The organism is Methylobacillus methanolivorans (genome assembly GCF_054588515.1).
In genome coordinates, this window is record NZ_BAAILT010000002.1 from 148,570 (window position 1) to 205,865 (window position 57,296).

The following is a 57,296-nucleotide window of genomic DNA, read 5'->3' on the forward strand; positions in this document are numbered from 1 at the left end:
GCTAAGTAATTGATAGGCTGGCTTTTACGCCAGCTTCAATTATCTAGATCAAAAAGCCAGCATTGCTGGCTTTTTGTTTTTGTATTGCCCACTTTTTAAAATCTATTTGATTTCCCGCCAGTCGAAACCTTCTGCCTGGCTGGCAATACCAATCCAGTGTTCTTCACAGTTGAGTGTGCGGCTTAATGCGGCATTGACCAGTGCTGGCTGATTGTTTTTCTCGCTCAAGTGCGCTGCCACAATGTGCTGTAGTTTTCGATTGTCCAGCTTGCCCAATAGACTCGCTGCGCTCTCATTATCCAAATGTCCGAGGCGACCGCCTACCCGTTGCTTCAAAGAGCGTATATAAGGTCCATTACGCAGCATGTCGAGATCATGGTTGCATTCTAGTACTAAGGAGTCGCAAGCGTTCAATATCGCTTCAATATGGGGCGTGGTTGTGCCAACGTCAGTGAGTACGCCGAGCTTGTGCAGACCATTTTCAAAAGCGTACTGTACTGGTTCACGCGCATCGTGTGGCACCGGGTACGGCTGGATATGCAGGTCGCCAATGTTGAATGCTTGATGGCTGTCGATGACATGTAGCTCAAACCCTTGATCCTTGGGGATGAGCTTCTGGCTCATGACATAAGTCCCATAGGTGAGCCAAACCGGGATCCTATATTTGTTCGCGAGTTTGAATACGCCACTGGTATGGTCATCGTGCTCATGTGTGACGAGAATGCCGGCTATGTCGTCGGCTTGTAGGCCTAGCCTGGCAAGGCGGTGTAGAGTGTCTTTGAGAGCAAAGCCACAATCCAGCAGCAGGCGGGTGGAGGATTGCTCTATGATCAGGCCATTGCCTGCACTGCCGCTACCAAGTGAGGCGAATCGCATATCAGGGAAAGCAGGTTAGATATCTGTTGTCGCATGGATAGAGAATGCGACAACAGATAAGGGTCATATTACTTGAGTTGCTCGAACAGCAGGTTGATGATGCGGTTTGCTGTGGAGGTGCGCTCGCGCTTGCCATCCTTGTCGGTGATGGTGATGAGCGAGTTATTGCTACTGGAACTTTCTACCTTGACTTGGTATTGGTTTTCACCAGATTTACGCTTCTTGTTGCCATCCTTGTCTGTTTTGTCATCACCCCAGAATTTCAGGCTTTCCAGTAGGCCTTTCTTTTCCTTTGGTGCTTCATCAATGTCATTGTCGGTGTAGCGTACATAGAACACACCGTTGGAGCGGTCGCGATCTTCTACAACGAAGCCAACACGGTCTAGCGCCAAACCTACACGGCGCCATGCACGATCAAATGCGTCATTAGTGCTGAGGCTGAGGGTGCCATCACTTTCCTTATTGATGGTGGCGCGTAGCTCAGGAGATGCATTGGCGATGATGGTGCGGGATTTCTTTTCTTCAACGCCCAAGCGTACCATCAACCTCCGTAATAATTCGGCATCAATGTCTTCTGCCATGGCGCGGGACTCATCAGCACCAGTGCGTTTGGTCTTGGTCGGTGCATAGCCCATCTCGACTTCACCTGCAATGGTACGCACCTTAACCTTGCCATCATCAGGCACATTGCTGACAGCACGATGACTCATATAGATTTCGGTGGTACCTTGTTCAACGCCACGGTCAATACGGGTGCGGAACTTCTGGCGATTTTGCAGGCTGTTCAGCTTGTCTAGCCAGCCCTGGAATTTCTCCAGATAAGATTTATCGCCAATGTCCAGCGAACTAGGATCTACCCATTCGGTTTCTATGACGCCGGTTTGCGCGTTTTCCACTTGTACAGCAAAGCCAAGGTCAGTCCAGAACTCGCGAATAACGGGCCATACTTTTTCTGGTGCAGCATTGACGACCAGCCAGCGTTGTGCGCCAGCTCGCTCCATGCGTACGCCATCAGCATTTGGCAACACCTTGTCCTGCTCGTTTTCTAACTGACCGTTTTCATTCAGCGACTGGCTGTAATCAGAATAGTTGGTCGCGGCACCAGGAATGGCATAAGCATCACTAGCCGAGATGTTGGTCAGGTCAGGAGGGACTTCCAGCGGGCGCGAGCGGCCTGCCGCCTTGTAGTCTGAGCTGGTATCAATAAACGGAATGGAGCACCCGCTAATAGTGAGTAATGTAGCCAGTAAAACAGGTTTGATTGTGAATCGATTCATGGTTTCTCTTGACTGATAACTGAGGCATCAAATTGCAGCTTGCTTCATGGCGCTGCGTAATGTGTCATGGAATTGGGATGATAGTGGCACGAGTGGCAAGCGAATGCCACTTTGAATTAAGCCCATCTGTTGCAATACCCACTTAACAGGGATAGGGTTGGCTTCGACAAACAGCTTTTGATGCAATGCAAACAGCTTGGCATTAGCTTCGCGAGCGGCCTTAATATCGCCTGTTTGCGCTGCAGCACACATGTCATGCATCAGCTTGGGGGCTGCATTTGCAGTGACCGAGATTACGCCGTGTCCACCCAGTAACAGTAGCGCCAAGCTGCTGGCATCGTCGCCACTGTAAATGGCGAAGTCAGCAGGTGCACGCAGGATCAGGTCGGTACCACGTTCAATATTGCCTGTGGCATCTTTGATGCCGACAATGTTCTTGATCGCGGCAAGGCGCAGCACGGTGTCGTTCTGCAAGTCGCAACTGGTACGGCCTGGAACGTTGTATAGGATTTGTGGGATATCGACGGCTTCGGCTATGGCACGAAAATGCTGGAATAGGCCTTCCTGCGTAGGCTTGTTGTAATAGGGGGCAACAAGCAGGCAAGCATCTGCGCCAAGCTCTTTTGCCTTGCGGGTGAGGGCAATGGCTTCGCTGGTCGAGTTGGCTCCTGTGCCGGCGATGACCGGAATCCGGCCTGCACTGTGCTCCACGGTTGTTTTGATCAGCAGGGCGTGTTCATCGAAGTCGACCGTGGGGGATTCGCCAGTGGTGCCCACGACTACAATGCCATCGGACTTTTGTGCGATGTGGAAATCGATAAGTGAACGTAGCGCCTGGATATCCAGGCTACCATCGTCATGCATAGGGGTGACGATGGCAACGAGACTGCCTTGCAGCATGGTTATACGACCTGATAATGATTAAACCTGCTCATTTTAACTGAAACTACGCGGATAATAATATGATTTTATGCCTGTTCATGGCTGTAAATCATTGTGAGGATTGGGGCAGCATGCCCAAGGGGTTGTGATGGAGTCGTGAATTTTTTTAGCTGTCGTTTGTTATGTGGGGAGCATCTCTATAATGCTGCTGACGATCAGATCAGTTCGAGCAAAACGGTGATGGCCACCGCCAGGCAAAATGAGCCGGGCTTTACTCGAGAAGTTTGTCACACTTTCCATAAAGGGAATCAGTTCATCGCCCTGTTCATGCAGCACAGTCACCCTGCTAGGTTTGCCTGCAAATCGGTATGCTGCATACTTGGCTAGATGCTCCTGAGTGAGCCAGCCTTGCGCTTTGGTGTAGAAGTTTTCCACCTTGCCGATATAGCGTTGCAGGCTTGTTTCAGGATGCATGCATGGATTAATCAGCAGGCAAGGTTGCCCATAGTGGCGGGCGAGCTGGTAGGCCCAGAAACCACCGAGGGATGATCCTGTTAGCAAAACGCCTTGGTCTAGTAGCGGCTGGATAATTTGCTCAAGTTGGGCGTAGGAAAGATCGGGATCCCAAGTGTTGTATTCGGGGATGACGATGTGAGGGAAATGCTCTCGCAGCAGCGATGATTTCTCACTTGCCGGGCTGGAGTTGAAGCCCGGCATATAGACAATATTCAAGTGCGCTCCAGTGATCGTGATTATGGCGGCAATCCCAATAAGTTGGGCAGATCGGCGACAGAGTCTAGTACTATATCCGGTTGGAGCGATGAGGTGGCAAAGTATTCCTCGCGGAATTTTCCTGTGCGCACTAACACGCCACGTATGCCCGCTTTTTGTGCGCCGCCGATATCGGAGTCAATATCGTCGCCAATGACCAGAACCTCGGAGGCTGGCAGCTTGAGGTCTGCCAAGGCGATCTGGAAGAACGCGCTTGCGGGCTTTCCGATGATCATGGCTTCTACACCAGAGGCATATTCCAGTCCGCTGATGAATCCACCTATATCCATTTGCAAGCCGGTTTCCGTTTGCCAAAAGCGATTTTTATGAATGGCGATCAGCTTTGCCCCATTTTTCAGGCAATTGAAGACTTCGTTCATGATCTCGTAAGTCCAGGCGCTGCCGATATCCCCGACGACAATGTATTCAGCTTGCGTATTGGATTGACGAAAGTGCGAGAAATCTTTCTTGACGTCATCCGCTAATAAGAAACGGCACAGTGGGTTGCCAAGTTGTTCCAGATATTTCAATGCGGCCTCGGGGGCGCTGATGATTTCCTCTTGTGCTACGTAAAACCCCATGCCGAGAATCTTCTGGTGCAAGGAGTAGCGTGACAGGGTGCTGGTGTTGGTGACAAAGCGACAGCTGATGCCACGTACTCTCAGTAAGTCTACTGTTTCTATGGCACCGGGAATGGGGCTGTTACCGGTATGCAATACGCCATCCAGGTCGAAGAGGACGGCATTGACGGATGAAGTGTCCATATTGATAAGCTCCTTGGATGTTATGTCATATCAAGCAAGGCTTGTGCCGTATTACAAAAACAAACGGAGGCCTAAGCCTCCGTTCAAGTGTAATCAGTTAAGAGACTGTCTAGCGGTTAAGATCAGCTTCCCAGGCGTTGCCATAGACTTTGCCGTTACGTGACAGGATCACCATCTGGTACATGCTGGTAAACCACATGAAGGTAGATGCAACACTGTAGCCAATGCCGCCAATAATAGTGAGCCAGGCAAAGCCTGGGTTGAGTTTGGTCAGCCACCATGACAATACGTCGAGGATCAGGAACGCGAACGGGAAGGCAATTGCGAGGATTTTCAATATGCGAGGTACGTTAACAGCAAAGCTGAAAATGAACGCCATCATGAAGAAGATAAAGCAGATGCCAAACAAGTGAATGTGCGATACCCGGGTCAGGCTTTGTATCGTCGCACCTTCATTGACTGCGGAAACTTGCTTGACGCCTTCATAGGTTCTGTAGTCAGGAATGCCTGGAATCACGCTATGGCACATGACGCAGCGTTCTGCAAAAACAGCCTTGAAGTGGTTTTCCCACTGATCTTCTGGCGCACCATTGCGAACCCACTTAATGATATCCAGACGTACTTCAGCTGGTGCATGAGGCTTCATGGAGCCATTGAGCTTGCTTTCCAACTTGCTTCCACTGCGGTCACCGTAATAGCTATAGACAATATCATCCTTGGACAAACCTAGCTTGCCATCAGCCATGCCGTGGGTAAGCATGATCTGCAAGCCAGCCATGCATAGGCCAACACCGATGACCAATAGGTAACCAATGAATAGTGTTTTGATGGAGGTGGGTAGGTTGGGTAGATTGAGCCAAGGCAGGCTGGAGGTTTCTTTCATGGCAGTCTCGTCTAGCGTTAAAAATACAAGCCCCGCAAGCATACCGCAATTTGCAAGATTTCACCTAGTATTGGTAGGGGTATTATCAATAAAAAAGCCTTGCTGATGAAGCAAGGCCTAAGGGTGGAGTTCAATGTGCTTATTAGCTGGGTGTGGAATTTTCCCGTTCCTTACGTGCATTGAGGATGCAGAAGCCTATCCAATAGCTGATGACGATGATTGTCAGGACGATGGTACCAATGGAGGCAATGCCTACCCATGAGCCAAATAGTACTTTTAACATGGTGATCTCCTCTTTAAATAAACGTGACTACAACTACCATTAACCATATTTAATTTATGGTTAATGGTACGCTTTTGCCAACAAGAGTAAAGACCTTTCATTAAAAGTGGTTAAAGGTTAATACTTATGAATAGCGAAGGTGGCTTGATTTGAGCGTGAAACATCAGCAATAATCGAACAAGAAGTGGCAATTGCAGATGCAGGCAAGTCTATTGGTTTGTCTGATAAGACAGAATAATTTAAGAAGAAAAGCCATCATGACGGATATGATTGAGAGTGCACCTGATGCAGCTAATGTGGAGCCGGAAAACATCAGCTTTGAAGAAATTAACCTGCAACCGGGCACGAGGCTTCAACTACTGACCCATCGTGGGCATACGCCTACTCCGCACCTTTCCACTTTTATTGGTGTTGAAAGCAATGATTACTTGCTGTTACGCTTGCCCAAGTCACAGGGGACCTACCTGACTTTTTACGAGGGTGAGAAGATTACGGTGCGCGTTTTCTCCGGCACCATGATCAGTAGTTTTGATACAAGCGTTATTCAGACTATTTACCATCCTCTCAATTGTTTGTGTCTTTCCTTCCCTTATAGCATTCAAGTCAAGAAAATACGCCGTGAAATGCGGATCAAGGTTGATATTGATGGCAAGCTTGGATTGGCTGATAGGACCACCATACCGGTGAAGCTGACTAATATCAGTGCAACAGGATGTCAGATTGTGACTGAGCAGGAAGTGGGGAAGATTGACGAGCAGTTGGCGTTGAATTTCAATTTGCCTCAACTGACAGAAGATGACACGTCCAATATCACGCTCTTGGCCAAAGTTCGTAACATCACGAACGAGGGAGAGGGCGGGGCACCCAGTTTCTTGGTTGGAATGGAGTTTGTTGCTGTGGCTACCAATGTACAGCTGGTGGTGCGTCATTACGTATATGAGCGTCTGGTGGATAGGCGGCAAAATCTTGTTTAAGGAGTGTTGGCAGAGGGAGGCCGCGCTACGGTGTGGCGTGTGCGTGCTGGTTAGCCCAATGGACTTAAGGTCTGGCTGAGCGGGAAAGCATGGCTGTTAGTGTTGATTAAGCGAGCCTGCCTAGCTTATGGGTATAATCCCATGATCTATTCCTTTCATCTACCGCATGACTGAAATTGCACTTGCCGAGCGTATTGACGCTATCCTGCCCCAGACACAATGTACTCAGTGTGGCTATGCTGGTTGCCGTCCTTATGCTGAGGCGCTAGCGCGCGGGGATGCTGGAATCAATCAGTGCCCGCCAGGCGGTGAGTCCGGGATTCATGCGTTGGCGACATTGCTCAATCGACCTTACCAGTCACTTAATCCTGCGCATGGGGCGATACGCCCCAAAATGTTGGCGCTTATTGACGAAGCGACATGTATAGGTTGTACCTTATGTATCAAGGCTTGTCCTGTTGATGCCATTCTCGGGACGCATAAACAGATGCATACGGTCATTATGGATGAATGTACGGGGTGCGAGTTGTGCGTAGTGCCGTGCCCGGTCGATTGCATCAGCATGCAGCCACTCACTAATCAGGATTGGGATTACACACAGTCAACCAGTCTTGCGCGCCAGGTAGCAGATAAGGCGCGAACTCGGTATCAGCATCGGCTACAACGTCTAGATAATATGCCGCTAAAACGCCCCCTGGCTGCCACTCGCATTGAGGCAGGGCAACCGCCTGCCACTGTGGAAGCCAAGAAGGCAGCGCTGGCTGCTGCCATGGCGCGGGCACGTGCGCAGCGTCAGGCAACAACGACATCATAAGAACATGAACGCAGAAAAACGCCAGGAACTGTTTCGCCGACTCAGTATTGCCATTCCCGAACCGACGACCGAGTTGGTTCATCACAGTACCTTTGAATTACTCATTGCGGTCATTCTGTCTGCCCAGGCCACTGATAAAGGCGTCAATATTGCAACTGCCAAGTTATTTCCTGTCGCCAATACGCCACAAGCGATTCTTGATCTGGGTATTGAGGGGTTGGAAGGCTACATCAAGACCATCGGTTTGTATCGCAGCAAGGCTAAGAATGTCATGGCGACCTGCCGTTTGCTGGTGGACCTGCATGGTGGGCAGGTGCCTGATACGCGGGCAGCATTGGAAAGCTTGCCTGGAGTGGGCCGCAAAACCGCCAACGTCATTCTGAATACGGCATTTGGCCAACCTACCATTGCGGTGGATACGCATATCTTCCGACTGGGAAACCGCATTGGCCTAGCACCTGGGAAAACGCCGCTCGAGGTGGAAAATAAGCTGATGAAAGCGGTACCCAAAGAGTATCTGCAAGATGCCCATCATTTGCTGATTTTGCATGGACGCTATGTCTGTGTTGCACGTAAACCTAAGTGTGGCGAGTGCGTGATCTACGATCTGTGTGAGTTCAAGGCTAAGTCTACCCCTGCTTCTGCAGTGGTGGAGGGGGTGTGAAGGTTGGCACTGGGTTGGCGCAAGGCCGCCATCCGACTGCCGAGCTTGCTACACAGGCCGTCAAGCAGGCATTGGATCAAGCCGGGCTGGAGATCGCCAATAGCGTACTGCTATTCCTGAGCGAAGATTTTGCCCCGGCTCCGCAGGCTGCATTGCGTGCTGCTGCTGTGGCGGCAAGTACGACGCAGGTGAGTGGATGTTCGGCGCCAGGTATCTTGACTCAGGACGATTGGGTGCTGGACGGGTCTGCCGCAGCAGCGCTAGTGCTGGGTGATGGCGCAGCGATTGTGCCGGCGAAGGAGCTGGGTGATCGGCTGTTACTAACGCTGGCAGCCCCCAATGCATTCAACTCCACTTGGCTTGCTGCACCGGGCCAGCGTTTTGGTAGCGTGGCGGGGGATGCTACTGGCTTGGGGGCGTTCTCAGTGTGGGAGGATGGTAAGGGTGTCTTGTCCTCGCATTGTGATTTAAGGTTAGATGGTCTTAAAGGTGCCGTGGCTATGGCGCATGCTTTGCAACCTATTGGTGCTCCGCAACGCATTGAGCGGGTTGATCAACATGACTTGCAAGTAGTATCCGGTTTAGCTGGTTTGCAGCAATCGGCATGGGCTAGTCTGGTGATTGAACTTGATCATGCTGGTATTTCGCATGATACGGGCATTCCTTTTCATCGCGTGATGTTGATGCTGGCAGACAGTGAGGTGGCATTGGCACGAGATGAATATCAAATGATGGCTATCATCGGTGCGGATGCGCATGCCCAGACGGTAATGCTCGCACAAGAAGTGACGCCCGGTAGTTGGTTCGTCTGGGCGATATTGGATCGTAAGGCTGCACAGCAGCGCCTGGCCGCGACGATTGCCTCGGTGGAAGATAACTTACATGACCAGCCTGCGTTTGGATTGATGTTCTCCTGCCTGGCACGTGGGCCACATTTTTATGATGGTGTGGATGACGATATTGCATTGTTGAAGCGTTATTATCCTGGCATGCCGCTGATCGGTTTTTATGGTAATGGGGAAATTGCTCCCACTCCTGGCGGCAATGCTTTATGGCAGCACTCTGTAGTGCTGGGTCTGTTTACTGCGGAAAATTGAATGATGAATACCCCATTAATGAATGCTACGACAAGTAACCGCTATCCCCGTGTGCTGTCTATCGCCGGGTCTGATAGCAGTGGCGGCGCTGGCATTCAGGCTGATCTCAAGACCTTTTCAGCGCTAGGGTGCTATGGCATGACGGCGATTACAGCCCTGACAGCACAAAACACCCAAGGTGTGCGTGCTATCCATAGCGTGCCAGCCCAGATGTTGCGCGACCAGATCGATGCCGTGGTTGAAGATATCGGTGTGGATGCGGTCAAGATTGGCATGCTGCATTCCCCCGAGGTCGTGATGACCGTAGCTGAGGCCTTGGATGCACATGGCCTCAAGCAAGTGGTGCTAGATCCGGTCATGGTAGCGGCGAATGGTGCCAAGTTGATTTCTGACGAAGCAATTGCCTTGCTGGTGCGTGAGCTGTTTCCGCGAGCGCTGGTAGTGACGCCCAACCTTGATGAAGCGGCATTGCTATTGGGGCGCTCGCTGACAGCGACCGATGAGCTGGAGCAGGCGGCTCATGAACTGCTGGGCCAGGGTGCACGTGCGGTGTTACTCAAAGGCGGCCACCTCCCCGGGCACGATGTCCTGGATATCCTGGTGCAGGCAAATAGTGCAGGGCAAATTACCGAATTACATAAGCTACATTCTTTGCGTATTTCCACCCACAACTTGCATGGTACTGGTTGTACCTTATCGTCTGCCATCGCTGCCTATCTCGCACTTGGCTTCAATTTGCCAGATGCAGTGCAGGCCGCACGCATTTATGTGCGCTCAGCCTTGTATGCAGGGTCTAACGTCAGGATGGGCGAAGGGGTTGGGCCCTTGAACCACGGTTTTGCGCCTCAGGCGATGAAAGTGTGGGAAGCCTGATGGCCTTGTTTAACCCCAGTCGTGACCAAGTGCGGCAATTCTTTTTTGATGCCTGGGCCAAGCTCCAGCAACAACAAGCCTTGAGCGAGATTGAGGCGCTGGCGGTGGATGTGATGCAGACTCATCCTGAATATCACCATGTATTGAATGCACCAGAGCGGTATCGTGATCAGTCGTATTTCCCAGAGATGGGTGAAACCAATCCCTTCTTGCACATGAGCTTGCATCTTTCCGTGTTGGAGCAGGTGTCTATCGACCAACCGCCCGGTATCAAGGCTGCTTATCACAGCCTGTGGCGCCAGCATGGTGATGCAGTGGAGGCGCAACATGTGCTTATGGAGTGCTTGGCTGAGGCCATCTGGCAGGCGCAACGCAGTGGTGCAGGCCTGGATGCACAAACTTATATTGATTCTATACAGGCTAAGGAAAAAGGTTAGTCGCTAGCCTGCAATGTGTTAAATTTTTTGCAGTAAATAGCTATTTTCAAAGCCACGCACTGGCCCCAGCACATTAAAGCCTTTGAAATATCCACCTGCTCTGAGCAGGTCGACAGCTGGACCCACCTCGGGGCTATATTGGTAGTCTGCATAGTCATCAAACACTACAAATCCTTCTGACACCACGCTTGGCGCATACAGCAGAAAATCCAGCAAGACATTACGGCCTTCATGTCCACCATCGATATGTAGCAAAGAAACCTTGGGTGAAAGATCATAAAAGCGCTCTGCGCTTAACTCGGAAAATCCTCGTAACACTATGACGTTGGGGAATATCAGATTCTTGTAATGACTGAATTCCTCAAACTGGTTAGGCAACACAAAGGGGTCAATGCCTATTAGCCTTTTTTGGCGGCAGGATACTTCGTTCATCAGGGACAGGGATTTGCCCTTCCAAACCCCAATCTCAACAATATCGCCAGGCAGATCAGCAGTCAAAGCACATAGATAAGCCAATAGTTTTACCTGCCCATGAAACGAAATCTCCTTGCGATCCATGGCCTGTTCAGGTGGTAACAGGGTTTGTGCCTGCTCAAAGTTTTTCCCCAGCAGATCCCATACCGTGGCGACCATCTCGTTTAGTTGCGCATTTTCCAGGAATTCGTTTAGCTCATTTGCCGTGATCATTATTGTCCTTGAGTCATCTATGTATTCATGCCTGAGGCGATCATGATTTAGTGATGTTCGTGAGGCTCGTGTCCATGGTGGCTATCCAACAGGCTGTAATAGTTGGATGGTTCCAGCACAGTAGGCACTGCTTCATCTGCGAGGAAGGGATAATCCTTGCTGTAATGCAGGCCGCGGCTTTCCTTGCGTTCCATCGCACTTTTTACGATGAGTTCAGCGACTTGCAATAGGTTGCGGAGCTCAATCAGGTTATTGCTGATGCGGAAATTGCTGTAGAACTCATGTACTTCGTCACGTAGCAGGTGGATGCGATGCAAGGCACGGGTTAGGCGCTTGTTGGTACGCACGATACCAACATAATTCCACATAGTGCGGCGCAGCTCGCTCCAGTTATGGGTGATGATGATCTCTTCATCCGCATCCGTGACGCGGCTTTCATCCCAATACGGCAGCGTGACTTCCGGCTGCTGGGGTTGCGCGATAATGTCTTCCGCCACTGCCTGACCAAATACCAGGCATTCAAGCAGGGAATTGCTGGCCAAGCGGTTGGCACCATGCAGGCCAGTGCAAGCATTTTCGCCTATGGCATACAGTCTTGGAATATCAGTGCGGCCAATATGATCGGTCATGATCCCGCCGCAACTGTAATGGGCTGCTGGCACGACGGGAATAGGTTCACGCGTAATGTCGATACCGAGCTCGAAACAGCGACGGTAGATTGTCGGGAAGTGTGACAGGATAAAATCTGCTGGTTTGTGGGAGATGTCCAGATACACGCAGTCTAGGCCGCGCTTCTTCATTTCAAAATCAATGGCGCGTGCCACGATGTCGCGTGGCGCCAGTTCGGCGCGTTCATCATGCCAAGGCATGAAGCGCGTGCCATCTGGCAGCTTGAGCATGCCGCCTTCACCGCGAACGGCTTCCGTGATCAGGAAGGATTTGGCTTCGGAGTGGTAAAGGCAGGTGGGGTGGAATTGGATGAATTCCATGTTGGCAACGCGGCAGCCTGCTCTCCAGGCCATGGCAACGCCATCACCTGACGAGACATCGGGATTGGTTGTGTAGAGATAGACCTTGCCAGTGCCGCCAGTTGCCAGCACGGTGTGCTGGGCAGCAATGGTCAGCACCTTGCCAGTGATGTTGTCGAGCACATAGGCACCCAGGCAGGCGCTACCTTCCATGTTGACCTTGCCGGCGGTGATGAGATCGACCGCAATATGTTCTTCTAAAACGGTAATGTTGAGGTGCTGACGTACTTTTTCGGCGAGGGTTTTCTGCACCGCCTGCCCTGTGGCATCGGCAGCGTGAATGATGCGTCTATGGCTGTGCCCGCCTTCACGGGTCAGGTGGAAGCCGCTATTGTCGTCTTCGCGAGTGAAAGGAACCCCCTCTGCAATCAGCCATTCCACAGTTTCACGACCATGTTCTGCAACCAGGCGTGTCACTGCAGCGTCGCATAGTCCTGCACCTGCAATCAGGGTGTCTTGAATATGGGCCTCTGTTGAGTCATCATCTGCCAGCACAGCGGCAATGCCGCCTTGTGCCCAGTTGCTGGAGCCATCGTTAATGCCTCGCTTGCTGATCAAGCAGACTTTTTTGTTTGCTGCCACTTTAAGCGCGAGGGTGAGGCCGGCAAGACCACTGCCGATGATGAGGACGTCATATTGCTGCATAAGAACCCAAGGATGGATGAACTTTCGCGAGTGTAGCGCTGTCTGTAGCACTAAGCTAGTCATGAAAATACAAAGGGAAGGTCATGATCAAGACAAATAATTTCGAGGAATTTTCGCGCATGGGCTTCGTCGATACGGGAGTGCGCGGGTATACTCCGTCTGTCAAGAAAACACAGACAGGGAGCATGGCCGCGATGGCAGTAACCCCGCCGGCGGGTAATCGGGAATTAGACCAGCAGTTAGTTGAGCGTGCGCAAGGTGGTGATAAGCGTGCGTTTGGCTTATTGGTGGATAAGTACCAGCGTAAGCTGGGGCGCTTGCTCTCTCGCTTGATCAGGGATCCAGCCGAGGTGGAGGATGTAGTACAAGAGTCCTTCATCAAGGCATATCGGGCTTTGCCTAGCTTTCGTGGTGACAGTGCTTTTTATACTTGGTTATACCGTATTGGTATCAACACCGCGAAGAATTATTTGGTAGCGATGGGCCGCAGACCCCAAGCTACAGGTGATATTGAAATTGAAGACGCTGAAAATTTTGATGATGGTGATGAATTACGCACCATGGATACACCTGAAACAGAATTAATGGGCAAGGAAATTGCCCAGACTGTGAACGATACGGTAGCTTCCTTGCCAGAAGAGTTACGCACAGCAATTACATTGCGCGAGATAGAGGGCTTGAGCTACGAAGAGATTGCCACGATGATGGATTGCCCCATAGGGACAGTGCGTTCACGCATTTTCCGAGCTCGTGAAACGATCGCCCAGAAGTTGCGTCCTTTACTGGACACCCCCGAAAACAGGAGATGGTGATGAAAAGTCAAATTTCGGCGCTGATGGATGGTGACATTGCGCTTGAGGATGCAGAATACCTCTATACGACTTTGAAGTCTGGTGGTGAGTCTACCCAGGCTTGGTCTGATTATCATTTGATCGGTGATGCCATGCGTGGCAATCCTGTTTTCAAGCCTGATTTTACCGAGCGCTTGTTGGCTAGCCTTGAGGATGAGCCTGTGCTTCTGGTGCCTTCCGTCAAGCGTAAGCGGACTTTACTCAAAAATAGCAAACTCTGGTCTGTAGCAGCGTCTGTTTCGGCTGTGGCATTTGTTGGCTGGGTGGTATTGCAGCAGCAGGTGCAAAGTGGCTTGGAGGAAGACGCAACCCCCATGGAAATTGCTCAAAGCCTTCCCTCGGACTATTGGTTGGCACACCAGTCACAGGCTTCCAATAATTCCGCCTACTATATTCAGCCCGCCAATTATTCGGAGTAGTCGGTAGATGAAGCGTTTCCTGCTGGCTTTCCTGCTGGCAAGCCCGTTTGTCGTTGTGCATGCCGAACCTGAAGACCCCTGGCTCGTTCTGCAAAAGGCTGCGAGCGCAGCCCACGATCTGAGCTACAAAGGGGTCTTTATCTATCAGTCTGGGGACAATATCAAGTCTGTCCAGATTACCCATACCAACTCGGGCCAAGGTGAATATGCCCGTATGGTCGTGCTGGATGGCACACCTAGAGAAATGCTCAGCCAAGGTGGGGATGTCGTCATTTTTAGTTCCAAGAATGAAAAAGTCATCATGGAAAAGCGCCGGGCACATAACTTGTTCCCAGCTGTATTGCCTGAAGATATTGAGCGCCTAAAGGCAAGCTACCAAGCGAGAATCGGTGGTACGGAGCGTATTGCTGGTCGTGATGGCAGGATAGTGTTTCTTGATCCTCGTGATAGCCTGCGATATGCCTACAAGTTCTGGACTGATCGTGAATATGGTTTGCTGCTGAAATCGCTGATGCTGAATGATCAAAAGCAGATGTTGGAGCAAATGGCATTCAGTCAGGTCAATATGATGGAAGAGCAGGGCATGGACTGGTTCCACCCCAATGTTGATCATAACAAGCATTACATTCTTGAAGAGGCCAATGCCCAGCCCGCTCAGGATGCCTCTGGCTGGACAGTTGGAGTTTTGCCTGCGGGTTATCGCAAGGTTGAGCAAGTGACCCGTCTCGTGCCAGGCAAAACTGCGCCTGTCACCCAAGTGATTTTTACCGATGGCTTGGCCTCTGTTTCCCTCTTCATTGAACCTTTGTCTAAAGGTATTCGTCCTAAGATCGGTCAGACGTCGAAAGGGGCTACTCATTTCTATGCCAATGTCAGCAAGGGATATCAGATATTGGTTGTAGGTGAAGTGCCCGCAGCGACGGTGGCGCAGATCGGTAGTGCGGTCAGTTTCAAGTAGTCATCAAATCCGAAAACTGGGTCGCTTATTTTCTTTAGTTTGTATACAGGTGCTTTGCAGCTTGATCTTGCCTGGCGCGGTTGTGATGATGGTGATTTGGTATGTGAGCTTGCTGCGAGTAGTTTAAGCAGTGTATGAGTGTGACGTGTTAACGAGGTGAGTCGATGTTTAAAAAACTGATTGCTGTTTCCGCAATTTGTTTATCTGTGGGCCTGGCGGCTGCAACACCCGTCTTGGCCAAAGAGTTACCTGATTTTACGGAGTTGGCCGAGAAGCAAGGTGCTGCTGTTGTCAATATCAGTGTCACCCAGGTGATGCAAGGGGGGGCTGGTGGTTCTCCTTTTCAGGGGATGCCGGAAGATGAGGCGTTGAATGAGTTTTTCCGCCGCTTTGGTATTCCAGGGTTCCCTGGTGTGCCACGTGGGCAGGGAGGTCAGCAGTCGCCTGAATACAAGTCCCAGTCGCTGGGCTCAGGCTTCATTATCAGTAACGATGGTTATATCCTGACTAATGCTCATGTGGTGCGTGAAGCGGATGAAGTGATCGTTAAATTGAACGATAAGCGCGAATTCAAGGCCAAGATTGTCGGCGCGGATCGTCGCACGGATGTCGCTCTACTCAAGATAGAGGCCACTGGCCTGCCCAAGGTAACGATTGGCAATCCTGAGCTATTGAAGGTTGGCGAGTGGGTGGTGGCGATTGGATCTCCTTTCGGTCTTGAAAGCACGCTGACAGCCGGTGTGGTAAGTGCCAAGGGGCGTGCATTGCCGCAGGAAAATTTTGTTCCTTTTATCCAGACCGATGTAGCGATCAACCCCGGTAATTCAGGTGGGCCGCTGTTCAACCTCAAAGGTGAGGTTGTCGGGGTCAACTCGCAAATTTATAGCCGTACCGGCGGTTATATGGGCTTGTCGTTTTCCATCCCGATTGATGTCGCTATCGATGTTTCCAATCAGCTCAAGGCCTCAGGTCGTGTAGCACGCGGCTGGCTGGGGATAGGCATCCAGGAAATTACCAAGGATCTGGCCGAATCATTCGGCATGAAGAATACCAACGGTGCGCTGGTGGCTGGTGTGGAGAAGGGTAGCCCTGCTGAAAAGGGTGGGCTGGAGGCGGGTGATGTGGTCGTCAAGTTTGATGGCAAAGCGGTCACCACGTCGGCTGACCTGCCAAGGATTGTTGGCGCAACCAAGCCTGGTAAGCAGGTGCCAGTGGAGGTGTTGCGCAAGGGCGCCAGCAAGACCTTGAATATTGCATTGGGTGAAATGCCAGCAGACAAGGATGAAGTCGCTGCGAATACACAGCCAGATGCCAAGCCTGAATCGAACCGCTTGGGTCTGACATTGCGCGAACTGACACCGCAGCAGCGCCGTAGCTTGAATGGCCGTAATGCGTTGATTGTTGTGGATGCGCAAGGTGCGGCAGCGCAAGCGGGCATCCGCCGTGGTGATTTAGTGCTGGCCTTGAATAATACGGAGGTGCAAAGCCTGGAGCAATTCACCAAGCAGGTGAATGCTATCCATGCAGGCAAGACCGTTGCATTGCTGGTGCAGCGGGAAAACAATACCCTGTATGTGCCGGTCAAGATTGGCAAGTAAAGCATGCTAAGAGTCGGTATTTGCTGTAAAATCCGACGCTAATCACTGTGTTGTAAAAGGGCGCTCCGGCGCCCTTCTTTACTTGGCCTAATCTAGAATAACTACATGAAAAATATCCGCAATTTTTCTATCATTGCTCACATCGACCACGGCAAGTCTACACTTGCAGACCGTATTATCCAGTTGTGTGGCGGTCTTTCTGACCGTGAAATGGAAGCCCAAGTGCTAGACTCCATGGATATCGAGCGCGAACGTGGCATTACCATCAAGGCGCAGACGGCTGCACTGGAATACAAGGCGCTGGATGGTCAAGTCTATAACCTCAATCTGATTGATACTCCAGGGCACGTCGATTTTTCCTACGAGGTCAGCCGCTCGCTGGCTGCCTGTGAAGGTGCATTGCTGGTGGTGGATGCTTCCCAGGGCGTTGAAGCACAGAGTGTGGCGAACTGCTATACCGCTATTGATCAGGGTGTTGAAGTGGTGCCTGTCCTCAATAAGATTGACTTGCCTGCAGCTGATCCTGAGCGCGTGATGCAGGAAATCGAGGATGTGATTGGCGTTGATGCTTCTGAGGCCGTACGTTGTTCTGCCAAGACCGGTGTGGGTGTGCAGGACGTGCTGGAAACCATGATTGCCAAGATTCCGCCGCCCGTGGGCGACCCGGATAAGCCACTGAAAGCCTTGATCATTGACTCCTGGTTTGATAACTATGTTGGCGTGATCATGCTGGTGCGCGTGGTAGATGGCGTGCTCAAACCCAAGGATAAAATCCGCATGATGGCCACCAAGGCCACTTATCTTTGCGAGCAGGTGGGGGTGTTTACACCTAAATCACGCCAGCGTACCTCGCTTTCCGCAGGTGAGGTAGGTTTCATTATTGCCGGCATCAAGGAGCTGACCAGTGCCAAGGTGGGCGACACCGTGACCCTAGCAGACAAACCTGCGAGCGAGGCCCTGCCAGGCTTCAAGGAAGTTCAGCCACAGGTGTTTGCTGGCTTGTATCCCGTGGAGTCCAATCAATTTGAGGCTTTGCGTGAGGCATTGGAAAAATTGCGCCTCAATGATGCTTCATTGCAGTTTGAGCCTGAAAATTCAAGTGCCTTGGGTTTTGGCTTCCGTTGTGGCTTCCTTGGTTTGCTGCACATGGAGATTGTTCAGGAGCGCTTGGAGCGCGAATATGACATGGATCTCATCACCACGGCGCCAACGGTGGTGTATGAGTTGTTGCTTAAGAGTGGTGAGGTTGAACAGATCGAAAATCCATCGCGTCTGCCTGAACCATCGCGCATTGCCGAAATTCGCGAACCCATCATTACTATTAACCTGTTGATGCCACAAGAGTATGTCGGCCCAGTGATGACGCTGTGCAACAACAAGCGCGGTGTGCAGCGCAATATGCAATACATGGGGCGTCAGGTGATGTTGAGCTATGAAATGCCGCTCAATGAAGTGGTGCTGGATTTCTTTGATAAGTTGAAATCCGTGTCTCGTGGTTATGCTTCCATGGATTACGAGTTTCTTGAGTTCCGCGCAGCAGACCTGGTTAAGCTCGACATTATGGTCAACGGTGAGCGTGTCGATGCGTTGTCCTTGATTGTGCATCGTGCCAACAGCATTTACCGAGGCCGTGAGTTAGTGTCCAAAATGCGCGAGCTGATTCCGCGCCAGATGTTCGATATTGCCGTGCAGGCCTCTATCGGTGCCAATATTATTGCCCGTGAAACCGTGAAGGCCATGCGCAAGAACGTATTGGCCAAGTGTTATGGCGGTGACATCACGCGTAAGAAAAAGCTACTCGAGAAGCAGAAAGAGGGCAAGAAGCGCATGAAGCAAGTAGGTAATGTTGAAATTCCACAGGAAGCATTCCTGGCTATTTTGAGGGTTGAAGACAAATGATGTTTGCATTGTTCATGCTGGCGGTGCTGGCAATCACGGGTGTGATCTGGTTGTTGGATAGCTTGTTCTGGCGCAAGAAGCGCGCGGCAGATGCGGCAGACCCCGTGATCGTGGAGTATTCCAAGAGCTTCTTCCCCGTCATTCTCGCGGTATTCCTGATTCGTTCTTTCATCGTTGAGCCATTCAAAATTCCTTCTGGTTCCATGATGCCAACCCTGCTGGCAGGCGATTTCATTCTGGTGAACAAATTCACTTATGGCTTGCGCGTGCCTATCCTTAACAAGACCTTCCTGGCAGTTGACCACCCGCAGCGTGGTGATGTGTTTGTTTTCCATTACCCGCCTGACCCATCCATTGATTACATCAAGCGTGTCATCGGTGTGCCTGGTGACCGCATTGCCTACCGCAACAAGCGTTTGTATGTGAATGGCCAGGCAGTGCAGACAGATTATGTTGATGATTACAAATATGTTGGTTCCGGTCTGAATATGGTTGTTACCAAGCGTTATCAGGAGCAACTTGGTGAGGTTAAGCATGACATCCTGATTGAGGAAAATGGGATGGCATTCGATGGTGAAGTTGAGGTGCCAGCTGGGCATTACTTTGCCATGGGCGACAACCGAGATAACAGCAAGGATAGCCGTGTTTGGGGCTTTGTTCCCGAAGATAACCTGGTCGGGAAAGCGTTCTTTATCTGGTGGAATTTTGACGACTTTGGCAGAATTGGCACCAAGATCAAGTAAATATCCAATTAAAATAAACGGAGAGCCAGCATGAAAAAGCAGCAAGGCCTAACCTTCCTAAGCCTGGTGATTGTAATTGCAGTCAGTGTATTTTTCGCGGTGCTGGCGATGAAGCTTACGCCTTCTTATATTGAGTATTTTGCTGTTAAGAAGGCGATCAGCCGTATTGCGCATGATCCGGCGTTTTCCAGCATGAGCAAGGCGGACATGATCAGCGCTTTCCAAAAGAGTGCGACCATCGACGATATCCGCAGTGTTGATGCCAAGGATCTTAGCTTTCTGCGCGATGAGAATGGCAAGACGGCACTGTCTGTTGATTACCAGGTCGTCGTACCCTTGTTTTCCAATGTCAGCGTTTTGCTAGATTTCGAGGCTTCTACCGACAATGCCCGTTGATTGTCAGTCTCGTCTGGGCCGTGCATGTAGCATGGCCTGTTCATTTTCTACGGTATTCCATAGTAAGGCCTTGTTTTGAGTCTGTATAGCTTGAATAATCTGCTACGCCAGCTTGCCTATGAGTTCCAGGATAAAAGCTTGCTGACCCAGGCGCTGACGCATCGTAGCCATTCCGGTAACAATAACGAGCGCCTGGAGTTTCTGGGTGATGGTGTACTGAATTTTCTGGTGGCACATCAGCTGTTCCAGCGTTTCCCCAAGTTACCAGAAGGCGATCTCAGCCGCTTGCGTGCGCAATTGGTTAAGGAACAAACCCTGAGTGAGATTGCGATTAGCCTCAATGTGGGCGAAAGCTTACGCTTGGGCGAAGGCGAACTCAAAAGTGGTGGCTGGCGTCGCCCCTCGGTACTGGCCGATGCGATGGAGGCTATTATCGGCGCGGTGTTTCTTGATGGGGGCTATCCTGCTGCCGAGGCACTGGTACAGCGCCTATTTCTCCCGCGCCTGGAAAACATAGATCCCAAGGCAATCGGCAAGGATGCCAAGTCGCTGCTGCAGGAATTCCTGCAAGGGCGCAAAATCGACCTACCCGAATATCATGTGTTGGCAACCGAAGGCGAGGCGCATTGCCAGACATTCCGTGTGAGTTGCCATATTGCCAAGTTACAGATGACTGCTGAAGGCAAAGGCTCCAGCCGCCGTGCGGCTGAACAACAGGCTGCCCAGGCAGTTTACGAGCAATTGCTCGATAAAGGAAAGAAATGACATCAACCAATACGTTTCGTTGTGGCACCGTTGCTATCGTCGGTCGCCCCAATGTGGGCAAGTCCACCTTGCTCAATCATATCCTAGGACTCAAGCTGAGCATTACATCACGTAAGGCACAAACTACGCGCCATCGTGTGCTCGGTATCCATACCACAGAAGATACGCAGTTCCTGTTTGTTGATACGCCGGGTTTCCAGCAAAAACACATCAATGCGCTCAATCGCAGCCTGAACCGCACTGTTACCCAGGTGCTCAGTGATGTTGATGTGGTGCTATTCGTGATCGAGCCTATGCATCTGGGCGAGGCTGATCGCAAGGTGTTGGCATTGCTGCCGAAAAACCAGCCGGTATTCTTGGTCGTTAATAAGGCCGACCTGATGGGGGATAAAGGCAACTTGTTGCCCTTGATCCAGGATTTTGATCTGGAATTCCCCTTTACCGGCATCATCCCAGTGAGTGCCAAGAAAAATCTTTATCTTGATGAGTTGCTCTCTGCTGTACGCGAGCATCTGCCAGAGCAACCGGCGATTTATGGTGAGGATGAGCTCACAGATCGTAATGAGCGCTTCTTGGCTGCTGAAATGCTGCGCGAGAAGATTTTCCGTTTGTTAGGCGATGAGGTACCGTATTCGGTTGCCGTGGAAATCGAGAAGTTCGAGCAGGAAGGCAATCTGCGTCGTATTCACGCTGCCATTATCGTCGACAAGGAAAGCCAGAAACCGATGTTGATTGGCAAGGGGGGCGAGAAACTCAAGCGTATTTCCACCGAGGCGCGCCAAGACATGGAGAAGCTTTTCGGTGGCAAGGTCTGGCTGGAAACCTGGGTCAAGGTCAAGGGTGGTTGGGCAGATGATGAGCGCGCCTTGAAATCATTGGGATATTAGAAACCCAGCCTAGACCAGAAAAACAGGATATTGCCATTTCCCCGGCCACCCGGCACATAGCTGGTATTCAATGAGTATTGCCGATAATTGACTGAGGCAATCGGCAATATGCCGGGGATGGGGAAGTTTTTGTAGATATCTGCACGCGAAGTCAGGAACGCGGTATAGCCAATCCCTGCATGTAGGCCAGAGGTTGGCCCCATCATCCATTGGTGTCCATACCCTAGCATGGGCTGCACATTGCTGTGCGAATCAGAGAATGCCATCAGGTAAATGCCTTCCCAGTTGCCTGCCGCATTGTAGCGGCTGCGACCATAGCCCAAGCCCCAAGTGAACTCACGGAACGAGTCGATTTTGTCCTGATCATAGGCAAATCGCAGGTGGTGGGTCCACAGCGGAATATAGAGGTCCTGCTTGCCAGTGTTCCATATATCGCTAACGTGGTTGCATGACTTGTCTATCCAGGTGTAATCCTTGTCGCAGGCGGCTGAGGCGGCCAGTGGCAAGAGCAGGGCAGTGCCGAATGTGAGGGTGCTGTGCTTGAGGTTCATGAATAGTATGTTTGATGCGTGATAGTAGACGGACAGCATCAGCTAATAAAAGGTTTCTCAATAATAGGGATGCCTGAGATAGAATGCCCGCTGGTTCTTCTCTCTTTTTGCTTGCATGGCACTCAGTCCCACCCACCGCCAAGACAACCAGCCCGTATATGTGCTGCACACTTATCCCTTCAAGGAAACCAGCCTGGTTGTCGAGCTGTTCAGCCGTGAGTTTGGTCGCGTGGCCGCGGTTGCCAAGGGTGCACGGCGTCCGCGTTCGGCAATGCGCGGCATGTTGCAGGCCTTTCAGCCTTTGCAGGCAACCTGGTCAGGCAAGGCTGAGCTCAAAAACTTGCACAGCATGGAGTGGGGCGCAGGGCTGCTGTTGTTACGCGGCGAAGCCTTGATGTGTGGCTTTTACCTGAATGAATTGCTTCTGCGTCTGTTGCCGCGCGAAGATGGGCACGATGCCCTGTTTGATTACTATAGCCAGACCTTGCGTATCCTAGCGCAGGACCAGGTGCCGCCTGCAACCACCTTGCGACGTTTCGAGCTCAAAATGTTACAGGAGATGGGATATGCCGTACCGTTGCAACAAGATGCCGAAGGCGAGGCGATAGAGGCAGAACAGGTCTATGCCTATTGGGCCGAACATGGTGCATTGCCTATCAGCCAGCATGCAGCCCAGGCAAATGGCGTACAATTATCCGGCAAGACATTGCTTGCGATGGCACAAGACGACTATAGCGATGTATTGACTCAGCAGCAGAGTAAGCAGTTGATGCGCACCTTGCTGGCACATTACCTGGGTGAAAAGCCCTTACATACCCGACAATTACTCATGGATTTGCAGGCATTATGAAACTAGGCGTCAATATCGATCATGTAGCTACCTTGCGCCAAGCGCGCGGCACTCAATATCCCAGCGTGGTGCAAGCCGCGTTACGTGCTGAAGAGGCAGGTGCTGATAGCATTACCATCCATTTACGCGAAGACAGGCGCCATATTCAGGATGCCGACGTGTTTGCCTTGCGTCCATTGCTGCAAACCAAGATGAACCTGGAAATGGCAGTTACCGACGAAATGGTCGGCATCGCTTTGCAGGTTAAGCCACAGGATGTTTGTCTGGTGCCGGAGCGTCGTGAGGAACGTACTACCGAAGGTGGCCTGGATGTGGTTGGCAATCTAGGTACGATTAAGGCAGCATGCAAGACGCTGGCAGATGCGGGTATTCGCGTTTCCTTGTTTATCGGGCCGGATCTTGAGCAGGTTGAGGCAGCCAAGGCGGCTGGCGCGCCTGTGATCGAGATTCATACCGGCGCATTTGCCGATGCCAAGACCGATAGCGATAAGCATGCTGAATTGCAGCGCATTCGCATGGCAGTGGATCACGGGCTGGCGTTGGGCTTGACCGTCAACGCTGGGCATGGCCTCAATATCCATAACGTCCATGAAATTGTGGGTATCCCGGGGATAGAAGAGTTGAATATCGGCCATGCCATCGTGGCACATGCCTTGTTTGTGGGCTGGGAATATGCCGTGCGCGAGATGAAGGCACTCATCGTGCAGAAGGCCAACTGAGCAGGGCAAGATTTCAGCATGATTTATGGCATAGGCACCGACATCGTTGAAGTGGTGCGCATCGAGGAGTCGCTTAGCCGCTTTGGCGACGCATTTGCACAGCGCATTCTCAATAATACCGAATGGCAGGAATATGAAGCCAGTCGCGTCAAGGCTAGGTTTCTTGCCAAGCGCTTTGCCGCCAAGGAAGCTTTTGCCAAGGCGCTTGGCACAGGCATCAGAGGGGCTGCCAGCTTTGAGAATATAGGTATCGGGCACGATGCCCTAGGTAAACCAGAATTCCAGCTTGCACCAGCATTGCAGCAATGGCTGGTGGAAAAGGGCGTGGGTCAGCTGCATCTTTCCATTAGCGATGAGAAAGCATTGGCGGCGGCGTTCGTGGTATTGGAAAAAGCTTGAGATGCGTAGCGCTTGGTGGATCTGCCTGCTGATTGCAGGCTTTGCAATGAGTGCCGAGCAGTGGGAGCTGGCGGGTGAAAGCGCTGTTGGCAAGCATTATGTTGACCAGGCTAGTGTTGTTCGACATGCGGCAGAGCAGAAATTGACTGTGCAAACCAAGGTTGAGCAGGCTGATGGCAGTATCTGGGTTACGACCATGCAGCTTGATTGCAAGGCCAAGCGGTTTAGTTACCTGAAAGGATACCAGCTCAAGGATGGCAAGCCGGTGGTCAGGTTTGATGCCCCCCGTGCGGAAGAACCCATCAGTCCTGGGTCATTGCCTGACCAATTGCAGCAGCGTTATTGTGCGGCTCCTGCCCCGCAATCCACCGTTCCCTCCCAACCTCGGTGGGAGGTCGTGAGCAACAGCAATACCGGGGAAGTGGCACTGGATCGGGCTTCTTTGCAGGCCCTGCCTGGCCAGGTATTCACGGTGAATACTCGCGTCAAGCCTTTCAATAAAAATGAGCAAACCCTGAGCACCCTGCAATTTAATTGTGGTGAAGGGACATTCCGGATACTGCAAGCGCAGAAAGTGCATGATGGCCGCGCTGAGGCCTTGTTCGACAAGCCGCCTGCTGTTGCGCCTGTGAGTAAGTCAGCCACGGCACAACAGCTTGCCAAGGCGATTTGCAGCCCAACTACCAAACCTGCGCGTAATCCATTCCAGGAAGATGCCTGCAAGGGTACGCTCAATGACTTGCAGGCGCTGGAGCGGCGCGTGCAGGGTGATATTGATGCTCATGCCTTGTATTGCGACACCATGCAACAATACCTAGACCAGCTCGCCCGCATTGCCGATGACGTCGACAAGAATCATTGTGCCATCCATGGACTTGATCAATACCAGCGAGAAATTAGGACTGCTGGCTGTGAGGCATCACCCAATGAGCAATAGTCTGGATATGGATTGGGAGCGCCGCTTTGGTGGTGTGCGTCGCTTGTATGGTGAGGTGGCCTTGCGGCGTTTCCAACATACACATGTTGCTGTCATCGGTATGGGCGGTGTGGGTTCTTGGGCCGTGGAGGCTTTGGCGCGTAGTGCCGTGGGCAGGTTGACCCTAGTTGATCTCGACAATATTGCCGAATCCAACGTCAATCGCCAGTTGCATGCTGTCGAAGGTACATTTGGCTTGGCCAAGGTGACAGCCATGGCGCAACGTGTGCGCATGATCAACCCGCTGGCTGAGGTGCACGAGGTTGAGGATTTCATCACGCCGGATAACCTGGATGTCTTACTCAATACGCCATTGGATGCGGTGCTCGATGCCATTGACGATGCCCGTGCCAAGGTCGCGTTGGCAGCCTGGTGCCGACAGCACAATATCCCACTAGTGATGGCAGGTGGGGCGGGGGGGCGGGTCGATCCAACACGTATCCGAGTAGCCGATTTGGCAGAAGTGCATGGTGACAGGTTGCTGGCCAAGGTACGTAATCAGTTGCGTCGTGATCACGGTTTTCCCAAGGGGTTGGATGGCAATAAACCGGGTAATAAAAGAAAGCTGCAAAAGTTTGGTATTGCCTGTATCTATTCCGATGAGCCGATTCAACAGCCAGACGCTAGTTGCAGCGCTGATACGGGCGGTATCACGGGGTTGAATTGTGCTGGTTATGGCTCATCCGTTGCCGTGACAGCTCCTTGCGGTATGACTGCGGCTGCCGAGATACTGAAATTACTGGCTCCATAGTGAGCTGTTTTATTGTGTGATGGTGTGTTCGTATTCAGGGAAATAGCGCGAGATGACGGATAGGTCGAAGCTGCGCAAGATGCTGGTATTGGATTCACGCTCCAGCAAGAACTCGAAAGAACGCCGGATCAACTCTTCATGATCAAAGCGTCCCAGGCTGAGCTTGTTGGCATAGTCTGGCGCTACTGTTACACGGTGTGTCGTGCTGGATTGTGCCTCAATCGCCACTTCAAAAGCATGCTCCTCTAGCTTGTTGACTGTGATTTTTGCCATCGTTATCCCCTTTGCACGAGTAGGGTGTAGTGTAGCCCGAAATATCCTAATTTACACAAAAAATCAGCCACCTGCCATCAAGGCCTGGTGGCTGTTCATCTCTTTATTCAGGTTTAAAAGTCGTAGCGCAGCGTTACCCCTATGGTGCGAGGTTGCCCGGCAGAGCCCATGTAAGCGTTGCTGCCTGTGTTGGTCAAGCTTAGGAAATAGCGCTTGTCCAGAAGATTCCGCGCCCAGATCGATACATCCCATTGATGGCGCCCATGCTGCATGCGGATGCCGCTGCTGAGATTGAGGATGCTATAGCCTGCAATTTTCGAGTAACGAGAGTTGTTGATGTCGGCATAGGTTTCAGAGCGCCAGCTATATTGGGCCGAGGTGTAATGCTCGACATTGTCTGTCGGGTTCCAGCGCCATTGTGCTCCGCTGCTGAACGCCCAGCGTGAGGCACCATTGACGCGATTGCCAGCGATGCTCCTAAGCCCTTTACCGTAGCCGCTCTCTGCCGTGCCTCCTGGGCCGTTGAATTCTTCCGCAGGGGTAGGAGCGGTGCCGCGATCAAAGCGTGCATCGGTGTAAGCACCGTTGAAGTTCACTGTCAGGTGTGAGTTCACTTGCCCTCGCATATCCAGCTCAAGGCCTTTGCTGGTGATATCTCCGACATTGGTGAGCAGGCCGGTATAGCTGTTGTTGATGGCGGTATTGGTAGCGGCCTGGTAATCCCTGACCTTGGTGAGGAACAGGCTGGTATTGGCAATCAAGCGCTGATCCAGCCAGCTGGACTTGATGCCGAATTCCAGGTTTTTTGCTTTTTCAGGATCAATGTTCAGCGCCTGGGTACCTAACACAGAGCCAGGGGAGGCGACACCATTGACATTAAAGCCCCCGGATTTCTCGCTGGAAGAAAGCGTGGTGTAACCAAGGATATGCTCATTGATCCAGTAGCTGCCAGTTAACAGGGTGGAAATGCTCTCGTCAGTTTGGTGTTGTACACCGGTGTCATAAAACTCAAGTAGTGGATTGGGGAAAATAGGACCTGGGGTGACTGCCTTGTCTTGCACTACGCGCGCTTCTTTTTTTTCAAGTGTGTAGCGCAGCCCGCCGGTTAGATCTAGGCGGTCTGTGAGGTGCCAGGTACCCTGGCCAAATAGCGCATAGCTGTTGGTTTTGGCGTAGCCTGTGCCTGTGAGCTTCGAGTTATTGGGGTAAATGGTGGTTAACGCCAGTGCCGCTGGCCCAGAGTTATAGGCTTCGTGGTTGGCTAAATCCTGATAATAGTAAAAGCCGCCAAGAACATAATCGAAAGTGTCGCTCAAGGGAGAGGCCAGCCTGACCTCCTGCGAATACTGCTTGTGTTCTACATTCGTGCCACCAGTGAGTGCATCCAGATCAGTGCGATCCATGTCGTTGTTGGGCTTGAATGCCCAGCGACGCCAAGCGGTAATTGACGTCAGCGTATAGCCATTGATATCCCAATTTGCCTCCGCAGATAAGGCATCCTGTTTGGTGCGCACGCGTTGACGACTATTCAGTGTTGCTTTGTAATCCTTGGGGTCATAATCGCGGTTGCTTGCCCCGAGGTTATTGGCATGGGTCAGGGCATTAGTGGCGTTGGAATTGGCGGTGCCAGCCGGAGTACTATGTGAGTAGTCTGGGCCAAAAATGGGTTGTAATGTAACTGGATGAATGCCAATGACGGTGAGCGAAGTGGGGTTGGGCGTCCATGGCGCATAGCTGTAGGGTACTAGGCTACCAGTGCTGGAGTCTTCTTCATGATGCTCGGCAATCACACGCAGGTTAAAGGCATCACTGGGCTTGAGCAGCAGTTGGCCGCGTACGCCGGTGCGGTTGATCTCGTTCAGGTTCTTGCCATCGTAGGTGTTCTTCACCCAGCCGTCATCGTGCGTTTTGTAAGCCGCAATGCGGAAAGCGGCAACATCGTTAATCGCTTGGTTCACCATGGCTTTGTATTGCGTATAGTCACGCGAACCCAAGCTTGCCTCAGCACTATTTTCCGATGTAAAGACGGGTTTGCGCGTGGTGATATTGAGTACGCCGGCAGTGGTGTTCTTGCCAAACAAGGTGCCCTGGGGACCACGCAATAGATCGGCTTGCTCTATATCCAGCAAGTCAAATACCGCTAGTCCAGGCCGCCCGAGGAACACATTATCAATATAAAGCCCAGCACTGCCTTCCAGCCCTTCATTGGCAGGGTTGCTGCCAATGCCTCGGATTGCAATGCTGGATTGGCGCGGATGCTGGAATTGCACTGTGAGGTTGGGAAGCAGTTGCGGCAGGTCTTGTAATTGGTAGATCCTGTTTGCTTCCAGTTGCTCGCCGCTGAGCACGGATATTGCAGCAGGAACGTCTTGTTCCTTTTCCAGGCGCCGCCTGGCCGTGACGTGAGTTGTTTCTAATGCAGCATCGCTGACGATTTCCTGGGGTGAGGGCAATTGATCATTGGCGTGGCTGATACTGCATGTCGTGAACAGGGCAATCATACTGCTGCCCAGGCGGGTATATTTCAAAACAGGTGTTCCCCTTGTGTGGTGGTGTGGCCACCACTGATTTGAGTATAGATTTGTATATTTTTTATAATTAATCGAACATTTTATATCCAAATGACCACACTTGAATTGTGGCGCTTGAAATTTCTCCGACCGTCCCTATATAGCCAACATTGTCATTCAACCGCATCACGGGAGTTAAGCAATGTCCACAGAGACGCTACAAAAAGAAACCCTGGGCTTCCAGGCAGAAGTCAAGCAACTGCTGCAATTGATGATTCATTCGCTCTACAGCAACAAGGAAATTGTGCTGCGTGAGCTGATCTCTAATGCGAGCGATGCCGCAGATAAGCTACGCTTCGAGGCATTAGCCAATAACAGCCTTTATGAGAGCGATAGCGAGCTCAAGATTCGTGTGAGCTTCGACAAGGATGCACGCACTGTCACTATTTCCGATAACGGCATTGGCATGAGCCGTGAAGAAGTTATTCGCAATATCGGTACCATCGCCAAGTCTGGCACCAAGGAATTCTTCCAGTCTCTCACTGGCGACCAAGCCAAGGATGCTAATCTGATTGGTCAATTTGGTGTGGGGTTTTATTCTGCCTTCATTCTAGCCAACAAAGTGACATTGATTACTCGCCGCGCGGGTAGCAGCGAAGCCGTGCGTTGGGAATCTACCGGGGAAGGTGATTACACATTGGAAGCTGCGGATAAGGCTAGCCGCGGTACTGATATCGTCCTGCATCTGCGCGAAGGGGAAGATGAGTTCCTTAATGACTGGAAACTCAAGTCCATCATCCGCAAGTATTCTGACCATATCACCCTGCCCATCATCATGAAGAAGTCTGAGTGGAAAGATGGCGAGCAGGTGCCTACCGATGAAGACGAGACCGTGAACAGGGCCTCTGCTTTGTGGGCCCGCAGCAAGAGCGATATTTCCGAGGAGGAATACCAAGAGTTCTACAAGCATGTCTCACACGATTTCGAGAATCCTCTGACTTGGGCGCACAACCGCGTGGAAGGCAAGCAGGAGTATATTTCCCTGCTGTATGTTCCATCCAAGGCACCGTTCGACCTCTATGACCGCGAGCGCCAGCATGGCATCAAGCTGTACGTGAAGCGTGTCTTCATTATGGATGATGCTGAGCAACTCATGCCGCAATACCTGCGCTTTGTGCGTGGCGTGATTGATAGTGCTGACTTGCCATTGAATGTCTCGCGTGAAATCCTGCAACACTCCAAAGACATCGATGCGATCAAGACCGGTTCCGTCAAGCGTGTATTGGGCCTGCTTGAAGATATTGCAGAAAACAAGCCCGAAGAGTACGCCAAGTTCTGGAACGAATTTGGCCGTGTGCTGAAGGAAGGCCCGGGTGAAGATTTTGCCAACAAGGAGCGCATTGCCGGCCTGTTGCGTTTTGCCAGCACACACGCGGATACCGACGAACAGCTAGTGTCTTTCAAGGATTACATTAGCCGGATGAAGGAAGGCCAGGAGGCTATCTATTACATTACTGCCGACACGTTCGCTGCCGCCCAGCATAGCCCGCACCTGGAAATTTTCCGCAAGAAGGGTATTGAGGTGTTGCTGCTGTCTGACCGGGTTGATGAATGGTTGTTGGGTAGTTTGACCGAGTTCGAGGGCAAGAAGCTGCAATCTGTAGCTAAGGGCGATTTGGATCTAGGCAAGCTGGAAGACGAAGCCGAGAAGGAACAGCAAAAGAAGACTGAGGATGAATATAAGTCCTTGGTTGAACGTATCCAGGTTACGTTGGGCGAGAGCGTGAAGGAAGTGCGTGTGACGCATCGCCTGACCGACTCCCCGGCTTGCTTGGTGGCGGGCGAGCATGATCTTTCCGGCAACTTGGAGCGCTTGCTCAAGGCCGCAGGGCAGAAAACGCCAGGTAACAAGCCTGTACTTGAGATCAATCCTGATCACAGCATCGTGCAGCGCTTGAAGGCTGTGAGTGATGATGCGAAGTTTGCCGATTGGGCCCATCTGTTGTTTGATCAGGCCTTGCTCGCAGAGGGTGGCCAACTGGAAGACCCAGCTGCTTTCGTACGCAGGGTCAACGCCATGCTGGCCTAGGTTGTAGCTAAAAAGCGGAGCAGATTGAAAACCGTCATTGATGCTTGGTCAGTGACGGTTTTTTATTGTATAATCCGCGGCTTCGCGTAGAAAGCGTTTGCTATGCGCGGAGTTTGTAATGTGCAGGTATGCCATACCCATGCGGTGTGGTGATAGCGTCAAGCTATCCATTCTGAATAAAGTCGGGATGCAGGAAGCTATTTGTCAGGTCAGCCTGATCAATCCAATTATTAAGGAGTTTTAAAGAATGTCTAGATTCACCGGCCCACGTCTTAAAGTAATGCGCGCACTTGGTATTGATCTGCCTGGCTTGTCCCGCAAGACCATTGAGGCACGTCCAACCCCTCCAGGTCAACACGGTGCCAAGAACACCCGTCGCAAGAAGTCCGACTTCGGTGTCAAGCTGCAAGAAAAGCAAAAGCTGCGTTTCAACTACGGCCTGTCCGAAAAGCAACTGCGTCGCCTGGTGGTTGATGCACGTAAGGGCAAGTCCCCTACTGGCGAAACACTGCTGCAATTGCTGGAGCGTCGTCTGGACAATGTCGTGTTCCGCGCTGGTTTTGCTCCAACAATCGCCGCTGCACGCCAACTGGTTTCCCACCGTCACGTATTGCTGAATGGCAAGTCAGTGAACATTCCATCTATCCGCCTGCGCGTGGGTGATGAGGTTTCCCTGAAGGCCAGCAGCACCAAGCTGCCTATCGTCGTAGAAACATTGGCTAACCCACCATTGATTCGCCCAGAGTGGATCACATGGGCTGAGCAACCTCAGCAAGCCAAGGTTGCTCACTTGCCAGCAGCGGAAGATGTTCCATTCCCTGTGGACGTTCAACAGGTTGTTGAATACTACGCAAACCGTCTGTAATTCTTTTGACGGAATCGAAAAGGCCGCTATTAGCGGCCTTTTTTATTTTCTGCGACAATTTGCCACAATGCAGATGCGGGAAATAATAAGAATCGCGCTCAATTAGCTGCTAGAATGCGTATTATTCTTGACTATGCACATGAGAATAGTTATCATTTTTCGCTCTTGCAAGGGTAGCCTTGCATCATTGACTGCAACCCAGACATAGAGCGGGATAGAAATGAAGACAGTGAACAATTGTAGGCGTGTAGTGCTTGCTGGTAGTGACGGGTGCAGGGTGGTGTACTGTGAGGAATGTCATGTTGCAGAAGTTGAAGTTGGAGCCTTGAGTTTGCGCTTGGAGGATCATGCGTTTAACTCGCTTGCTGAGATGATCCAGGAAGCGGCCACCCGATTAGCAATATTGAGTGCCAAGAAATCCCATAGTCAATTTACGACCCACATCAAAAATGTCCATTGAGCTTTCACTAGCACGCCTTTCAAGAGAGCAATATGTTGAGGGGCAATTGAGTCAAAAACTAATTCGTAGTTTGATTCCCAAACGGGTTTTCCGCGAAAAAGATCAACAAGATTTTTCTGCCAAGGCGCTGGTTGCGACTGTAGTCCTCCATGCAGCTGTATTTGCAGGTCTGATTGCTGTATCTACCAGGGAACCTCATCAGGAAGATGCAGCGCCACCTATCATGGTGAGCTTGGTTAAAAGCCCGGAACCTGTGCCTGAGGTGGCAATTACCGAACCTGAGCCGCAGCCAAAGCCTAAACCACCTGAGCCAAAACCTAAACCCAAGCCTAAGCCCAAAGTCGTGGATAAGCCGGTACCGATTGAGGCGCCTAAGCCTGTTGAGGAGGTGAAGGAGGTGAAGCAGGAGGTTTCCGAGCCTCAGCCTCAGGACATGAAACAAGCGCCTTCGCAAGCTCCTGTTCAAGATAAGCCGGTAGTGGCTGAGAAGATAGAGCCGGTCAAGCCGCCTGAGCCCAAGGATCAGCCGATTCCTGAAATTGCGATTAGTGGTGTTTCCTATCTGCATCAAGAGATGCCGGTATACCCTGCGATGTCCAGAAGGCTTGGTGAGCAAGGTGTGGTGATGTTGCGCATCCTGATTTCAGAGTCTGGTGTGCCCGAATCCATACAGATCGAATCTAGCAGTGGTTCGGAGCGTCTGGATAAGGCAGCGCTTGAAGCCACCAAGAAATCCAGGTTCAACCCGTATAAGCGTAACAACAAGCCGATGAAGGTGTCCGTGATTGCTCCGGTCAGGTTCTCCATCTCGGATTAGCAAATTTAACCAGGTTAGTCATACTTTTACACATATAGGATTAATGCAATATGGAAAATGCATACGAATTTAGCAGCTTGGACTTCATTCTGGACGGTGGGCCAGTGTCCATCCTGGTTGCAGTTGTGCTGGTCTTCATGTCGGTGGCAAGCTGGTATCTCATGGTGACCAAGTTTTATCAGGCCTTGACCATACGCAGTGCCAACCGTGAATACAGCAACCATTTCTGGCAAGCACCTTCAATCGAATCTGCCTTGCGCCACAACAGCGGTGAAACCATTGTCTCGCGCGTGGCTAACCAGGCAATAGATGCGGCCGAGCACCACCAGGCGCATGTAGCACACAATGTGGAAGAGGCTTGCAACAAGGATGAGTTTATCGCTCGTGCCATGCGCCGCCAGATTTCCACCGAAAGTGAACGCATGGATTATGGCTTGACCATGCTGGCATCGGTAGGTAGCGTGGCACCATTTGTCGGCTTGTTCGGTACGGTGTGGGGTATTTACCACGCTTTGGCCAGCATCAGCCAAAGTGGCCAAGCAACCCTGGACAAGGTGGCAGGCCCTGTGGGTGAAGCATTGATCATGACAGCGCTGGGTTTGGCTGTGGCGATTCCTGCGGTATTGGCCTATAACGCGCTAGTACGTCGCAACCGCCTGATTCTTGGTGAGGTGGAAGGCTTTGCCAATGACTTACATATCCTGCTGACCACTGGTGCTCCTCTGAACCCTAGTAGCAAGACGACTGCTGGTGCAGCTGCTGTGCGCACCGGTGCCAAGCTGAAAGAGGTGACAGCATGATGGCTGGTGGTGGCATTGGTGGTGGGGAAGGCAATAGTCGCCCCATGTCCGAGATCAACACCACGCCGCTTGTAGACGTGATGTTGGTATTACTGGTGATTTTTATCATTACCGCGCCTTTGTTGACGCATGCCGTCAAGATCGATTTGCCGCAAGCAACCAGCCAACCATCGCCGGAAAAGCCGGATATTATTGATGTAGCGATTGATCCAGCAGGCACAATGTATTGGAATGACCAAACCGTAACGCTGGAAGAGCTGAATGCAAAACTGCATGAAGTAGCGAATAAAGAGCCTCAGCCAGAGTTGCATATTCGTGCCGACAAGGAAACTCGTTACCAGGTGTTGGCAGAAGTCATGGCCTATGCCCAAAATGCTGGCGTGCAAAAACTGGGTTTCGTCAGCGACCCTACACCCAAATAAGCAATCTTGCATTGATCACACACAAGGCCGGGAAACCGGCCTTTCGCGTTTCTGCTGTTCCCATTGGTTTTTGTTCCTGCAATGTTTTTACGTTTGCTGTTCAACTTTTTGTTGCTCATGTAGTCTTGTAAAAGAGTTCACCTGTGGTGATCGTGGCAGATTGGAGTCTGCCCGACCTATTGTTCCCGCAATGGCCTGATTTTTGCTCGCTTTTAAACAGTGACATCAAGCTTCGCATGAATTTCATGTTGGCCATTCATTATGTGCTGCTGCACTCAAGCCAACGGGTGGCATTTTGTAAACTCACACGGAAAGACGCCAATGACTGCTGCAAAAGAATCCAAGAAGCCCAAAGCCTCCACGCCTGTGATTACTACCGAGAAAACCCCCATCGCCCAGGCGTTGCAGAATCACCTGATTTTTTCTGCATTCAAGACCAGTGAAGCCTCCACGCCACGTGATTGGTATGTGGCAACGGGATACACCGTACGCGACCATGTGGTCGAGCGCTGGGTGAAAACTGCCGAGGCATACAATGCCCAGGACCCGAAGCGGGTGTATTACCTTTCGCTGGAGTTCTTGCTGGGGCGCATGATGCAGAACGCTGCACTGAATCTGGGCATTGAGGGCGAAGTGCAGGAAGGCTTGAAGGCCTTGGGTCACAAGCTGGAAGATGTTGTGGAGCTGGAGAATGATGCTGCGCTAGGCAATGGCGGCCTGGGACGATTGGCGGCGTGTTTCTTGGATTCCATGGCGAGCATGGATATTCCCGGGACAGGTTACGGCATTCGTTATGAATATGGCATGTTCCGCCAGTCGATTAGCCAGGGGCAGCAGGTGGAAAACCCCGATAATTGGTTGCGATACGGCAATCTCTGGGAGTTCCAGCGCCCTGAAAGCCAGTATCCGGTAAGGTTTTATGGAAAGGTGGTGGAGTTCCCGACTGCCAAGGGCACGGAATACCATTGGGTCGATGCCGAAAGCGTGCTGGCGATTGCCTATGACATGCCAGTACCTGGCTACGACACGGAAACCGTGAATACCTTGCGTTTGTGGTCTGCCAAGGCGGCGCGTGAGTTTGACCTTGCACATTTTAATGACGGTAACTACGAGAAGGCCGTCGAGGAGCGCAATGCCTACGAGAATATCTCGAAAGTGCTATATCCCAACGACACTTCTGTGCTGGGCAAGGAGTTGCGCCTCAAGCAACAGTATTTCTTCGTCTCGGCTTCGGTGCAGGATATCTTGCGCCGCTTCCTTTCCAAGCATGATGATTGGAGCGTATTGCCGGACAAGGTGGCGATCCAGCTCAATGATACACATCCCGCCATTGCTGTTGCTGAGCTGATGTACCAATTGGTGGATGTGCATCACCTCAGTTGGGAAAAAGCCTGGAAAATCAGCGAAAAAGTATTTGCCTATACCAACCATACTCTCATGCCGGAGGCGCTGGAAACCTGGCCGGTGGAGATGTTTGGCAAGCTGCTGCCGCGCCACCTTGGCATTATCTATCGTATCAACCACGAGTTCCTGCAGATGGTGAACCACAAGTTCCCGGGCGAGACAGATTTATTGACGCGAGTTTCCATTATTGACGAGGAGCATGGTCGCAGGGTGCGCATGGCGCATCTCGCCGTGGTTGGCAGTCATACTGTTAACGGGGTGGCAGCATTGCATAGCGAATTGCTGCGATCTACGCTGTTTGCTGATTTCAACCGCATCTTCCCTGGTCGATTCATTAATATCACCAATGGTATTACCCCGCGGCGTTGGCTCAATCAATGCAACCCGGGCTTGACTCACTTGCTGGAAAGCGTAATTGGCAAGGATTTTCATCATGGTTTGGATAAGCTGCGCGCATTGGAGCCATTGGCAGAGGATGCCGATTTTCGCAAGGCATTTCGTGCGGTCAAGCATGCCAACAAACAGCGGCTTGCCAAGCGTATTGAGCATGTAACCGGGGTGAAACTCAATCCGAAGGCCTTGTTTGACATACAAATCAAGCGCATTCATGAATACAAACGCCAGCTTCTCAACGTTCTGCATATTATTACCTTGTATAACCGCATTCGTAGCGGGCAGGCCAAGGATGTCACGCCGCGAGCTGTAATTTTTGGCGGCAAGGCGGCACCTGGCTACTGGCTTGCCAAGCTGATCATCCGCTTGATCAACGATGTTGCTTCTATCGTCAATGAGGACCCAGCCGTAGGCGATAAGCTTAAGGTGGTGTTCTACCCCAATTACGAAGTATCGGCTGCTGAGCTATTGTTCCCTGGCAGTGATTTGTCAGAGCAGATTTCCACTGCTGGGACCGAGGCTTCAGGTACCGGTAACATGAAGATGGCGCTGAATGGTGCCTTAACAATTGGCACGCTGGATGGCGCTAATGTGGAAATACGCGAAGAGGTGGGTGAAGAGAATATCTTTATTTTTGGCCTGACGACGGAGCAGGTGGCCGAGGTCAAGGCTAACAATTACAATCCTTGGGATTATTACCATGGCAACCCCGAGCTGAAGCAGGCAGTGGATATGATCACCAATGGCTTCTTCTCCGTTGATGAGCCGGATCGTTATCAAGCAATCGGCGATACCTTGCTTGGCAAAGGCGACCAATATCTTTTGTTGGCAGATTATGCCAGCTACATCGAAACCCAGGATGCGGTTGGCCAGCTCTACAAGGATGAGGAGGAGTGGAGCCGTAAAGCTATCCTCAATGTGGCGCGGATTGGCAAGTTTTCCAGTGACCGCACTATCGGTGAGTATGCGGAGAACATCTGGAACGTCAAACCCGCAGAATAAAGTCTTGAAGGCACTTCGCGGTCATCGCGCATTGCCCGCCAATAGAGGTAGAATGATCTTCTACCTCAATACTACCGGAGGGGCTATGCGCCATTTTGTCACTGCTTTATCGTTTATTGCATTTTCTAGTCATGCCGTTGCGCTCGATTTGAGCAGTATTAGCAATGCTGACGCTAGCCAAGGCCTGAAACAGGCACTGACCCAAGGCGCTGAGCGAGCTGTCAGTCAATTGGGCCAGGCGGGCGGCTTTCTCAATAATCCGCAGGTGAAAATCCCTTTACCTGAGTCGATGCAAAAAGCGGAAAAAGCCATGCGCATGTTTGGCATGGGCAAGCAGGCGGATGAGTTGGTGGTTAAAATGAACCAGGCAGCAGAGGCTGCTGTACCTGAGGCCAAGGCCTTGCTGGTTAATTCCGTCAAGCAGATGAGCGTGCAGGACGCCAAGGATATCCTGACAGGCGGGCAGGACTCGGCGACGCAATATTTTCGCAAGACTACCTCCGGCCCTATGGCAGATAAGTTTCTGCCTATCGTGAAAAAGGCTACTCAAGATGTAGACCTCGCAAAGCAATATAATCGCTTTGCCGAGATGGGCAGTAAATATGGCTTGGTGGGCAAGGACCAGGCTAACCTTGAGCAATATGTGACGCAAAAAACGCTGGATGGTGTTTACCTGATGATGGCTGAGGAAGAAAAGGCCATTCGCCAGGACCCAATGGGCCAGGCAAGCAGTTTACTCAAGAAAGTGTTTGGGGCAGTGAAATAGCTTTTTTATTGTGCGCTGAGCAATCGTTGCGAACTAAAGCCTGTCAATTGTTCTAACCACATATTCAGTATGTGGGGAACAGCATGCAAACGCACCGCGTCTATATCATCCATGGTTACCAGGCTTCAGCGCAAAGCCATTGGTTTCCCTGGGTCAAGCGTACATTAGAGCAGCAGGATTTTGAGGTACAGGTGCTGGCATTACCAGCACCGGATCACCCGGATATTGATGCCTGGCTGGATTGTCTACGCGACAATATAAAACTGGGTAGCCAGACTTACTTGATTGGTCACAGTCTGGGTTGCATTACTTTGCTGCGCTATCTTGAGGATCAACAGCAAGCCGTAGCTGGTATGGCTCTGGTGTCTGGGTTCGCTGAACCATTAAGTTTCCTGCCAGTGCTGGATCCATTCAGCGCAGCGCCACTGGATGCAGAAAAACTGGTTCGCTTAGTGCCACAGCGCATCGTCATGGCGGCTCAAGATGATCACATCGTGCCTTACCCTTATTCATTACGCTTGGCCGAAAAACTTGATGCAGATTGGGAGTTATTTGAGCGTGGTGGGCACTTCATGGCACAGGATGGTTTTACCGAATTTCCTGCACTTTACGATGTGATGATACGCATGCGTGAGCAAGCCACATGAGCGAGGAGGGAGCATGAAGAAAGTAACCCAGCAAGTCGTACCTGCAGTGCGTGTGGCTTCTTATGCACTGAGCAAACCCTTTTATGAAAAACTCGGCTTCCGTGAATTGTGGACCCACCAATTCGAGCCGGGGTTACCCTTTTTTGCCGCGATTGCACGGGATGACATGCAGGTATTCCTCACCGAGCACACTGGCGATTGTGCTTTTGGCGCATTAGTACATTTTTACGTGGATGATGTCGATGCAGTGCACCTTGAGTTCCTGCAGCAGGGCTTGCATGTGACTGAGCCACCTGGCAATGATCTTGGGCCAAGTGTGCGTAATATGCTGATGGTGGACCTCGATGGCAACCGGCTGAACTTTGTGACCGTGACAGAGCCGTGAATATGCAGCACTGGATCTACCTGGCGATTGCCATCGTTGCCGAGGTGATCGCTACTTCGGCTCTCAAGGCCAGCGATGGCTTTAGTCAATGGCTGCCCAGTGTGTTGGTCGTGGTTGGCTATGGTTTGGCATTTTACTTTTTAGCACTGACCTTGCGCAGCATTCCGGTTGGCATTGCCTACGCGATTTGGTCGGGGTTAGGCATTGTCTTGGTGACGTTAATTGCACTAGTGTTGTATGGGCAAAAGCCAGATTTGCCAGCCGTCATCGGCATGGCATTGATCATCACTGGCGTTGTGGTGATGCAATTATTTTCCAGGACGACTGGCCATTGAAATCAATACGCAGCATGTGATTGCGTATTCAGGGTATGTACCCTCCAACACGAAAGGAATAAATAGTGGCTGCACCATGGCTGACGGTATTAAAGGTGGTTCCCTGGATTGAAGTGATTCGTAAGGCCCCAGAGATTGCAGATGGGGCGAGAAAGTTTTGGCACGCCGTCTCTGGCAAGCAGGAATATCAGGAGCCCGAGGCTTATGATGTGCCTTACAGCGAGCTGGATAACGCTAATGACAGGGAGGCCCGCGTTCAGTCGCTGGAAATGCAGCTAGCCAAACTACAAACCCAGATGGTGGAGTCTTCTAAATTATTGAAAACTTTGGCTGATCAGCATGAGCAACTTGTTGCCAACCTGGAAGATAGTCGCCGCCGTCTTGGCCGGTTATCCAGAATGACCATGGTGCTGGTCGTGGCACTGCTGGCTGTGGCGGCTTGGATCTGGCATTTGCCGCCGCAGATGTAGCCACTGAGGGCCTGCTCCCATGATATTGGCTTATAGCCTATCGGCATTGACCGTGTTGTTGACGCTCGGCTCTTTGGTGCGTCGCAATGAGTGGTGGTTTCGTGGCCTAGATTTTCCGCGCTTGCAAATCATTACCCTTGGCTTGCTTGCACTGCTGGCCTTGATGCTGATAGAAGCGCCATGGTCGCCCTTACGCTGGGGCATGTTGGCAGCCTTGTTGCTGGCCTTGTGGCATCAGTTGCGTATGGTGATCCCTTATACCCATCTTTGGCCTGATGAAGTCAAGGTGATTGACCCCCGGCATTATCGACCCGACAAACAATTGTCCATGATAGTCGCCAATGTACTGATGACGAATAACCAGCATTTCAAGCTGATTGAGCAAGTCAGGCTACTCAAGCCTGATGTGCTACTGACGCTGGAGTCAGACCGCATATGGGAACAGGCCATGACGGCGATTGAACGTGAATATCCTCACGTGGTGCGGGTGCCGCTGGATAATCTCTATGGTATGCATCTCTATAGCCGCTTGCCCTTGCGTACGCCAGAGGTGAAGTTTTTGCTGAGCCCGGAAATTCCCTCGATCCATGCGACGGTGATATTGCCTTGTGGTGCGCCAGTCAGGCTGCACTGCCTGCATCCCGAGCCGCCTAGCCCCACCGAGGCACCTGATTCTACTTTGCGGGATGCGGAGTTATTGATTGTGGGGCGTGAGGTTGGCAATACGGAGGGTAGCGTGATCGTGATGGGCGATCTCAATGACGTGGCTTGGTCGCGTACCACGCGTCTTTTCCAGCGCGTAAGTGGTTTGCTTGATCCGCGTAAGGGGCGTCATCATATCAACACTTATCACGCGGATTACCCTTTCCTGCGTTGGGCATTGGATCATATCTTCCATAGCACCGATTTTGGCCTGGTAAAAATGCAGCGCTTGCCGCATATTGGCTCAGATCACTTCCCGGTATTCACTCATCTGCAGTTGGAACGTCACCTGGAGTTTGTTCACACACCAGAATTGGCATCGCCTGACGACCAGGAGGAAGCAGAAGAAAAAGTGGAAGAAGGGGTGGAAAAAGCCGAGCAGTCTGGTTTCGAGGTTTCAGCAAGCGTTAAGCCGCTTGGGCCGATGTGATGCGGTTACGCCCATGGTGCTTGGATTGATAGAGTGCCGAATCGGCTTGCTCCATCAGGCTATTCAATGAATGCGCGATTTGATCGCTAGCCGCCACTGCAATACCAATGCTCAGGGTAATCGATAAGCCATCTTGTTTTAATTTTTCAGTGGCATGGGCAAAAGAGTTTTGCAAACGCTCGGCTACATCCTGAGCCTCTTTCTCCCCGCTTGCAGGCAGGATAATCACAAACTCATCACCACCTTGGCGCGCAAAGAGGTCTGAGCTGCGTAATTGGTTATGCACAATATCGGCAAACGTGCACAGCAACTGATCGCCAAATGCGTGTCCTAATTTATCGTTGACTTGCTTGAAGTGATCAATATCAACCAATAGTAGTGCTGTGACCGGGTGCGCGTCTGACTGGCGACGCATCGAGTTGTTTTCAATCGCAGCTTTCAGTCCTTCTCGGTTAAGAGCCGAAGTCAATGGGTCACGTAAGGCACGGCCTATCCAGTTGCGGTTGATGCGTTCCATGATCATTAACAGCATGGACATGTTCCACAGTGGACCAATGATCGCAGCGAGCAAAATGGTCCACATATTGATCCCACCAGACGCAAAGACAGATTCCCCTCCTAAATGGTGCGTTAGGCCGGCGATGGCACGCATCGCAAAGACTGCAGTTGCCATGGTGAAAATGCCAGAAACTAGGTAGGCCGAGGTGATATCCTCAGTCCTGGCAATACGGAAGGTGCTTTTGGCAACACAGTAGGCGTAGAAACCACAGGTGAGCGCAGTGAGTACGGTTCTTTCTGCATAGTAACTATCGGCATCCTGCATCAGGATGAACAGCACGGTGAGTATGCCAAGAAACAGCAAGTGCGGCTTTACAGCAATGCGTCGACGGTGATACAAGCGTTGAGTGGTCGCCATCAGCAGGTAATAGCCAATGATGGCCAGCATATTGGCCAGTACAATGCTGTAGAAATCTGGAATGATGTCACGGAATGTCAGCAGGAGAATCCCGCTACCCGTAGCAATATTGCTGATACCCCAATACTTCAGCCAGCGATCAAAACGCCCTGTGGTGCTGAGAGCAAACAGCACGAGTCCCGTCGTTGTGGCAAACAGGCCGACGAGGAAGTAAATGGTTTTGACATCAAGCTGCAGCATGTCTGTGGGCGAAGGCCTATTAGAGTGAGTGATTATAACGACTTATCCCTGAAAAATCTTGGTGTTGGGCTCGTGCCGGCATCGCTTTGCAAGGTTTTGCACTGAATCGTGACAGTGGCACAATCGATGTAGGAGGTGGTGGCTATATACAACCACCATGGTGGTTGTATATAGCCAATTTAATAAATGTTTGAAAAATTTATCTATTTATATCAATAGTTTGAATATTGGCATTGATATTGCTGATAAAAACACACCTGAATGAATCCGCATGCCCATGTCCCAAGATCATCTCTGCAAGCAAGGCGTGATCCAGCTGCTCTACCAAGAGCATCATGCTTGGTTGCGGGCGTGGATTAACAAAAAGCTTGGTTGCCGACAGGGCGCTGCTGATCTAGCGCAAGATACCTTCCTGAGTCTCCTCCTTAAAGCTGATCTACCAGTCTTGCAAGAGCCCCGGGCTTATTTGAGCCGCGTGGCGCATGGTCTGATGGTCGATCAATTGCGACGGCGTGATCTGGAGCGTGCCTACCTAGAGGCCCTGGCGCAGTTTGCACCTGTAGAGGTGGCCTCTCCTGAAGCGCGTGCGATGGTGTTGGATATCTTGATCAAGCTCGACATCATGCTGGATGGCTTGCCAACAAAAGTGCGTACAGCCTTTTTGCTTTTGCAACTTGAGGGTCTCAGCTATAGCGACATTGCCAACCAGCTTGGCGTAAGCACACGTACCGTGGGCAACTATGTGGCCAGGGCCATGTTGCAATGCATGGTCTTGCTTGAAGAGTAGGGCCGGAACAATTGCCATGGATGATCGCATGATCAAGCCAACCCCGGCGATGCGTGCTGCTAGTGAGTGGTATGCCAGGCTGGCATCAGGCGAGCGTTCTACAGAAACGCAGCAAGCCTGGCGCACCTGGCTGGATGCTGATCCAGCACACCAAAGCGCTTGGCAACAATTGGAGCGTGTCACCCAGCATTTTGGCCAAGTGCCTTCCGAGGTCGGCATGGCAACGCTGCAACTGCCGCCAGTGGCTGATCGTCGACGTATCATCAAGCACCTTGCCTTGTTCCTGACGGCTAGCGCTACCGGGTTATATGCTTATCGCGAGCAACCCTGGCGGGGTATGCTGGCAGACGCCAGCACCAAGGTAGGCGAGCATACACAGATTGCACTGGAAGATGGTACCAGCCTGCACTTGAATACCAACAGTGCCGTCAATGTGCGCTATTCGGCTACCGAGCGTGTAATCGAATTGATCCAGGGTGAGGTTTATATTGAAACAGCGCATGAGGCAACCACGACTTATCGCCCTTTTAGGGTAGAGACCCGCCATGGCCGCGCTACTGCACTGGGCACTCGTTTCAGTGTGCGCGATTTATCGCATCAGACCAAAGCCTCCGTGTTTGAGGGGGCGGTAGCCATTAAGCCTCGCTACTTCGGGGGAGAAGCCATGCGGTTGAATGCAGGTGAATCCATCACATTTACCGACCAAAAGTTCGCAGGTAAGCTGGCGGCACGTGCAACAGATATGGCCTGGATCAATGGCATAGTCGTGGTCTACGCCATGCGCCTTGATGACTTTACCCAGGAAATCGCACGCTACAAGGCTGGTGTCCTGCGCTGTGATCCCGCGGTTGCCAGCCTGCAAATATCAGGCTCTTTCCCCACCCAGGACATGGAGTCTGTTTTGCAGACTCTAGAGCGTACGTTACCTGTAAGGGTAGAGCGCTTCACCCGGTTTTGGGTCACACTCGTGCCAGCTTGATGCGCAATCACTAAATTTTTTTCATAATTGCTTTCCGGATTTTCATTCTCGTTCGGCATAGCAGCAAAACAACACAATTTGCTGCATATACGGGAGAGAAGATGAACTACGGAAGCTATCATAAGAGATACAACCAGCAAGTCAGGCAAAAAAGCGCCATGGCATTGACGATCAGCCTCATGTTATGGGGCAGTTCGCTTGCCAATGCAGCAGAACTCAACAAGCACATTCCGCAGAAAATCTATGACATTCCCGCTGGCGACCTCAGCGATACCCTGCCTGGATATGCCGCTCAATCAGGCGTATTGCTTGGCTTCGATCCCAGGCTCACGCAGGGTAAACGCAGTCCTGTACTCCGCGGCCCTTACACCATAAAGGAAGGCTTTGATGCCATCCTCAAAGGCACTGGCCTAGAAGCTGTGCAAGACAAAGATGGGCGCTATCAACTACAAAATGCAATCCCCAAAGTCGAAGACAAGCTCCCAGGCGAGAAATCGGCGATAGATTTTCAACATGTAGACGCAGTTGAAGTCCGCGCCAAGCGCTTCTATGAGATTGGCCCTTTAGGCGGCACCGGTCTGACTAAAGAGCAAATCCCTGGCAACGTCCAAAGCCTGACTGCCAAAGACATTAAAGAAGCTCACTCTTTGAGCTTGACTGACTTGATGAATTCCAGATTGCAGTCAGTCAATGTCAATGACTATCAGGGCAACCCATTCCAGATGGATGTCCAGTACCGTGGCTTTACAGCCGGTCCACAGATCGGAACGCCGCAAGGCCTATCCGCCTTCATTGATGGTATTCGCATCAATGAACCGTTTGGTGATGTCGTGAATTGGGACATGATCCCGATGAATGCACTCGCCAGCTTTGATGTGTTCCCCGGTTCCAATCCTATCTTTGGTTTAGGTACTCTAGGGGGTGCCCTCTCCATGAAAACCAAGGATGGCTTCAACAATACCAAAATCGATGCTGAAATCCTCACTGGCTCTTTCGGTAGACGGCAACTGCAAGCCGAAGGCGGCTGGAACAACGGCACTATCGCAGGCTTTGCCGCCGCCAACATCTTCCTTGAGGATGGCTGGCGCGATAACTCTCCTAGCAGGGTCAATCAAGTATTTGCCAAAGGCAGCTATCGTGGCGACAAGCTCGACCTCAACCTGAGTACATTAGTTGCATGGAATGACTTGACCGGTAACGGCATGATGCCAAACGAAATGTACAAGCAAGACCGTAACGGCGTTTTTACTTCCCCTGACACCACAGACAACCGCCTGCTGCAATTCCAACTTTCAGGCAGCTATTTTGTCAATGACAACCTTTCTATCACGGGACAGGTGTACAGGAGAAACAGCAAACGTAAACAGCGTGGTGCAGATGTTTATACGGAGTTTGAAAATCAATATGTAAAAAGAAACCTCGCAGATGGGGAGGTATATACCTGCCTATTTAATAGTACTAATAAATACGGATTGCCAAATTATTACATTGTTGCAGCGCCTAACGGTACCTGGACCCTAACCACCCCCTTTGTAAACAATGTCCGACAAAATGGGATTGATTATGCATTAGCACAATTACCAGCGGGATCTTTTAATGCAGATCTTCCAGAAGATTTCGCAGCATTTGCTAAACTACAATTAGAATCCACCAAAAACTTCCAGCAAACAGCGATTTTAACTGCGCAGGGCGATCCATCAGCAAATATTGCCCCCCCTCCGCCCCAGCCTTGGACAAATAATCAAGCTGAATATAACTATCGCGTTGCGCAGAATCTGGTCGGGATCGCCAGGAATGGCTTTAATTTCTCAAGAGCGCTCACTGCAGGCACACAATTTTATTGGTGGGAGGAAGGCCAGAACGGCAATCCCAATACGAAATATGTCATGATTATTGACCCTAACTCTGTGGTCAATGGCAGTACATGCCAAGGAGATATCAATAATGATGGCCTAAAAGTTCCGGGACCCAATGGTGGTTGGCTTACCGTAGATGGTGCTGCCTATAACAATGGCACTGGTACTGGTGTGGTAGAGGGCACTCCCACTGCTGTCATCACCGATACCCAAATCGACCAAGTCACCGATGGTGCTTCGCTCCAGCTCAACTGGAATTATGAAAAACATAAATTCATGGTGGGTGCCTCGGTGGATATGCCATGGGCGAAATACAAAAGCGGGCAAAGGTTTGGAATGTTCGATGCAGAACGTGAAGGTTATCTAGCCCCAGATGAAATCCGTGACCAATATGCCGCCGCCGATCAGGAAATCAGCAACAGCAATTTCAAGGGCCGTCAAGTCACCAAAAGTATTTATGCAAGTGAAACCTGGAGTCCGATTGAAACTTTAAATATCACGGGAGCACTTCGCTACAACGATACCAAAGGCAAGAACAAGATTGCTTCACGCACGCATGGTTCCTTCGTTGCCAATTTAGCTCAACTGGAAAACTTCCCGAATTATTATGACGTGTGCGTGAATGGTGTTTGTCCCACGACGGGCTACACCATCCCTGACGTTTCCAAGCTACTGAACGCTGCTGAAAAAGAGAAATTTAGTTATTACTCTCTAAATCCCTCTCTTGGGGCAACCTGGCAAGCCACACCTGACTTGAATATCTATGGCAGTGTCAGCCAAGGCACGCGTGTACCTTCCGTAGTAGAGCTTGGTTGTGCGTTTGATAGAACTCCAATCCCACATTACAACTCAAGCGGTCAAATTGATTACACCATCCCAAGAAGTCTAGCAGAAAACCGAGCTTGCTCTCTGCCTACAACTCTTTCAGGGGATCCTTACCTACCTCAGATCAAAGCCACGACTTGGGATTTTGGTATGCGAGGCAGATTTAATGATCATTTGGAATGGAATCTAGGAGTTTATCGTACCGATCTCAGGGATGATATCTACATGATCGGTTATCCTGGCAATCGCAATTTCTTCGACACCATTGGCGACACTCGCCGCCAGGGGCTAGAGGCTGGAATTACAGCAGCCTTCGAGAAATGGCGCTTACGACTAAATTACGCTCTGACAGAAGCCACTTTCCAGGATAAATTCTGGATGCCCGCCAATGACAATACCAGCTCAGTAGAAGAGTATTTTGGCAATCAAGAATACAGCCGACGTATCCAAGTCAAACCCGGTAACCGCATGCCTGGTGTGCCTTTACATAATCTCAACGCTACGCTGAGTTACATGGTCACACCAAAATGGCAGGTTGGCCTCACCGCTGTAGCGCACTCCTTTGCTTTTGTGCGCGGCAATGAAAACAACAAACACCGGGCCGGTGAAGTGCTTTATGACTCTGTAGTAGATGATAGCGGCGCCATTATTCAAGTAGTTAGACAGGCTGCAAATAATCCAGGTACTACCCCCGGCTATCTAGTGCTCAACCTCCAAACCAGCTATCAACTTAATTCCGAGTGGACTCTAGGTCTGCGGGTCAACAACTTACTGGACAAGGAGTATTTCAGTGCAGGCCGCCTGGGTCGCAATCCATTCTCTCCTGCTGTCTATGGTGCTATCGGGCCAGATGGATACAACCATAATTCCAATGACTGGCTGATGACGAATTTTCTGGCGCCGGGTGCGCCAAGAGCGGCATGGATTAGTTTGAGTTATTCGTTTGACCCTAGAAAATAGACGTGAATTCATGCGATTACTCACCAAGTGTTTCGTTGAAGTTAAGCGGTGCTGTTTAGGCCTGTTTACCCATGAGTATTGGCTACTCATCCTGCCCGGCATGTTCTTCCTCCTTCTGCTATGGGAGTTGAGCATGTTGTGGCTGGTCGTAGTGGGAGGCTGATTTTCCTTAATCCTCAAAGCGGTATCGCTGGGCAGAATCTGGTAAAATTCAGGTTTTGCCAACACTTTGAATTTCTTCATGTCCAGCCCAATGATCAGTCTTCGTGGCAGTGCCGCTTTATCCCCTTTCCGTATTGAGAAAATCCTGGTTGCGCTCAAGGGCGCCGCGCCGCGTATTACGCATTTGTATGCGGAGTTCTGGCATTTTGCTTGGTCTGCGCAGCCATTGAGTGATGCGCAGCAGGGTGTTCTGAAGCAGATTCTTACATATGGGCCGCGCTTGAGCGAGAAGTCTCCGGCTGGTGAGTTATTCCTGGTGGTGCCGCGTCCTGGCACGATTTCGCCGTGGTCTTCGCGGGCAACAGATATTGCGCGGCACTGTGGTATTGAGGCTATTCAGCGCCTTGAGCGTGGCATTGCCTTTTATGCGGCGACTGCTGATGGCAGCCCGCTGACGGACGCTGAGAGGTTGGCGCTGCGCCCCTTGATTCATGACCGCATGACAGAAGCGGTGTTTGCTGATTTGCAAGATGCACAAAAGCTTTATCACACCGCTGAGCCTGCACCTTTGTCTACAGTGGATATCCTGGCTGGTGGCAAGGCGGCCCTGGATGCTGCTAATGCCGATATGGGTCTGGCGCTCTCGCCTGATGAAGTAGATTACCTGGTGGAGAATTTCCAGCGCATGGGCCGCAACCCGACCGATGTTGAGCTGATGATGTTTGCCCAGGCCAACTCTGAGCACTGTAGGCACAAGATTTTCAATGCGGATTGGGTGATTGATGGCGTCGCCCAGGCGCAATCCCTGTTTGGCATGATCCGCAACACGCACAAGCTCAACCCCGGAAAAACGGTAGTGGCTTATGCTGATAATGCGTCTATCGTTGAAGGTAGCAAGACCAAGCGTTTTTACCCGCAGGCCGATGGTCAATATGGTTTTGTGGAGGAAGATATGCACTTCCTCATGAAGGTGGAAACGCATAACCATCCAACGGCGATTTCTCCTTTTGCTGGTGCAGCGACAGGGGCTGGTGGTGAAATCCGCGATGAAGGCGCGACAGGCTCTGGTTCCAAGCCCAAGGCTGGCCTGACTGGTTTTTCTGTCTCTAACCTCAATATTCCTGGGTTCAAGCAGCCTTGGGAGCAAGATCATGGCAAGCCTGCGCGCATTGCTTCGCCATTGCAGATCATGGTCGATGGCCCGTTGGGTGGTGCTGCTTACAACAATGAATTTGGCCGCCCGAATATTGCGGGGTATTTCCGTACGCTGGAAATTGAAGCTGCGGATGAAATCCGTGGTTATCATAAGCCCATCATGCTGGCTGGCGGCGTGGGCAATATTTCCGCCAAGCATTCCAAAAAGCACCCTATTCCGCCTGGTGCAGCCTTGATCCAGCTGGGTGGCCCAGCCATGCTGATTGGTTTGGGTGGCGGTGCGGCTTCCAGTATGGATACGGGTGCGAATACCGAAAACCTGGATTTTGATTCTGTGCAGCGTGGCAACCCCGAGTTGGAGCGCCGTGCGCAAGAGGTGATTGACCGTTGCTGGCAATTGGGTGACAAGAACCCGATTCTAAGTATTCACGATGTAGGGGCTGGTGGCATTTCCAACGCTTTCCCCGAGCTGGTCAATGATGCTGGCGTAGGCGCCAAGTTCCAGTTGCGCGATGTGCATAACGAGGAGCCAGGCATGGCCCCGCGCGAAATCTGGAGTAACGAGGCACAAGAACGCTACGTGATGGCAGTGCGCAAGGAAGACTTACCTTTGTTTGCTGAAATCTGTGAGCGCGAGCGCTGCCCGTTTGCCGTGGTGGGTGAAGCGACTGAAGAAAGGCATCTGACCGTTGCCGATAGCCACTTTGATAACAATCCGGTGGATATGGATCTTTCCGTGCTGTTGGGCAAGCCGCCCAAGATGACGCGTGATGTGAAGCATGTGACACGTGAATTACCCGTGTTTGACCATGCGGCGATTGATCTCAAGCAGGCAGCAGAGCGCGTGTTGCGCTTGCCTGGTGTCGCAGACAAGACTTTCCTCATTACCATTGGTGACCGCAGCGTGACTGGCCTGATCGCACGTGACCAGATGGTAGGCCCATGGCAAGTGCCGGTGGCCGATGTTGCCGTGACACTGGCAGGTTTTGAAACTTATCGTGGCGAAGCGTTTGCGATTGGCGAGAAAGCGCCGTTGGCACTGATTGATGGCCCAGCATCTGGCCGCATGGCGATTGGTGAATCCATCACCAATATCGCTGCCAGCCTCATTGATGACATCGCCGAGCTGAAGCTTTCTGCCAACTGGATGGCCCCAGCCGGGCATCCGGGTGAGGATGCGGCATTGTTTGATACCGTCAAGGCAGTGGGGATGGAGTTGTGTCCTGCGCTGGGTATTAGCATCCCGGTGGGCAAGGATTCAATGTCCATGAAGACTGTCTGGGAAGAGGGCGGCGAGAAAAAAGCCGTGACTTCGCCGATTTCCCTGGTGGTGACTGCCTTTGCACCGACGCCAGATGCACGCAAAACCCTGACACCACAGTTGCGCACTGATCTGGGTGATACCAAGTTATTGCTGATCGACCTGGGCGCAGGCAAGAACCGCATGGGTGGCTCCGCGCTAGCACAAGTGTATGGCGCGGTTGGTAATGTCGCACCAGATGTGGATGACGCTGCTAGCCTCAAGGCTTTCTTTGATGCTGTGCAAAAGCTCAATCGTGAAGGCAAACTGCTGGCCTATCATGACCGTTCCGACGGTGGCTTGTTCTCTACCGTGGTGGAAATGGCGTTTGCCGGGCGTTGCGGCCTGGATATTGATATCACCAGCCTGGGCGAAGATGCCGTGGCTGCACTTTACAACGAGGAGCTGGGCGCGGTGTTACAAGTGCGTGCTGCTGAAGCCGATGCGATTGTGGCCGAGCTCAAGCCGCAGTTGCCTGGCCTGGTGCACGTGATCGGCACACCCGCGACACATGGCAATATCCGCATCCACCAGGATGGCCGTGTGGTATTTACCGAAAGTCGTGTTGCCCTGCATCGTGCCTGGTCTGAAACGACTTACCAAATGCAGAAGCTGCGGGATAACCCGCAATGTGCACAGCAGGAATATGACCGGATCCTTGATGAAAAGGATGCAGGCCTGCATGCCAAGCTGAGTTTTGACCCAGCTGACAACATCGCAGCCCCCTATATTGCCAGTGGTGCCAAGCCCAAGATGGCGATCCTGCGCGAGCAGGGCGTCAATGGGCAGGTGGAGATGGCGGCGGCATTCGACCGCGCTGGTTTCCAGGCGCACGACGTGCATATGAGCGACATCATCAGCGGCCGTGTCAGCCTCAAGGATTTTGCTGGTTTCGTGGCTTGTGGTGGCTTCTCGTATGGCGATGTACTGGGTGCGGGCGAAGGTTGGGCCAAGTCTATCCTGTTCAACCCGCGTGCGCGTGAGGAGTTCTCTGCATTCTTCCAGCGTCAGGATTCCTTTGCCTTGGGTATCTGTAATGGTTGCCAGATGATGAGCAACCTGCACAGTATTATCCCTGGTGCTGAAAACTGGCCGCACTTTGTGCGCAATCGTTCCGAACAGTTTGAAGCACGCGTGGCGATGGTGGAGGTGCTGGAGTCGCCCTCCCTGTTCTTCAATGGCATGGCAGGAAGCCGCATGCCGATTGCCGTGGCGCATGGTGAAGGCTATGCCGAGTTTGCCGATGTGGCGACCCAGCAGCGTGCTCAAGCCGCAGGTCTGGTGACGCTGCGCTATGTTGATAATAGTGGTGTTCCTACCGAGATTTATCCGTTCAACCCGAATGGTTCGCCACAAGGGATTACCGGTCTGACTACCGCTGATGGACGTTTCAGTATTATGATGCCTCATCCGGAGCGTGTATTCCGCGCTGTGCAGCATTCATGGCACCCTGATGCTTGGGGTGAGGATGGGCCGTGGATTCGTATGTTCCGCAATGCTAGGAAGTTTATCGGCTAAGCGGTCAACAGCGAACGCAAGATGTGCGTTGGGTTGAACAGGATGCAGCGTTATAGCTGTATTCCTGACAGCTCTCACAATAATAAGCACACTTGAAATTAATGATGATTACTATGGAGAAGTAGCATGAAAAAGATGTTGAAAGTCATCCTGGCAACATTGGTGTTGGGTTGGGCAGTGGTTTCTCACGCCGAGGATCCACAGGTGGAATATACCGATGCCATTGGCAAGGGTGACATGAAGGTGGTGAAGAAATATTTTAATAATCCTTACACGGTCAATGAGTTATTCTTCGCCTGGACCGGCCTGGAAATCGCCGCCAACAAGGGCCAATTAAAAACGGTCAAGTTCTTTGTCGAAAATGGTGCTGATGTGAACTACAAGCACCCGATCACCAAGATGACAGCTCTGCACTTGGCGGCCTATCAAGGTAACAAGGATGTGGTGAAGTACTTGATCGATCATGGTGCCGATGTCAACGCTAAGTTGCGTGGCAATGTTTCCATCATCCGCGCCCTGAAGGATGAGGGCCGTACTGATATGGTTGAGTTTCTCGAGGCTGCTGGTGCCAAGAATGATGGCTGCCAGGAAGAGAAGTGCCACTGATATAGCGTCATGCCACCATAGCAAAGCCATGTCAGGCATGGCCTTGTTGTGGATGTGATCAATCAAATGCCGGACATGTTCCGGCATTTTTCATGGTGGGGCGGGAACCTAAGCTTGGCCACAAGTTCGTAATCCTTGTTGATCACAGTTGTGCAGATATGGGGGATAGAGTGAAAAAATCGTTCATCAACGGATTACCAGTACTAGCGGCCACTGCGGCTTTGATGGCATGTACCACTGTGGCTGCGGTGAGTAAAACACCTGACGACATTGCCGCTAGCCTGACTTTACCGCCAGGGTTCAAGATCACGACTTTTGCCAAGCTCAACCCGGCCAAGGGTGATTATTTTCGTGGGCCACGTTTTATGGCGTTCGGGCCGGATGGCCATCTTTATTTGGCCAGCAGTGTGGATAACACCGTGTATATGCTGCCAGACCGCAACCGTGACGGTGTGGCCGATGATGTAGTGCCAGTGGTGGAAGGCTTGAATGCACCGAATAGCCTGGTGTTTGTTGGCAATACTATGTTGGTGGCGAATCAGGATGGGGTGATGCGGGTGGAGCGGGCGCAAGATAGTAAGCAAGCTGCTGCCAAGCTGATACCCTTTATTAGCCATCTACCCAGCGGTGGTCACACGCTCAAGACGATCAAGCTGGGGCCGGACAATCACCTCTATATGAATGTTGGTTCCAGCTGCAATGTCTGCGTGGAGCAAGATCCACAGCGGGCTACCATATTGCGCTATACGTTGGATGGCAAGCCTGCTGGTGCGCCGGATGGTAGCGTGAGCGGCGCCAGGAGTGCAGTGTGGGCCAGTGGCTTACGTAATTCGCAGGGGTTTGCCTGGCAGCCCGGCACTGGTGATTTCTATGCTACCAACAACGGTGCGGATATGCGCTCTGAAACCAAGGGCGGGGCCATGAACGATGAGCTGCCACCCGAGCATATCAACAAGATTGAGCCGGGCAAGCATTATGGCTGGCCGCATTGCTGGGGCAACCGTTTCACAGACCCCAACTTCCCTGGCAAGCCTGGTTTCTGCGATAACATGCAGCCGCCGGCCATTACCTTGCGTGCGCATTCCACACCGATAGGCATTACTTTTCTTGACCAGGCCAAATTCCCCACTGAATACAAGCAGGATGCGATTGTTGCCCTGCATGGCTCCTGGAATAGGGTGGAGCCTTATGGCTACAAACTGGTGCGTATCCGCTTTAAGGAGAATAAACCGGTGGCAGTGGAAGATTTTGTGACTGGTTGGCAAACAAAGAACAGTGCCTGGGGTCGCCCCGTCGATGTGATCGTAGGGCCAGATGGAGCGCTATATGTCTCGGATGACAGAGCGGGTTTGGTGTATCGTATCAGCTATAACAAGCAATAAACGTGTGAGGAGCAATGTAATGAGAAAAAGTGTTCTGGGCTTGGCAACCTTGTTGTTGGCATCTGGTATTGCCCATGCCGAGGCGCCGCAACCTAGCAGCAAAGTCGTGGTATACATCAGCCCGTATGAATATACCAATGAGATCAAGCTCTGGCATTTCATGAAGGACTATTGGTTTGCACAGGGGCCGCTCATTGAGCCAGTGCTGACGAAAACGCTCAGTGCCAAGCTTGGTGAAACAGTCATGTGTGACGCTGGCGTGACAGGCAATGTGTTGCTCTGGGTCAAGCCCAAGATGTTCTATAACCCGCATATGCGTAACTTCTACGGCACTATCAACGCTACCGTCTACACTGGCAGTGGCAAGGCAATTGCCAGCTACACCGGGGAGTCGCGCTATAGCGGTGATCTGGACATTTTGCCTGGCAAAGCGGTGCAAGCTACGTATGACCTCGCCATCCAGCAGGTGGCAGATAAAATCAATGCCGACCCTGTCATCAAGAAGCTCATTAGCGATGGCATTGCCAGCAATCAGTCTTATACCCCCTGCGCGATGATTGCCTTGCTGCCGGGCCTGAAAAAGCCCTGATTTTTCATGACTTCCAACGTCATCTTGCGCGAAGCTTGTATTGCTTTACGCAAGATGACGTATGGTGAGTGAATCGCCACCAGACTATATTGATCTCATCCTTTCTGGTATGAGCGTCGTCTGGTTATGTCCATATCCTCTGCTGCTTCCTCTCTAGCCTCGACGAGGCCAGTTGCTTCCCGCGTTCCCGTGACTTTTGTGATAGTGGCGATTATTCTGGTGGCGGTTGCCTTACGCCCTGGGATCGTCTCCATGGGCCCACTGCTGCCCGACATCATTGATGAGTTTCAGCTATCGCACACTGTGGCATCCTTATTAACGGCGATTCCTGATGTATTAATGGGATTGTTGGCTTTGCCTACGCCATGGCTGGCAAGGCGTTATGGCCGCAATCCGGTGCTGCTTGCGGCATTGCTGCTACTTTGTGTGGCGATTGCTGCGCGTGCTTTTGCCTACAACGTCGAGATGTTGCTGTTAACCACGGCTGGTGTGGGCGCGGGGATCGCGATAGCAGGCGCCTTGATTGCGGGCTATATAAAGGGGAATTTCCCGCATAAGGCGGCCATGGTCATGGGTATTTACGCTACCGCGCTTTCTTTTGGCAGCACGGTATCTGCGGCGATTTCTGGCCCTGTTGCCATGCATGCTGACACTGGCTGGCGCATGGGAGCTGGCATGTGGAGTGTATGTGCCGTTATTGGCCTCCTTTGCTGGCTAGGTATAGCCAGGTTGGAGAAAGGCCGTGTATTGACCGCTGGGCAGCCGAGCGGTTTACCTTGGGGAAATCGCACCGCTTGGCTGGTAGCGTTATTTTTTGCCGCGGATAATTTCCTGTTTTATGCCGTCCTTTCCTGGACGGCACCCATGTACATTGAATATGGCGCTACGCCTGCTGTAGCTGGTTTTATCCTGGCAACGTTTACGACGGTCTTTATGGTGTCCAATCCTATTCTCGGCGCTATCAGCAGATCGGTAGACAGGCGCGGCCTGCTTGCCGCTTGCGCAATTCTGGCAGTGATGGGCTTGTTATTGATGGCGATCATGCCTATGTGGTCTCCTTTCATCAGTATTGCCATATGTGCTTTTGGTCTGGGCGGAGCCTTTACCCTGGGCATGACTTTGCCGCTGGATAACACTCACAGCGTGGATGAGGCAAATGCCTGGAATGCTTTTGTGCTGACGATCGGTTACTTGATCGCGGCGGTCGGGCCATTATCGGTAGGCTTCCTACACGACATGACACAGGATTTTCATCTGGCAAGCTGGTTATTGGTCCTGATGGCGATCATCATGCTGTTGATTACACCGTGGCTAAAGCCTCACCATGCACCATCGTAGCTAGTTCATGCGGTTGAGTTCGCTCGCATTCAACCGCATAATCCATGACATGGCGTGATCTCACATGCCAAGATAATCATCTGATGGATGTGGAGGAGTGTATGGTTAAAACGGTAATAGCCGCCTTATTTGGTGGCAGCTTGATGCTATCTGGGGTTGCTTCAGGGCATGAACTGAAAGTACTTCAGGGGTTCAAGAACCCGGAATCGGTCGTGGCAGACAAAGCTGGTAGAGTATATGTCTCCGAGATCGGCGAGTTCGAGAAAGATGGTGACGGCCAGATTGCCGTGATTGAGCCGGATGGCAAGCGTCGCGTATTTGCCAAGGGGATGAATGATCCTAAAGGCTTGGCGTTTGTAGGGCAGGATCTTTATGTTACCGACAAGAATCGTATTCTCAGGGTAGGAGTTGATGGTCAATGGACGGTCTTGGTTGATCAATCTGCTTTTCCTGTTGCTCCAGCCTTCCTGAACGACCTAGAGCCGGATTTTGATGGAAAATATCTCTATGTGAGTGACAGTGGCGACATCGCCAACCAGGGCGGAACCAGCGGTGCGATTTACCGCGTTATCCTGGCCACAGGCAAGGTGGAAACCATCATTAACCATCAGCAGGATGCACGTATCAAGGCGCCTAACGGCTTGTGGATGGATGATACCGGCGAAGTGCTGATCTACGTTGATTTTGCCAGTGGCGTGCTGTACAAACTTGACCTGCTCAATCGGCACTTGATCGAGCTGGCCAAAGGCTTCGGCGGTGGCGATGGCTTGGCACTAGGGGCTGACAAGAAGCTTTACATCAGCGATTACATCAATGGCAAAGTGTTCAGCCTTAGCATTGATGATGAGGTTAAGCTTGAAAAGCAGGGTTTTCAAAGTGCGGCTGATATTGGCGTGACTGCGGATGGCAAGGTATTGCTTATCCCGGACATGAAAGCAGGTACCGTAACCTGGCTGGAGTTGCATGAGTAGCTTTCTGTTAAGCCAGGCTTACTGATAAGTTGTAAATCTGCTGCGGATAACACGGCAGATTTACTGCATTAGCTGGACTTTTTGAGCAGATGCTTGCTTAACGATTTTGTTGCTTCAATCACATATTTCCTGTCTTTTTCTTCCAAGTTCTGCAACATCGCAATCAATCCCTCTATCTCAGGATCAAGCGATGTTGGGTTGGATGGCCCAAAAAAGGCTTCAATCGGGCTGGATAACTCATAGGCAATCTTGTTGAGCGTCTTGAGTGAAGGTGCTGTCACTCCACGTTCGATTCTCGATATTGTTTCGATTTCCACACCTAGTCGCTGAGCGACAAACTCTTGTGTCAGGCCTAGGTTTTTCCTGCGTGCTGCAATGGATAGGCCCAATTTCTTTCGTAATACATCCTTCATGGACTTGATCCTATATGTCTATTATCAAATAGACATATAGGATCGCTATTGACCTCGTTGTTTATAAGGAACTAATATGTCTATTAATATATAGACATAAAATATCTATTTTATATGCATGATTATTTTAACTTGATGATATCAAATAATAATTTAATGATATTTAGCTCGTTTGTATTGCTTGATCCGAGTGGTTTGTAAATAGACAAATTTATTTGATGTGCTTGATTAAAAATGAAAAATAAAGAGATGGTGTACCGCTGAGCAAGGCAGGGGAGAAGGATATGTATCGGCACAAGGCTCAACGTGGCAGTGAGAATGGCGGTTATGCATGCTAGTGCATAAGTATGTCAAAACCTTGAGGCAAATTGAGGCGTTAAAGGATGAGATTTTTAGGCAACGACAAGATTTCGAGCGCCAGATCAACCTTCACTTGGTGCAGATGGCAGATTTATGCGACGAACACCAAATAGCCTTGCTTAATAAAGACCTAGCATGCCGCAAGGCCTTGAGGAAAATTCACGAAGAGGCTTTTCTGGCAGGGGCCATGGATGAGCGTCAGGCGATGCGCAATAAGCCTGACTTGATGTTACGAATTTCTCCATGCATACAATGGATACAACCACCACATATATTACAGGCAAGGCGTTCTTGCGAATTTTGCCTGCATTATCAAGTCATTTTGCGAGGTTTCCCGTGCTTGGAGCCACATTTGCAGTTACTGGAACGCCAGTCCGTAGTGGATGTTGAGCACGAGTGGGATGACTTATTGAAAAAAGCCAGGACAATGACCAAGGCCCTCGTTAATACAA

At 51.4% G+C, this 57,296-nt stretch carries 57 protein-coding genes (1 of these 57 running past the window's edge); 43 read left to right on the forward strand and 14 right to left on the reverse strand.

Annotated elements, in window-relative coordinates; all coding sequences use genetic code 11:
• Positions 1–102 precede the first annotated feature (102 nt).
• The 7 genes from LG202_RS02025 to LG202_RS02055 all read right to left on the reverse strand — a co-directional run bounded on the left by LG202_RS02025 (position 103) and on the right by LG202_RS02055 (position 5,736).
• On the reverse strand, positions 103–876 hold the full coding sequence (locus tag LG202_RS02025; protein WP_230346755.1) for an MBL fold metallo-hydrolase: 774 nt from the start codon (positions 874–876) through the stop codon (positions 103–105).
• Between the two features lie 68 nt (positions 877–944).
• A complete protein-coding gene (bamC, locus tag LG202_RS02030; protein WP_230346756.1) occupies positions 945–2,153 on the reverse strand; it encodes an outer membrane protein assembly factor BamC in 1,209 nt (402 codons plus the stop codon).
• Positions 2,154–2,180: 27 nt separating this feature from the next.
• Positions 2,181–3,053 carry a 4-hydroxy-tetrahydrodipicolinate synthase gene (dapA, locus tag LG202_RS02035; RefSeq protein WP_230346757.1) on the reverse strand — a complete coding sequence of 291 codons (873 nt, stop codon included), beginning with the start codon at positions 3,051–3,053 and terminating at the stop codon, positions 2,181–2,183.
• A 162-nt stretch (positions 3,054–3,215) separates the two neighbouring features.
• The gene (locus LG202_RS02040; protein ID WP_230346758.1) at positions 3,216–3,767 is read right to left on the reverse strand and encodes a YqiA/YcfP family alpha/beta fold hydrolase; all 552 of its coding nucleotides are present in this window, start codon (positions 3,765–3,767) and stop codon (positions 3,216–3,218) included.
• A 20-nt stretch (positions 3,768–3,787) separates the two neighbouring features.
• Positions 3,788–4,570: a TIGR01458 family HAD-type hydrolase gene (locus LG202_RS02045; protein WP_230346759.1), complete on the reverse strand. Its 783-nt coding sequence runs from the start codon at positions 4,568–4,570 to the stop codon at positions 3,788–3,790.
• A 109-nt stretch (positions 4,571–4,679) separates the two neighbouring features.
• Positions 4,680–5,453, reverse strand: coding sequence for an elongation factor-1 alpha (locus LG202_RS02050; RefSeq protein ID WP_230346760.1), 774 nt, complete (start codon positions 5,451–5,453; stop codon positions 4,680–4,682).
• A 142-nt stretch (positions 5,454–5,595) separates the two neighbouring features.
• Entirely contained in the window at positions 5,596–5,736 is a 141-nt protein-coding gene (locus LG202_RS02055; RefSeq protein ID WP_230346761.1) for a DUF3149 domain-containing protein, read from the reverse strand.
• Positions 5,737–5,933: 197 nt separating this feature from the next.
• Here LG202_RS02055 and LG202_RS02060 point away from each other — a divergent pair, with 197 nt between their 5' ends.
• The 6 genes from LG202_RS02060 to LG202_RS02085 all read left to right on the forward strand — a co-directional run bounded on the left by LG202_RS02060 (position 5,934) and on the right by LG202_RS02085 (position 10,595).
• Complete coding sequence (locus LG202_RS02060) at positions 5,934–6,710, forward strand: flagellar brake protein (protein WP_230346762.1); 777 nt, start codon at positions 5,934–5,936, stop codon at positions 6,708–6,710.
• A 166-nt stretch (positions 6,711–6,876) separates the two neighbouring features.
• A complete protein-coding gene (rsxB, locus tag LG202_RS02065; RefSeq protein ID WP_230346763.1) occupies positions 6,877–7,524 on the forward strand; it encodes an electron transport complex subunit RsxB in 648 nt (215 codons plus the stop codon).
• 4 nt (positions 7,525–7,528) lie between these two features.
• The gene (nth, locus tag LG202_RS02070; RefSeq protein ID WP_230346764.1) at positions 7,529–8,188 is read left to right on the forward strand and encodes an endonuclease III; all 660 of its coding nucleotides are present in this window, start codon (positions 7,529–7,531) and stop codon (positions 8,186–8,188) included.
• Positions 8,185–9,285, forward strand: a complete 1,101-nt coding sequence (locus tag LG202_RS02075; RefSeq protein WP_230346765.1) for an FIST C-terminal domain-containing protein — start codon at positions 8,185–8,187, stop codon at positions 9,283–9,285. Before nth ends, LG202_RS02075 begins: the two co-directional genes overlap by 4 nt.
• The gene (gene thiD / locus LG202_RS02080; RefSeq protein ID WP_230346766.1) at positions 9,286–10,158 is read left to right on the forward strand and encodes a bifunctional hydroxymethylpyrimidine kinase/phosphomethylpyrimidine kinase; all 873 of its coding nucleotides are present in this window, start codon (positions 9,286–9,288) and stop codon (positions 10,156–10,158) included. It abuts the gene before it with no gap.
• Entirely contained in the window at positions 10,158–10,595 is a 438-nt protein-coding gene (locus LG202_RS02085; protein WP_230346767.1) for a DUF1841 family protein, read from the forward strand. Before thiD ends, LG202_RS02085 begins: the two co-directional genes overlap by 1 nt.
• A gap of 18 nt (positions 10,596–10,613) precedes the next feature.
• Here LG202_RS02085 and LG202_RS02090 read toward each other — a convergent pair whose 3' ends face one another.
• Positions 10,614–11,282: a class I SAM-dependent methyltransferase gene (locus LG202_RS02090; RefSeq protein WP_230346768.1), complete on the reverse strand. Its 669-nt coding sequence runs from the start codon at positions 11,280–11,282 to the stop codon at positions 10,614–10,616.
• A 47-nt stretch (positions 11,283–11,329) separates the two neighbouring features.
• Complete coding sequence (gene nadB / locus LG202_RS02095) at positions 11,330–12,955, reverse strand: L-aspartate oxidase (RefSeq protein ID WP_230346769.1); 1,626 nt, start codon at positions 12,953–12,955, stop codon at positions 11,330–11,332.
• Positions 12,956–13,149: 194 nt separating this feature from the next.
• Between nadB and rpoE the strand changes: the two genes are divergently transcribed.
• The 9 genes from rpoE to era all read left to right on the forward strand — a co-directional run bounded on the left by rpoE (position 13,150) and on the right by era (position 21,471).
• Positions 13,150–13,767, forward strand: coding sequence for an RNA polymerase sigma factor RpoE (gene rpoE, locus LG202_RS02100; RefSeq protein WP_230348020.1), 618 nt, complete (start codon positions 13,150–13,152; stop codon positions 13,765–13,767).
• On the forward strand, positions 13,767–14,225 hold the full coding sequence (locus LG202_RS02105; RefSeq protein WP_230346770.1) for a sigma-E factor negative regulatory protein: 459 nt from the start codon (positions 13,767–13,769) through the stop codon (positions 14,223–14,225). Before rpoE ends, LG202_RS02105 begins: the two co-directional genes overlap by 1 nt.
• 7 nt (positions 14,226–14,232) lie before the next feature.
• Positions 14,233–15,183: a MucB/RseB C-terminal domain-containing protein gene (locus LG202_RS02110; protein ID WP_230346771.1), complete on the forward strand. Its 951-nt coding sequence runs from the start codon at positions 14,233–14,235 to the stop codon at positions 15,181–15,183.
• Between the two features lie 164 nt (positions 15,184–15,347).
• On the forward strand, positions 15,348–16,781 hold the full coding sequence (locus tag LG202_RS02115; protein ID WP_230346772.1) for a DegQ family serine endoprotease: 1,434 nt from the start codon (positions 15,348–15,350) through the stop codon (positions 16,779–16,781).
• 105 nt (positions 16,782–16,886) lie between these two features.
• Positions 16,887–18,680 carry a translation elongation factor 4 gene (gene lepA / locus LG202_RS02120; protein ID WP_230346773.1) on the forward strand — a complete coding sequence of 598 codons (1,794 nt, stop codon included), beginning with the start codon at positions 16,887–16,889 and terminating at the stop codon, positions 18,678–18,680.
• Positions 18,677–19,423 carry a signal peptidase I gene (lepB, locus tag LG202_RS02125; RefSeq protein WP_230346774.1) on the forward strand — a complete coding sequence of 249 codons (747 nt, stop codon included), beginning with the start codon at positions 18,677–18,679 and terminating at the stop codon, positions 19,421–19,423. The genes lepA and lepB overlap by 4 nt, the downstream gene beginning before the upstream one ends.
• Before the next feature lie 30 nt (positions 19,424–19,453).
• Positions 19,454–19,819: a DUF4845 domain-containing protein gene (locus tag LG202_RS02130; protein WP_230346775.1), complete on the forward strand. Its 366-nt coding sequence runs from the start codon at positions 19,454–19,456 to the stop codon at positions 19,817–19,819.
• An 81-nt stretch (positions 19,820–19,900) separates the two neighbouring features.
• Entirely contained in the window at positions 19,901–20,584 is a 684-nt protein-coding gene (gene rnc, locus LG202_RS02135) for a ribonuclease III (protein ID WP_459724645.1), read from the forward strand.
• Positions 20,581–21,471, forward strand: a complete 891-nt coding sequence (gene era / locus LG202_RS02140; RefSeq protein WP_230346777.1) for a GTPase Era — start codon at positions 20,581–20,583, stop codon at positions 21,469–21,471. The genes rnc and era overlap by 4 nt, the downstream gene beginning before the upstream one ends.
• Here the strand turns inward: era and pagP are convergent.
• Entirely contained in the window at positions 21,468–22,022 is a 555-nt protein-coding gene (gene pagP / locus LG202_RS02145; RefSeq protein WP_230346778.1) for a lipid IV(A) palmitoyltransferase PagP, read from the reverse strand. The two genes, era and pagP, sit on opposite strands and share 4 nt — an antisense overlap.
• 115 nt (positions 22,023–22,137) lie before the next feature.
• Between pagP and recO the strand changes: the two genes are divergently transcribed.
• The 5 genes from recO to LG202_RS02170 are packed head-to-tail and all read left to right on the forward strand — an operon-like array spanning position 22,138 to position 25,717.
• Positions 22,138–22,872: a DNA repair protein RecO gene (gene recO / locus LG202_RS02150; RefSeq protein ID WP_230346779.1), complete on the forward strand. Its 735-nt coding sequence runs from the start codon at positions 22,138–22,140 to the stop codon at positions 22,870–22,872.
• Positions 22,866–23,591: a pyridoxine 5'-phosphate synthase gene (pdxJ, locus tag LG202_RS02155; RefSeq protein WP_230348021.1), complete on the forward strand. Its 726-nt coding sequence runs from the start codon at positions 22,866–22,868 to the stop codon at positions 23,589–23,591. The genes recO and pdxJ overlap by 7 nt, the downstream gene beginning before the upstream one ends.
• 18 nt (positions 23,592–23,609) lie before the next feature.
• Entirely contained in the window at positions 23,610–23,990 is a 381-nt protein-coding gene (acpS, locus tag LG202_RS02160; protein ID WP_230346780.1) for a holo-ACP synthase, read from the forward strand.
• Between the two features lies 1 nt (position 23,991).
• Positions 23,992–24,927: a surface-adhesin E family protein gene (locus LG202_RS02165; RefSeq protein ID WP_230346781.1), complete on the forward strand. Its 936-nt coding sequence runs from the start codon at positions 23,992–23,994 to the stop codon at positions 24,925–24,927.
• Positions 24,917–25,717 (forward strand): tRNA threonylcarbamoyladenosine dehydratase, encoded by an 801-nt coding sequence (locus tag LG202_RS02170; RefSeq protein ID WP_230346782.1) that lies wholly within the window; start codon positions 24,917–24,919, stop codon positions 25,715–25,717. The genes LG202_RS02165 and LG202_RS02170 overlap by 11 nt, the downstream gene beginning before the upstream one ends.
• Positions 25,718–25,726: 9 nt before the next feature.
• Here the strand turns inward: LG202_RS02170 and LG202_RS02175 are convergent, their stop codons facing one another.
• Together LG202_RS02175 and LG202_RS02180 are read right to left on the reverse strand one after the other, a co-directional pair.
• Positions 25,727–25,990 (reverse strand): hypothetical protein, encoded by a 264-nt coding sequence (locus LG202_RS02175; RefSeq protein WP_230346783.1) that lies wholly within the window; start codon positions 25,988–25,990, stop codon positions 25,727–25,729.
• A gap of 113 nt (positions 25,991–26,103) precedes the next feature.
• Positions 26,104–28,518: a TonB-dependent receptor gene (locus tag LG202_RS02180; protein WP_230346784.1), complete on the reverse strand. Its 2,415-nt coding sequence runs from the start codon at positions 28,516–28,518 to the stop codon at positions 26,104–26,106.
• A gap of 184 nt (positions 28,519–28,702) precedes the next feature.
• Between LG202_RS02180 and htpG the strand changes: the two genes are divergently transcribed.
• From htpG to LG202_RS02240, 12 genes are all read left to right on the forward strand, one after another.
• Positions 28,703–30,589: a molecular chaperone HtpG gene (htpG, locus tag LG202_RS02185; RefSeq protein WP_230346785.1), complete on the forward strand. Its 1,887-nt coding sequence runs from the start codon at positions 28,703–28,705 to the stop codon at positions 30,587–30,589.
• 247 nt (positions 30,590–30,836) lie between these two features.
• Complete coding sequence (gene rpsD / locus LG202_RS02190; protein WP_230346786.1) at positions 30,837–31,454, forward strand: 30S ribosomal protein S4; 618 nt, start codon at positions 30,837–30,839, stop codon at positions 31,452–31,454.
• A gap of 506 nt (positions 31,455–31,960) precedes the next feature.
• On the forward strand, positions 31,961–32,731 hold the full coding sequence (locus LG202_RS02195) for an energy transducer TonB (protein ID WP_230346787.1): 771 nt from the start codon (positions 31,961–31,963) through the stop codon (positions 32,729–32,731).
• A gap of 50 nt (positions 32,732–32,781) precedes the next feature.
• Entirely contained in the window at positions 32,782–33,531 is a 750-nt protein-coding gene (locus LG202_RS02200; RefSeq protein ID WP_230346788.1) for a MotA/TolQ/ExbB proton channel family protein, read from the forward strand.
• Entirely contained in the window at positions 33,528–33,953 is a 426-nt protein-coding gene (locus LG202_RS02205; protein ID WP_230346789.1) for an ExbD/TolR family protein, read from the forward strand. Before LG202_RS02200 ends, LG202_RS02205 begins: the two co-directional genes overlap by 4 nt.
• A gap of 321 nt (positions 33,954–34,274) precedes the next feature.
• Entirely contained in the window at positions 34,275–36,752 is a 2,478-nt protein-coding gene (locus LG202_RS02210; RefSeq protein WP_230346790.1) for a glycogen/starch/alpha-glucan phosphorylase, read from the forward strand.
• An 85-nt stretch (positions 36,753–36,837) separates the two neighbouring features.
• The gene (locus LG202_RS02215; RefSeq protein ID WP_230346791.1) at positions 36,838–37,518 is read left to right on the forward strand and encodes a DUF4197 domain-containing protein; all 681 of its coding nucleotides are present in this window, start codon (positions 36,838–36,840) and stop codon (positions 37,516–37,518) included.
• Between the two features lie 83 nt (positions 37,519–37,601).
• Positions 37,602–38,165 (forward strand): RBBP9/YdeN family alpha/beta hydrolase, encoded by a 564-nt coding sequence (locus LG202_RS02220; protein ID WP_230346792.1) that lies wholly within the window; start codon positions 37,602–37,604, stop codon positions 38,163–38,165.
• Positions 38,166–38,178: 13 nt separating this feature from the next.
• The gene (locus tag LG202_RS02225; protein WP_230346793.1) at positions 38,179–38,550 is read left to right on the forward strand and encodes a glyoxalase superfamily protein; all 372 of its coding nucleotides are present in this window, start codon (positions 38,179–38,181) and stop codon (positions 38,548–38,550) included.
• A 2-nt stretch (positions 38,551–38,552) separates the two neighbouring features.
• A complete protein-coding gene (locus LG202_RS02230) occupies positions 38,553–38,885 on the forward strand; it encodes a DMT family transporter (RefSeq protein ID WP_230346794.1) in 333 nt (110 codons plus the stop codon).
• Between the two features lie 65 nt (positions 38,886–38,950).
• Positions 38,951–39,355: a hypothetical protein gene (locus tag LG202_RS02235; protein ID WP_230346795.1), complete on the forward strand. Its 405-nt coding sequence runs from the start codon at positions 38,951–38,953 to the stop codon at positions 39,353–39,355.
• Positions 39,356–39,374: 19 nt separating this feature from the next.
• The gene (locus tag LG202_RS02240; protein WP_230346796.1) at positions 39,375–40,487 is read left to right on the forward strand and encodes an endonuclease/exonuclease/phosphatase family protein; all 1,113 of its coding nucleotides are present in this window, start codon (positions 39,375–39,377) and stop codon (positions 40,485–40,487) included.
• Here the strand turns inward: LG202_RS02240 and LG202_RS02245 are convergent.
• Positions 40,465–41,643, reverse strand: a complete 1,179-nt coding sequence (locus LG202_RS02245; RefSeq protein WP_230346797.1) for a GGDEF domain-containing protein — start codon at positions 41,641–41,643, stop codon at positions 40,465–40,467. The two genes, LG202_RS02240 and LG202_RS02245, sit on opposite strands and share 23 nt — an antisense overlap.
• A 271-nt stretch (positions 41,644–41,914) precedes the next feature.
• Between LG202_RS02245 and LG202_RS02250 the strand changes: the two genes are divergently transcribed.
• From LG202_RS02250 to LG202_RS02295, 10 genes are all read left to right on the forward strand, one after another.
• Positions 41,915–42,430 carry a sigma-70 family RNA polymerase sigma factor gene (locus LG202_RS02250; protein WP_459724299.1) on the forward strand — a complete coding sequence of 172 codons (516 nt, stop codon included), beginning with the start codon at positions 41,915–41,917 and terminating at the stop codon, positions 42,428–42,430.
• Between the two features lie 28 nt (positions 42,431–42,458).
• Entirely contained in the window at positions 42,459–43,409 is a 951-nt protein-coding gene (locus tag LG202_RS02255) for a FecR domain-containing protein (RefSeq protein ID WP_230346798.1), read from the forward strand.
• Between the two features lie 101 nt (positions 43,410–43,510).
• The gene (locus tag LG202_RS02260; protein WP_230346799.1) at positions 43,511–47,050 is read left to right on the forward strand and encodes a TonB-dependent receptor domain-containing protein; all 3,540 of its coding nucleotides are present in this window, start codon (positions 43,511–43,513) and stop codon (positions 47,048–47,050) included.
• Between the two features lie 10 nt (positions 47,051–47,060).
• On the forward strand, positions 47,061–47,213 hold the full coding sequence (locus LG202_RS02265) for a hypothetical protein (RefSeq protein ID WP_230346800.1): 153 nt from the start codon (positions 47,061–47,063) through the stop codon (positions 47,211–47,213).
• Between the two features lie 78 nt (positions 47,214–47,291).
• Positions 47,292–51,185 carry a phosphoribosylformylglycinamidine synthase gene (gene purL, locus LG202_RS02270; RefSeq protein ID WP_230346801.1) on the forward strand — a complete coding sequence of 1,298 codons (3,894 nt, stop codon included), beginning with the start codon at positions 47,292–47,294 and terminating at the stop codon, positions 51,183–51,185.
• Between the two features lie 126 nt (positions 51,186–51,311).
• Positions 51,312–51,791, forward strand: a complete 480-nt coding sequence (locus LG202_RS02275) for an ankyrin repeat domain-containing protein (protein WP_230346802.1) — start codon at positions 51,312–51,314, stop codon at positions 51,789–51,791.
• A 224-nt stretch (positions 51,792–52,015) separates the two neighbouring features.
• On the forward strand, positions 52,016–53,173 hold the full coding sequence (locus LG202_RS02280) for a PQQ-dependent sugar dehydrogenase (protein ID WP_268867590.1): 1,158 nt from the start codon (positions 52,016–52,018) through the stop codon (positions 53,171–53,173).
• A 19-nt stretch (positions 53,174–53,192) separates the two neighbouring features.
• Positions 53,193–53,762 (forward strand): hypothetical protein, encoded by a 570-nt coding sequence (locus LG202_RS02285; protein WP_230346804.1) that lies wholly within the window; start codon positions 53,193–53,195, stop codon positions 53,760–53,762.
• Positions 53,763–53,888: 126 nt separating this feature from the next.
• Complete coding sequence (locus LG202_RS02290; protein WP_230346805.1) at positions 53,889–55,100, forward strand: MFS transporter; 1,212 nt, start codon at positions 53,889–53,891, stop codon at positions 55,098–55,100.
• 101 nt (positions 55,101–55,201) lie between these two features.
• On the forward strand, positions 55,202–56,071 hold the full coding sequence (locus tag LG202_RS02295) for an SMP-30/gluconolactonase/LRE family protein (protein WP_230346806.1): 870 nt from the start codon (positions 55,202–55,204) through the stop codon (positions 56,069–56,071).
• A 68-nt stretch (positions 56,072–56,139) separates the two neighbouring features.
• Here LG202_RS02295 and LG202_RS02300 read toward each other — a convergent pair whose 3' ends face one another.
• Positions 56,140–56,484 (reverse strand): helix-turn-helix domain-containing protein, encoded by a 345-nt coding sequence (locus LG202_RS02300; protein WP_230346807.1) that lies wholly within the window; start codon positions 56,482–56,484, stop codon positions 56,140–56,142.
• A gap of 331 nt (positions 56,485–56,815) precedes the next feature.
• Here LG202_RS02300 and LG202_RS02305 point away from each other — a divergent pair, with 331 nt between their 5' ends.
• Positions 56,816–57,296, forward strand: the 5' portion of a protein-coding gene (locus LG202_RS02305) for a hypothetical protein (RefSeq protein ID WP_230346808.1). Its footprint extends 113 nt past the window's final position; the window shows 481 of its 594 coding nt (coding positions 1–481); the start codon lies at positions 56,816–56,818; its stop codon lies beyond the right edge, outside the window.

Excerpts from the sequence above, each read along its gene's own strand:
- LG202_RS02025 (WP_230346755.1), bottom strand. The coding sequence starts at position 876 with ATGCGATTCGCCTCACTTGGTAGCGGCAGTGCAGGCAATGGCCTGATC.
- bamC (WP_230346756.1), bottom strand. The coding sequence starts at position 2,153 with ATGAATCGATTCACAATCAAACCTGTTTTACTGGCTACATTACTCACT.
- dapA (WP_230346757.1), bottom strand. The coding sequence starts at position 3,053 with ATGCTGCAAGGCAGTCTCGTTGCCATCGTCACCCCTATGCATGACGAT.
- LG202_RS02045 (WP_230346759.1), bottom strand. The coding sequence starts at position 4,570 with ATGGACACTTCATCCGTCAATGCCGTCCTCTTCGACCTGGATGGCGTA.
- LG202_RS02050 (WP_230346760.1), bottom strand. The coding sequence starts at position 5,453 with ATGAAAGAAACCTCCAGCCTGCCTTGGCTCAATCTACCCAACCTACCC.
- LG202_RS02055 (WP_230346761.1), bottom strand. The coding sequence starts at position 5,736 with ATGTTAAAAGTACTATTTGGCTCATGGGTAGGCATTGCCTCCATTGGT.
- LG202_RS02060 (WP_230346762.1), top strand. The coding sequence starts at position 5,934 with ATGCAGGCAAGTCTATTGGTTTGTCTGATAAGACAGAATAATTTAAGA.
- rsxB (WP_230346763.1), top strand. The coding sequence starts at position 6,877 with ATGACTGAAATTGCACTTGCCGAGCGTATTGACGCTATCCTGCCCCAG.
- nth (WP_230346764.1), top strand. The coding sequence starts at position 7,529 with ATGAACGCAGAAAAACGCCAGGAACTGTTTCGCCGACTCAGTATTGCC.
- thiD (WP_230346766.1), top strand. The coding sequence starts at position 9,286 with ATGATGAATACCCCATTAATGAATGCTACGACAAGTAACCGCTATCCC.
- LG202_RS02085 (WP_230346767.1), top strand. The coding sequence starts at position 10,158 with ATGGCCTTGTTTAACCCCAGTCGTGACCAAGTGCGGCAATTCTTTTTT.
- LG202_RS02090 (WP_230346768.1), bottom strand. The coding sequence starts at position 11,282 with ATGATCACGGCAAATGAGCTAAACGAATTCCTGGAAAATGCGCAACTA.
- nadB (WP_230346769.1), bottom strand. The coding sequence starts at position 12,955 with ATGCAGCAATATGACGTCCTCATCATCGGCAGTGGTCTTGCCGGCCTC.
- rpoE (WP_230348020.1), top strand. The coding sequence starts at position 13,150 with ATGGCAGTAACCCCGCCGGCGGGTAATCGGGAATTAGACCAGCAGTTA.
- LG202_RS02105 (WP_230346770.1), top strand. The coding sequence starts at position 13,767 with ATGAAAAGTCAAATTTCGGCGCTGATGGATGGTGACATTGCGCTTGAG.
- LG202_RS02110 (WP_230346771.1), top strand. The coding sequence starts at position 14,233 with ATGAAGCGTTTCCTGCTGGCTTTCCTGCTGGCAAGCCCGTTTGTCGTT.
- LG202_RS02115 (WP_230346772.1), top strand. The coding sequence starts at position 15,348 with ATGTTTAAAAAACTGATTGCTGTTTCCGCAATTTGTTTATCTGTGGGC.
- lepA (WP_230346773.1), top strand. The coding sequence starts at position 16,887 with ATGAAAAATATCCGCAATTTTTCTATCATTGCTCACATCGACCACGGC.
- lepB (WP_230346774.1), top strand. The coding sequence starts at position 18,677 with ATGATGTTTGCATTGTTCATGCTGGCGGTGCTGGCAATCACGGGTGTG.
- LG202_RS02130 (WP_230346775.1), top strand. The coding sequence starts at position 19,454 with ATGAAAAAGCAGCAAGGCCTAACCTTCCTAAGCCTGGTGATTGTAATT.
- era (WP_230346777.1), top strand. The coding sequence starts at position 20,581 with ATGACATCAACCAATACGTTTCGTTGTGGCACCGTTGCTATCGTCGGT.
- pagP (WP_230346778.1), bottom strand. The coding sequence starts at position 22,022 with ATGAACCTCAAGCACAGCACCCTCACATTCGGCACTGCCCTGCTCTTG.
- recO (WP_230346779.1), top strand. The coding sequence starts at position 22,138 with ATGGCACTCAGTCCCACCCACCGCCAAGACAACCAGCCCGTATATGTG.
- acpS (WP_230346780.1), top strand. The coding sequence starts at position 23,610 with ATGATTTATGGCATAGGCACCGACATCGTTGAAGTGGTGCGCATCGAG.
- LG202_RS02165 (WP_230346781.1), top strand. The coding sequence starts at position 23,992 with ATGCGTAGCGCTTGGTGGATCTGCCTGCTGATTGCAGGCTTTGCAATG.
- LG202_RS02170 (WP_230346782.1), top strand. The coding sequence starts at position 24,917 with ATGAGCAATAGTCTGGATATGGATTGGGAGCGCCGCTTTGGTGGTGTG.
- LG202_RS02175 (WP_230346783.1), bottom strand. The coding sequence starts at position 25,990 with ATGGCAAAAATCACAGTCAACAAGCTAGAGGAGCATGCTTTTGAAGTG.
- htpG (WP_230346785.1), top strand. The coding sequence starts at position 28,703 with ATGTCCACAGAGACGCTACAAAAAGAAACCCTGGGCTTCCAGGCAGAA.
- rpsD (WP_230346786.1), top strand. The coding sequence starts at position 30,837 with ATGTCTAGATTCACCGGCCCACGTCTTAAAGTAATGCGCGCACTTGGT.
- LG202_RS02200 (WP_230346788.1), top strand. The coding sequence starts at position 32,782 with ATGGAAAATGCATACGAATTTAGCAGCTTGGACTTCATTCTGGACGGT.
- LG202_RS02205 (WP_230346789.1), top strand. The coding sequence starts at position 33,528 with ATGATGGCTGGTGGTGGCATTGGTGGTGGGGAAGGCAATAGTCGCCCC.
- LG202_RS02210 (WP_230346790.1), top strand. The coding sequence starts at position 34,275 with ATGACTGCTGCAAAAGAATCCAAGAAGCCCAAAGCCTCCACGCCTGTG.
- LG202_RS02215 (WP_230346791.1), top strand. The coding sequence starts at position 36,838 with ATGCGCCATTTTGTCACTGCTTTATCGTTTATTGCATTTTCTAGTCAT.
- LG202_RS02220 (WP_230346792.1), top strand. The coding sequence starts at position 37,602 with ATGCAAACGCACCGCGTCTATATCATCCATGGTTACCAGGCTTCAGCG.
- LG202_RS02225 (WP_230346793.1), top strand. The coding sequence starts at position 38,179 with ATGAAGAAAGTAACCCAGCAAGTCGTACCTGCAGTGCGTGTGGCTTCT.
- LG202_RS02230 (WP_230346794.1), top strand. The coding sequence starts at position 38,553 with ATGCAGCACTGGATCTACCTGGCGATTGCCATCGTTGCCGAGGTGATC.
- LG202_RS02240 (WP_230346796.1), top strand. The coding sequence starts at position 39,375 with ATGATATTGGCTTATAGCCTATCGGCATTGACCGTGTTGTTGACGCTC.
- LG202_RS02245 (WP_230346797.1), bottom strand. The coding sequence starts at position 41,643 with ATGCTGCAGCTTGATGTCAAAACCATTTACTTCCTCGTCGGCCTGTTT.
- LG202_RS02250 (WP_459724299.1), top strand. The coding sequence starts at position 41,915 with ATGCCCATGTCCCAAGATCATCTCTGCAAGCAAGGCGTGATCCAGCTG.
- LG202_RS02255 (WP_230346798.1), top strand. The coding sequence starts at position 42,459 with ATGATCAAGCCAACCCCGGCGATGCGTGCTGCTAGTGAGTGGTATGCC.
- LG202_RS02260 (WP_230346799.1), top strand. The coding sequence starts at position 43,511 with ATGAACTACGGAAGCTATCATAAGAGATACAACCAGCAAGTCAGGCAA.
- LG202_RS02265 (WP_230346800.1), top strand. The coding sequence starts at position 47,061 with ATGCGATTACTCACCAAGTGTTTCGTTGAAGTTAAGCGGTGCTGTTTA.
- purL (WP_230346801.1), top strand. The coding sequence starts at position 47,292 with ATGTCCAGCCCAATGATCAGTCTTCGTGGCAGTGCCGCTTTATCCCCT.
- LG202_RS02275 (WP_230346802.1), top strand. The coding sequence starts at position 51,312 with ATGAAAAAGATGTTGAAAGTCATCCTGGCAACATTGGTGTTGGGTTGG.
- LG202_RS02280 (WP_268867590.1), top strand. The coding sequence starts at position 52,016 with ATGGCATGTACCACTGTGGCTGCGGTGAGTAAAACACCTGACGACATT.
- LG202_RS02285 (WP_230346804.1), top strand. The coding sequence starts at position 53,193 with ATGAGAAAAAGTGTTCTGGGCTTGGCAACCTTGTTGTTGGCATCTGGT.
- LG202_RS02290 (WP_230346805.1), top strand. The coding sequence starts at position 53,889 with ATGTCCATATCCTCTGCTGCTTCCTCTCTAGCCTCGACGAGGCCAGTT.
- LG202_RS02295 (WP_230346806.1), top strand. The coding sequence starts at position 55,202 with ATGGTTAAAACGGTAATAGCCGCCTTATTTGGTGGCAGCTTGATGCTA.
- LG202_RS02300 (WP_230346807.1), bottom strand. The coding sequence starts at position 56,484 with ATGAAGGATGTATTACGAAAGAAATTGGGCCTATCCATTGCAGCACGC.